The sequence below is a fragment of the Sediminibacterium sp. genome (genome assembly GCF_019264485.1).
Classification (GTDB): domain Bacteria; phylum Bacteroidota; class Bacteroidia; order Chitinophagales; family Chitinophagaceae; genus Sediminibacterium.
The window spans coordinates 1-57,671 of sequence record NZ_JAHVAA010000005.1 but is presented as its reverse complement, the minus strand read 5'-3'; the positions used below and the strand labels follow the sequence as shown (position 1 = coordinate 57,671).

The window sequence follows — 57,671 nt, the reverse complement described above, 5'->3', positions numbered from 1 at the left end:
ACAATGTACCCGATGTATCGGGTATTCACAAGATTTGTATGGCCGATGAGAAAAGTGCGCAACTGGCCGCCGAACTTATTCTACAGCACCCTTATCAATCCATACTCGCCATTTTTGGTAACCCGCAATTATCCATCACCAAAAAAAGAGAAGCTGCTTTGCAACAGGCATTTCAATCACACCCAAACATACAGTTGCTGATTGAACATGCCCATAATTCGGATGAAGCCAGGACCATTTCTAATAGTATGCTGAACAAACACCTGCCCGATATTATTTTCTGTATGAGTGATGAAGTATTGATTGGTGTATTAAAAACCATCCAGGAAAAAGGATTGCGTTATCCAGACAATATTGCCTTGCTCACCATCAGCAATGGCACCATTCCAAAACTGTTTCACCCCCAGATTACTTATATAGAAACCAGCGGTGAAAAAATGGGACATCTGGCTTTCTCCCATATGCTCGATTGCATCAACGGAAACGCTGATCCCAAAGAATTACTGGTTGATGCGTTGTTGGTGCAAGGAGGATCCTTGTAGTATTAGTCTATAGCTAATGGTCCATAGTCAATAGTCAATAGTCCATGGTAAGCAATCTATTTCCTACCATGGACTATTGACTATGGACTATTGACTATCAACCATTCACTAATACTTAAACACTTTCCCTCCCACCATCACTTCCTGTTTTACCTCATCGAATGTTGCTTTCATGCCGGTGCGCGATGCAGCGGTGGTCATGATATTGGCAATGGAATGATAGTATCCTGCTTCTACAGGTGCGTTGGGTTGCATCCTGCTTCTTACACATTCCATCCAGTTACGCATATGTGCAGAAGTAAGTACATCACCTCCTGTATTGGCTGATGCTACTACTTTCGGGGCATTGTCTGTAAGATTCAACTCAGGTAATAAATTCGGCTGCATCTGCATGGCATCTGCATGATTTTTTCTCAGACCTCCTTTAGGTGAAATTTTATTGGTATTGAGGTTCATTTCCCCGCCATTGGAATAATAGATCTCTGTAGGGTTCTCATCACCATTGTGCATGCGTGATGTAAATATTACCTGGAAACCATCTTTCTCATTTGATCCGTAATCGAATACGGCAGTAGTGGTATCCCAGTTTCTTCTGCCGTCGTTCCACATATATATACCACCATTGGCCACTACAGACCTCGGATGTTTTAAACCGGTGAACCAGTGTACGGTATCAATCTGGTGCGACATCCACTGGCCAGGCATTCCGGATGAGTAGGGCCAGAACAAACGATATTCGAGGTATTTACGCGGATCCCATGCTTCAAAAGGACGATTCATCAAAAAACGTTTCCAGTCTGTATCCGATTCTTTTAACTGTGCTACCAGACCCGGTCTGCGCCAACGGCCCGGCTGGTTTACGTTCCAACTCAATTCTACCATGGTTATTTTCCCAAACTTTCCTGCCTTAATAAATTCATCAGCAGCCTTATAGTTCACTCCACTTCTTCGCTGCGAACCTATCTGCACAATTTTACCGGAGGCTTTTACCGCTTTCATCGCTGCCTTATTATCTTCCATCGTTTCTGCAAAAGGTTTCTCAACGTATGCATCACAACCGGCCTGTACTGCTTCAATAGCATGTAATGCATGTTGAAAATCGGCTGTGCTGATGATGACAGCATCTACTGATTTTGATGCATAGAGTTCTTCATTATTTCTATAGGCCATGATATCATGACCCATTTTCTCTTTGATAAAGGCCTGCCCTTCCTCTCTTCTTATTTTCCACAAATCGGATACAGCTACGATATCAAAATTCAGTTCCTTATAATGATGCTGAAAACAGGGAAGCAATGAAAACTTAAACCGTTCCGAATAACCTGCTACACCTACACGTACACGGTCATTGGCTCCTATAATTCGTGCATAACTGGCAGCACTCATACCCATCGATGCTGCATATACAGCTGCTGATGCTTTCAGTGATTGCTGGATAAATTTTCTTCTGTTGGTTGACATATTTGTTTGTTTAGTCCGAAAGTCAGATGACCGAAAGTCCGGAGCCATCATTGCTTTCTTTGTTAGATATATAAAATATGAGCGAGTTATTTTAGTTCTTGTATTTTAAGACTTCTAAACCACACTTCATTTCCGTGATCCTGTAGCAATAACCTGCCCGTTGGCGACATTCCGAAATTGGGCCACTGTGCATATTTACTTTTAGCCACCAGCGCATAATAGTATTGTGCACCACGCTGGTATTCGAGCATTTTCCAGCCATTGAGGTAATGTGTTACATGACCATTTGGCTGAACGATGACCATACCCCTATTCCACTCTCCTATTTTTCTTCTTGCCCTTGGCTCCCGAACAGAAGGAATTAAATCGTATAAAGATGCCAGTGTTCTGTTATTGATAGAACCCATTTTTGCATCCGGATGTTTTTCGTCATCCAACACCTGGTATTCTAACCCGATAGCGGAACCCATATTTTTTTCACTTTCTGTCACAAAATATTTTACTCCACTATTAGCACCTTCTGTCATTTTAAATTCGAACTGAAACACAAAAGCGCCATATTCTTTTTCTGTTACAATATCACCTCCATTTACCGATTCACCACCGGCAGCGGGTAATACACGTAATATTCCTTCTTTTACTTCCCAGCCTTTTTCAGGAAATATTTTTTTGTGCGCTCCACGCCAGCCTTTTGTGCTTACTCCGTCGAATAACAACTGCACACCATTTTGTTTTTCCTGTTCCGATACATTATTCGGAATAAAGTTGGCTACAAATACCTTGTCTGTTGCAGCGCCTTGCAGGTTACTGGTTTTAATACGAATATTACGCCACCTGATCTGCTTACCTGCTTCTTCCTGTTTACCGATGGAATGTACCTGCAATGCAATAAAACCTTCTGCAGTGAGATCATCAACCACATTGGCGGTTGGTATTCCATTCACAAAAGTTCTTAATGTGTTTCCAATACATTCAATGCGGCATTTATTCCACTCTCCGGCTTTGTATGCAGTTTTTGCTGAGGGATTATAATCCAGGGTATAGAGCCAGTCTCTGCGCGCTTCGTCATAAATACCACCCGTCCATGCGCGCGGCGATGGATCTATTTCAAACTGGTAACCATGCACACGTCCATTCTGGTATTCGGCTTTACTTTCGCTCCGGAACTGTATGCCTGAATTCATGGCAGCATCGAGTTTGAATTCAAGTTCGAGGATAAAATCTTTGTATTTTTTTTCTGTAGCTAAAAAAGAATTGGGTTCACCAAAAACGGTTGTACCTACGATCTCTCCGTTTGATACGGTATATTTTGCTTTTCCATTCAACTGCTTCCATCCATCGAGGTTTCGGCCATTGAATAAACTGGTCCAGCGGCTTGTTTCATTTTGGGAAAACCCCTGGGTATAACAAATCAATAAAAACAGCCAGCCTATTTTTCTCATCATATTTATTTTGGATGAAAAAGGTACAAAATATTTCTATTGACAGGCAGTTATTATGACTTCATCATTTTTATGGATGTTGCAAAAATGGTACTTAACCCTTCATCGGCCCTTCCGGCTACTTCAATGATCTCAGAAATATTTACGGGTAAAAGGTTATCAGGGTCACATTCATCGGTTATTACACTCACTGCTGCGCAGCGTAATCCAATATGATTGGCAACAATTACTTCCGGTACTGTACTCATACCCACCATATCGGCACCCGATGCCCGCAGGTACCTGTATTCTGCTCTTGTCTCCAGGTTAGGACCCTGCACGGATACATATACTCCATGTAATAATTCTTTTTGCACTGTATGGGCTGCCTTAACCAGTATATGACCCATCTCTTCATCATAGGGTCTGCACATATCTACAAACCGGTTTCCAAATGCCGGATCATTCAGACCCCGAAGTGGATTTTCGGGTAACATATTGATATGATCATCGATTAACACCATATCTCCTTTTTTATAAAAAGCATTCATGCCGCCAGCCGCATTACTTAATAACAGAAATTTTATACCCAGTTCCTTCATTACACGGATGGGGAAGGTAATTTGTTGCATGCTATACCCTTCATAATAATGAAAGCGTCCCTGCATAGCCACCACTTTTACACCATTCACGTCTCCAAACAACAACTGCCCTTTATGAAATTCAACCGTAGCTATGGGAAAATGAGGTATTTCATGGTAGGGTATGCTGCACTCAATGTTCATATGCTGAACAAATGCACCAAGCCCTGTTCCTAATACAACGCCTGTTTCAGGGGCCACAAATCCTTTTGAAAGCAGGAATGAAGCGGTCTCTTTAATCTTTTGCAACATATTGTCCATAATAACAAGTAATTTTTCGTTCTGTAAAATAAAACTATCTGTGTTCTCTGAACGTATTTATCGTATGCAAAAATCATTCCTCTTACTTATTTTTTTCTTTTTGCAGGTTACGGTTAACCAAAAGCTTATTGCCAATACCCCTTCATACAATGAAGAAAACAGCATAACAAAAGCATCTCAACAATTACTCCTTCTTGCAAAAAAGCGTGAACCGGCTGATTCACTGGTGCTTTATTTTCAGAAAATAACGCCTGCCGAATTAGTGGCCGCATTAAATACAGATAGCAGAAAAAAAGCTTTCTGGTTAAATATTTATAATGCTTTCACTCAATTATTTCTTTCTAAAAATCCTGATCAGTATAAAAAAAGAAGTCAGTTTTTTGGCAATAAAAAGATCAATATTGCCGGGCAGTTATTAAGCCTCGATAGAATTGAACATGGGTTACTTCGCAGGTCGAAGACAAAATGGAGCATGGGTTATATAAACAGGCTTTTCCCTTCCACTTTTGAAAAAGAGAACCGTGTAGACACTGTAGATTACCGGATACATTTTGCATTGAACTGCGGTGCCAGGAGTTGCCCTCCGATAGCTTTTTACAAAGCCGATCAACTCGACAAACAATTGGACCTGGCTACCAAAATTTATTTAAAAAGCGAATCAACCTATGATGCTGAGCGTAACCATATTGCATTACCGGCCATTATGGGCTGGTTCAGGGGCGATTTTGGCGGTAAAAGAAAAATGAAAGAACTATTAAAGAAAACGGGTGTTATCCCAACGGATACAAATCCATCTGTTTCATTTAAAAAATATGACTGGAATCTTTATTTAGACAATTATAAAACCGACTAAGATGGCTAATCATTATTACAATGCAGAAGACCTTGGTAAATTCTCCGCCGTGGGAGAATACCAAAAAGATATGGCTGATAAATTTTTTGCCTGGTATGGTGAGGTATTTAAAGACAGTGCATTGAGTGCACGTGAAAAATCATTGATTGCATTGGCAGTGGCACATGCTGTACAATGTCCGTACTGTATAGATGCCTACAGCAGCGATGCATATGAAAAAGGATGGAGTGAAACACAGATGATGGAAGCTGTTCATGTTGCCTCAGCCATTAAAGGTGGTGCGGCGCTGGTACATGGTGTTCAGATGATGAATAAGGTGAAAGCTATTTCCATGTAACCCCATACAATCTTATCGCTACAAAGGAATCAAATGAAATCACTAAAAGCATTACAACATGCACTGGCCGATGCTGGTCATCAGTTAGACGTATTGGAGCATGATAAAAAATTGCCTCTTTTTACAGACAGGATGCAGCAGGCTGGTCTCTTTCCATTATTACCCGTGCAACCTGAAATATTTCAGGTAAACGTTGGTAAAATGTGTAACCAGGTTTGCAAACACTGTCATGTTGATGCCGGTCCTGACAGAAAAGAAATCATGACCAGGGAAACCATGCTGCTTTGCCTGGAAGTATTGGAAAAAAATACTTCTTTCACAACAGTTGACCTCACTGGTGGTGCACCGGAAATGAACCCAGATTTCAGGTGGTTTGTTACAGCCATCAAAAAACTGAACAGGCATATTATTGTGCGTTGCAATCTCACCATCATTCTCGCCAATAAAAAATACCACGACCTCCCTCAGTTTTTTAAAGACCATGAAATAGAAGTAGTTTCATCACTTCCTTTTTATACACAGGACCGAACAGACAGGCAAAGAGGGAACGGGGTGTTTGAAGATTCCATTAAAGCATTACAAATGCTCAATACTGTAGGGTATGGTACAGCCAATAGCGGTTTATTACTCAACCTCGTGTATAACCCTGCCGGCGCTTTTCTGCCTCCAGCTCAGGCTGCACTTGAAAAAGAATATAAAGAAGCATTGTTACAGCAGTATAATATTCAGTTTAACAACCTGTATGTTATTACCAATATGCCTATCAGCCGCTACCTGGATTATTTACTGGTAAGTGGCAATTATGAATCGTATATGGATAAACTGGTTCAGGCATTTAACCCTGCCGCTGCTGCAAATGTTATGTGCAGGAATACTATTTCGGTGGGTTGGGACGGGTACTTGTATGACTGCGATTTTAATCAGATGCTTGATTTAAAAGTGGCTTGTAAAGAGTCGGATCATTTATCTGTGTATTCGGCTGACCTTATCAATAAACGCAGTATTATTTTAAACCAACATTGTTATGGCTGTACTGCGGGTTCGGGATCGAGCTGTGGCGGCTCTGTTACTTAATGATCTATTTTGGAAAAAGCGCTTATCATATTTGCCAGAAACCCTGTTTTAGGGAAAGTAAAAACCCGTTTGGCATCCACCATTGGTAATGAAAGGGCATTGCATATTTATGAATCACTGCTCCTGCATACCGCTGATATTACCAGACAAGTTGATTGTGATCGGTATGTATTTTATGCAGATGGTGTTTCAGAAAATGATATATGGGATGTTTCCTCATTTTCAAAACTGAACCAGAAAGGTGATGACCTGGGTACCAGAATGAAAAATGCTTTTGATTATCTTTTTAAACAGGGCTATAAAAAGGTTATAATTATAGGATCCGATTGTTTTGAATTGAATGCGTCAATAATAGAAGAAGCATTTGATTCATTGAACAGGCGTGAAGCAGTGATTGGTCCTTCAGCGGATGGTGGATACTATTTACTCGGAATGAAAAAAAATTACCCCTTTTTGTTTATCAATAAATCCTGGAGTACGGATATGGTTTATGAAAACACGGTAAATGATTTTTTACAGCATCAGGTTTCATATACTGCACTTCCCGTATTACATGATATTGATACCGAAGAAGACTGGAACCAATACAAAATCAAAAAACAATTAAACGATTGAATATGTCTAATTACCTCGAAACAACTTATGATGTATACAAAGAGGCCGCTGAGAATCCGCAGAAAGGGTTGTGCTGTACCACAACGCCTGTATGGTTATTACCAGGTTTATCCATACCACAAAAGATGTTAGAGATGAATTATGGATGTGGTAGTACAGTGAATGCAAGAGATATGGTTAATAGCCCTACCGTTTTATATGTAGGTATTGGTGGGGGGATGGAACTGCTGCAGTTTTCTTATTTCAGCAGAAGAAATAAAGCTATTATAGGTGTAGATATTGTTGATGAAATGATCAAAGTCTGCCAGGAAAATATGATTGAAGCTGAAGCACAAAATTCCTGGTTCAGCAGTGAGTTTGTAGACATCAGGAAAGGGAGTGCATTGAGTTTGCCCATCGATGATAACAGTGTTGATGTGGCTGCTCAGAATTGTTTATTCAACATTTTTGAAGAAGCAGAACTTAAACAGGCGCTAAAAGAAATGTACCGCGTACTTAAACCCAGGGGCAGACTGGTATTAAGCGATCCTACCTGCGAACAGGCGATGCCGGAAAGTTTAAAACAGGATGCCAGACTAAGGGCATTATGTTTGAGTGGGGCCTTACCACTTCAGGATTATATTAATATGATTACCGATATTGGTTTTGGCACTGTTGAAATACGCGCAAAAAGACCTTACCGCATTCTTGATCCGGAAAACTATGATACTGATTCACTTATTTATATTGAGAGCGTTGAAGTATGTGCCATTAAAGACCCTATGCCGGATGACGGACCCTGTGTTTTCACCGGTAAAACAGCCATCTATTATGGTAAGGAAGAATATTTTGATGATGAAAAAGGACATGTCCTTCTACCCAATCAACCACTTGCTGTTTGCGATAAAACGGCGGGTGCATTGAGCAGGCTGAACAGAAAAGATATCTTTATCTCAGGTTCTACTTTCTTTTATGATGGAGGTGGTTGCTGCTGAGAATACCGCAGCAGTTTTAACTCATTTAACTTTATTCAAACCCAGCATGGCAACCATCCAGTTGGGTAATGGTTTATTCGATTTCCTGTTGGTGAGATTGATATACCAGCCTATTTTTTTCAGTACAGGCACCCGGTGTGTTTGAACCAGTTCTATTAATGTACCATCGGGATCTTCTACATAACAAAATCGACCGGATGTATCCTGCATGGCAAAAGATGCTGCGCTGTCTACGGTAAACAGGTAACCATCCTGCTGCATTGATTGCTTTAGTGCATCCATATCCATTACATCAAAACAAAGGTGTATAAAACCGCAATCTCCCCAATAGCGGTTTTTAAATAAATGATCGTAATCTGCACTCACAGCCTGCACCAGTTCAATATCTATGCCGCCGAGTAAGCGACTGAAAGCACCTGATGCCGACATTTTTTTCCTGAGTAAAACTTTGCGTAGCCCGCCTGAAAAAATTTCCCCTTCATTTGTTTCTGTAATATCATATATCAGCTCAGCATTTCCTAAAATTTTCTGATAAAAGGGAATTGCTTTCTCCATATCTCTTATACCAATAACAGCTCCTGTTACCCCACCCATACAGAAATGATCTCTTTTAAACCACTCATGTGCTTCCACTACCTGAAACCTGTTAGCATATGTATCAGTTACCTGAAACAAGGATTCACCCCTGGGATTTAGTGCTATCGCTGATAATTTCAGGTCAGGGTATTTTGATAAATGTTTATGTGCTGCATGAATATTGTATGCCTTAATTTTTACCGCATTAATACCGGGTGCCCCCATAATAAAATCCTGCTCAGCAGCCAATGGTGTTCTGTTGGTAAACTGCCATATTTCAAAACCGCCACCCCCGTTCATGTTCATGGTAAGTATGGCTCTTCGCTGGTATACCTGTTGACCTGTATACTGTGTCATAAGGTTTGCTGATGCTTTATCGTCAAAAACAAGCGTACTCATACCAAAGAGGTCTTTGTACAAATATTTTGCCTCCGTAGCATTTGCTACACCTATTCCAACCTGCTGTATGCCTGTTATATATTCAGCCATGCCCATTTTTATGGAATATACGAAGCGTGTGTTTAAAAAGTTGAATTGCTATCTGTATTGCAGCAGGGTTTTATACCGGATGGCCATTTCTTCCTGGGTAGCTCCTTGTTTATACATGCGGATAATGATATAATTGGCTGTTTGTACCCTTAACCAGCTATTGGTTTCATATTTTCTGGCCGATACCAGTGCAGACTTGTTAAAGATTTTATACTTGGCTTTTGCTTCTTTGGCACGTACTACAATATCGTAATCTTCCATAATACGCATATCCTTGTTAAATCCACTGATCTGATTAAACAATTCTTTTCTCATAAACAATGTCTGATCACCGCCATAACAAATGAAAAGATCGAACTTGGTGAACCATGCATTCAGTAATAATATTTTTTTACTGGAATTGAATTTTGTGCGGTATCGACCGAATGAATACCCAGTTTCAACTGCTTCGCTAATATCTTTTGCATAAGACGACGGGGGATATGTGTCTGCGTGTACAAAATACAACAGCTCACCAGTAGCAATACCAGCGCCAAAATTCATTTGCGCTGATCTTCCTTTCGCAGGAGATTGTGCAATTTTGGCTCCGGCTTCCAGGGCCAGGGTTACGGTTTCATCAGTACTTCCTCCATCGCTCACAATAATCTCTTTAACCAAACCATTGCTATGTTCCTTCAAAAAAACAATCAACGATCCAATTACTGCAGCTTCATTTAAGGTTGGTATAATAATACTGATAGTAGTCACTGCAATCTGATAAAATTAAACTATAGTTTGTATATTTTCAATCGTACGCCCTTACTGCTCATGAAGTTACGCATTTGCAGTGCATAAAAATCTCTGGCTCAAAATATAGCTGGATCAACACGGATGGAGAGACTCCATCAGGCATTATTGCTACACGATTAAATAAACAGACTTTACAGGATATAAGCACTACCTTACAAAGGTTTTGTCTGCCTATATACTCAATATCCAATCTCAAGAATGAAACTCTATATAAAGTATATGGTTAGCCTTCGTTGCAAAATGATGGTAAAAGAAGAACTCAGAAAACTGGGTATACACTATGTTGTGCTCGACCTGGGTATGGTAGAATTATTGGTAGACATTACAGATGAACAGCGGGCGGAGTTTAAAATCAATCTCCTAAAATCCGGGCTTGAACTTTTAGAAGACCACAGGAGTATTCTGATTGAAAGAATTAAAAATGTCATCACAGAAATGGTTCATTATTCCGATGAACTTCCTGATACCAATTACTCTGATTATATCAGTGAGAAAATAGGACAAGACTACACTTACCTGTCTAATATCTTTTCGGAAGTAAAAGGAATCACCATTCAGCAGTTCATCATATTGCATAAAATTGAACGTGTTAAAGAGCTGCTTCTATATGACGAACTGAATCTTACAGAAATTTCCTACAAATTACATTATAGCAGTGTAGCACACCTCTCGAACCAGTTTAAAAAAATTACTGGTCTTTCCCCTTCGTTCTATAAAAAACTAAAACAAAAAAGAAGTCAGCATCTGGAAAATCTGTAAAACCTGTAATTCTTCAATTGTTTTGTGTAATACTGCCTATTGTTATAAAGAGCACCTTTATACTTTACTATTACTCATTCAATTAATCTAAAGAAAATGCCCAGGATAACTGATCCGCTCGAACTAGAGAAATCGAAATCTCACATTATTGTACAAATCATTGAATATATACCCAATGCAATACTGAGCAAGACGATCATCAAAAAAATAACTGGCAATATCACTATTTCTTCTTTTGATGCCGGAGAAGAATTGTCTGAAAAAACAACACCCTTCGATACCTATGTGCAAATTATTGATGGCAATGCCAGATTAAGTATAAACAACAGCAAATATCACTTGAAATTAGGTGATGGTATCATTATCCCGGCTCATGCTAAACATAATTTCACAGCTGAGGAACAATTCAAAATGTTAAGCACAATTATTAAAAGCGGTTACGAGGAATAGATCTAAAGCAGTTATATCTGCAACAATCACTTAGGTATATGTAACACAGATGAGAAGTAAAGTCTTCACCTTTACAATGCATTAAACGAAACAACATGACAACAGAAAATGTTACACCCGCAGTAGTTCCATTTAAAGTGAAAGGCGACTGGTCAATTCAGATAGAAAAATTGAAAGTTAAGTTTCCAAGTCTTACCAATGATGACCTGAAATTTGCAACAGGAAAAGAAGCAGAATTGCTGGAAAAAGTTGGTAAGCGATTGAATAAAAGCCTGGAAGAAACTACTGCAATTCTTGAAAAAGAAATGCATTGATACTACTCTGTACATAAACCATTATACACGTTTCTCTTATACAGTGGGTTTTTGGTAAGCACAGACATTAAAACGTCTGTGCTTTTTACTTTACTCTTACACATAAAAAAACAACATGAGCAATCTTCTATACATTATCGCAATTATTTTACTGATTATATGGGCTACAGGGTACTTTGCCTATAATGCAGGGCAGGTCATTCACATTTTATTATTTATAGCTGTAGTGGCTATTCTTCTCCGGTTTATTAAAGGCGGCAAGATTTTTTGATTCAATGTGCCTCTCACCTTGGAATGATACAAGTATTATCCTTCCATATGTAATATATTTTCCAGCATATCAACAGACCTTTGGACCTGAGAATTGATGGCTTTTAAACAGTAGCATAATTTATTCTATACCTCATCGCCTGAAAAAATCTCAACTTATTATGAAAACAAAACACCTGATTATTACCTGCTTGTTTAGCCTGATATTTTTTGTAACAAACAGTTCAGCACAATCCTACAAAACCGGGCTGGGTTTAAGGTTTGGCGGACTTACAAGTGGTATTACCCTTAAACATTTTACCAACAGCACTACTGCACTTGAAGGAATATTGAGTGTTGGCCGGAAAAACTTTCTGATTACCGGTTTATATGAAAAACATGCCGCTGCAGATAAAAACAGTTCATTAAAATTTGTATACGGTTTTGGCGCACACGTTGGCTTCTTCCAGGATGGTGGAAGTTATTATTATAATAATGGAAGAACCTATACTTCTTCAACCGTTTTAGGTATTGATGGTATACTTGGACTTGATTACAAATTCAACAAAGCACCCATTAACATCAGTATGGATTTAAAACCGTTTATTGATTTCTTTGGGGAGAACTACGTCTATATGGATGGCGGTGTCAGCTTGCGATACACGTTCTAATATCTGTGTAGGCGGATTGATTGATATTTTGTTTCCCAAATTGCCCACCTGTTATGCAGGTGGGTTTTTATTTTACAGTAAATCAGTGATTAACCCTCTATCAATATGTGATTCATACAATTTTAAGTTAAAAGAGTGTAATGCTAAGCGATTCAATAAGGTTCATCTTTACACAACTGATACTACCTACAAAAAGATGGTCATCAATTTACTGTTATGAAAAAAATAATACTTCAAAGCTTTTTCCTTTTTGCTTCTATGTTTCTTGTTACTTCAGGAATCTGTGCACAAGACACTACAAACCGTATTAGTACAGTTGTAGCTCCACCTTTGTTCTCTGGTAACAAAGGATTCAATACATGGTCATTTGGTTTACATGCAGGCGCCCTCGTTCCTACTTCTGCATTTGGCGGTCGCAATGATTTTTCAAAGTGGAAACCTTCATTGGGATATGGTGGATATATTAAAGCACAGGTTTCACATGTTTTCGGTATTCAGGCCGATTTCCTGAGAGGAACCCTCAAAGCCAATAACGACAGACTATGGGCAGGCGCACCACCTGTTAGCCCCTATAAATCGTTTGAAACAGATGTGCATTGGGCTACTAGTTTAAGCCTGGTTGCTACACTGGGTAATATTAACTGGTCTCAATTACATACGTCTATTCAGCCCTATCTTTCATTGGGTGGAGGTGCCATTAATTTTAATCCAAGTTTAGTAAACACTGCCGGAACAACTATAAATTTCAAACCATCAGGTAGCATAACCAGGTTTTATGTACCGATAGGGCTTGGCTTTAAAGCAAATCTTTCCCGCTCTGTAAACCTGGATATTGGTTATACGATCGGCCTGGTTGACGGTGACGATTTGGATGGTTATTATAAAGAGCCCTATATCAGCGACAGGTTTTCATATGGCCATATTGGTCTCGAATTTGCGTTGGGTAAATCTAATAAAGCACAATTGGCCCGTCACAATCCTCCTGCACAACTTGCCGGCAATATGAAATCTGCTGATGATGCTATGATAGCTTCTCTTGCAGCCAGTGAAGCCAGGTATAATAGCAGACTTGCTGCTTTAAATGGATTACAGGATGAATTGAACAGAATGAAAACAGATACCGACGGTGATGGTGTGAGTGATTATTTTGATAAATGTCCGGGTACTCCACGCAATGTAAAAGTGGATGGTGCAGGTTGTGCACTTCCTGAAGTATCGGTTAAAAGAGATACTGTTTACAAAGTTGAAACAAATACTACTTATGTAATCACAGCGGAAGACAGACAAGTGGTAACTGATGCCATTCGCAATCTGGAGTTTGATTTTGGAAAATCAACCATCAGGGCACGCTCTTTACCTTACCTGAATAAAGTAGCTGAATTACTGACCAAAAAAGGAATCAGCCTCAAATTGGCAGGGCATACAGATAATGTAGGTTCAGACGCTGCTAACATGACACTTTCAAGAAACAGGGCTCAGGCAGTAAAACAATACCTCGTATCGCAGGGAGCTAACAGCTCAAAAATAGAAGCAATGGGTTATGGCGAATCGCAACCCGCTTCCAGTAATAAAACTGCAGATGGTCGTCAGAAGAACAGACGTGTTGAGTTCACCATCTATTAATCTATACTAATTCTTTACCAAAAAGGCCGGATCAAAAAATGATCCGGCCTTTTTATTAGTATCCCTGCCCAAGGTTATTTCAAAAAAAGAACAGCACCAGGAATGGTGCCGTTCTCTTCAGGATATCTTTCACTGCTGAACAGTTAAGATAGCTGATGCACATGAGAATTGTTATAGGGGGTATTATTATTGTTTTGCTTTTCTGATAACCAGATCGCCACTCCAGCTCTTCATCATCAGCTCGGCCCCTCCGCCATTAATTTTACCGAGTACCCATGAGTCTTTACTGATTTTGTAAACACCTCCGCTATTGGTTTTAGTGGGTGCTGCTGCACTTTTCTCAACAGCTACTTCAAAGTCGCTGAATATTTCTCCCTGGTCTGTTTTCATTTTCAGGTTGGCTTTTGTTGAAGCAGGCAGTGTAATATTCACATCACCATTAAAACTTGAGAAAGCCATGGGCTTGCCATCTGTTACACTTGTAAACGAAACACTGATATCTCCATTAATAGTAGTTGCTATTGCCGATCCTGCGATACCAGAGAGATTAACATCCCCATTCGTATTGTTAACCTCCAACTCACCTCTCACATTACTAACTACAATATCGCCATCGTTTACTGTTTTCAAAACCAATGTTCCATTTTGGGGCACTTTTATTTCAATATCCATCTTCCTGAAAAAACTACCACTTCCTACTACTACTTCGTTGTTTTTTTCTGTCGCTTTTAACTCAAATCCTGAACCACCGCTGATTCTTTTCAGTCCATCTTTTGTTTTTTCTTTTCCTTTATTGTTTTTATCATCCTCTACTTCTACTGCCACTACAATATTATCTGCAGCATGGCCCGTTACTTTAATCGACCCTGTCAGCAGGTCTACTTTCAGTTTATAGGGTTTCCCGGGGCTGCTTAATGCAACGGTAATTTGTTCTTTGTCTGTCGACTGCGCCATCATGCCGGTAGTCATGAATAAAAGCGCCAACACTGCTACATACTTGATCTGTTTCATATACTGATTTTATGATTTTTTGATATAAACGTTTCCGTTCAGGGTTTCGAAATGAAATTGTTTCCCGCCGCTGCCAATCTTTACGCCTGCATTTTTTATAATTTTATACACTGTTCCATTCTCTTTAGCTTCGGCATTCTTTACAACGGTATTACTAATGGGCTCAGCATTATCAAAATCGGTGTAATAACTGCCATTCATACTTTTGAAATACAATTCGGCATCGAGATTGGTTTTATAATATACCGTGATATCGCCATTAATGGTATGATAGGTTGAAGCCGCAGGTGGATTCACCGCATAACGCACGTTGAGTTTGCCATTTATAGTAGTTGCTTTGGTAATACCTTTTGCATTGTCAATATCAACCGACCCATTTACATTGCTTACAAAGAGATTACCAAATACATTGGCAACATTAATATTGCCATCATTGACCGTTGATACCCTTAAACGCATGGCATTGGGCACTTTTACTATCATGTCGAGATAGTATTTATAGCGGATATTTCTACGATCCTCATTTCTGTTCCAGTTTTGTTTTGGTCTTGAATCGTAGGGTGCAGATATGTAAACAAGAATACTGTCTCCCATCTGCTCCATTTGAAATTTAAATTCTTCTTTGCCGATTTCCAATTGTTCGGCTGATTTGGCTGTTACTTTTTTATCGATTTCAAGTACTACCTTATCGCCATCATATCCTTCTACTTTAATGGATCCATAAATGTTGTATACAGCAAGCACGGCTTCTGTACTCTTTGCATTTACGGTAAACTGTTTGGATACATGTTCCTTGAATTCCTGTGCAGGCAGGTCAGTGCAGGCACATAGTGATAGCGTTCCCGCCAAGAGCAGGTTGCAGATTTGTTTCATGTTACTGGGGGTTTTATGAAATGAATTAACTCAGTTGATGTATGGTTTCTTTGATCTTTGTTTTTATGGCTTCATTGGTTTCCGGTTTCTTCAGCAATTGCTGAAAAGAACGTACCGATTTTTTCTCCTGCATTTTAAGCATCAGGTCGGCCAGTACCGATTGTATCAATGGTGAATCCTGGTGTGCTATAGATTGAACCAGTCCTTCCCTTACTTTTGGATCAACAGTCATTTTCGATAAGGTTTCGAGTGCTGTAAGACGAACGTTTACATTTTCATCATTATTCAATGTAGTGAGCAAAGCATCTTTTACACGGGCATCAACCGTATCTATCTCCTCCACATAACTCACAGCTCTTAGCCTTTCTGAAGCCGATGGATGTTCCAGTAAACTCAGCGCCAGCATTTCACGCATTTCTTTTACCTGCGATGACAACTGTTGTACTTCAGAAGCACCGTTATCTTTTGTTTTGAAAAAAACGGTAGTCACCAATACACCTGCAACCAACATGGCCAGACCATATCCAAATTTGGGAGTTGTAATACTTGTAATAAAGGCATTGAGCCGATCTCTCCACACCGACCATCCATTGGTATGCGATAATTGTTGCTGTTTATAGTTTTCCAGCTCGGTCATGAAACGTTGTTTCATACCGGCAGGTGCTTCCGGCTCGGGCAGGGCTGCGGTAATACTGCAGAAAGCCATGATCTCATTCAGTTCTGCTTTACAGGTATCACAGGAGGTAACATGCAGGTTTACTGCTGTTTTTTCTGCTTCACTGAGTTCATTCAGTGCCAGTGACCATAATTGCTCTTTGTCGAATACACAGTTCATGATAAAATGGTTTTATGGCTGAGTTCCAGGTAATTTTCTCTTAGTTGCTTTATGGCACGGTGTATCCGTACTTTAATGGCTCCTTCAGAAAGGTTAAGTAACAGGGCTATCTCCTGGTATTTCATTTCTTTATACCGCGATAGGATGATGAGTTCCCTGTCTGTTTCATTGAGTTGCTCCAATGCCCGTTTCAATAATTTTTCTTCTTCCCTTCTGTTTATTTTATCATCGGCGGTTGTACTGTCTTGCAACTGCTCTTCTGCCTGTTCGGTATCTACAAAAGCCGATGATCTTTTATTTTTCCTGTAATGATCTTTCAATGCGTTCCTGGCGATACTGTACATCCAGGTTTCAAACTTATGCGAACCTGTAAAGGTTGCCCGGGAGCGAATCATATTCATGAACACCGTCTGAACCAGGTCGTCGCTCTCCTCTTTTAAACCCGTATTGTACAGGAAAAAGCCATACAGGGAACGATGGTGCCTGTCGAAAAGTAGTCCCATCTGATCCAGGTTGCCTTCTTTTACCCTGAACATGAGTTGATTATCAATGGATTCGCTGGCCAATCTCGGGTTAGTTTTACATGGTTTGAGATATAAACTGAGAGAGAAGAGGAAAGTTACAGGATGATCAGGAATTTTTTTACTGATCGGCTGATAAAAGATTGAAAGCAGATTGTTATCAGGTAAGCACATACTGTTGTACAAAAGATAAACGCTGTAAAAAATCATTATTCAGATGAATCCTTAGAACAGATTTTCATCACTAAACATCAAACTATCAGCATAAATGTGTGTTCTTTTAAGGTTAGACATTACACTTCTTAATACGTCACTCAAAAAAAATATTGAAAATAAAATTGAAAAAATTTTTTTTATTAGAAAAAGAATACACCTTTGCACTCGAAATAATAAAACAATGCTCCGCAAAAAATTACATATCGAATCAACTCAAAATTTTGATGCCAGTGGGTATCATGTGTTTTGCGGGGTCTTATAATTTGATTATAACAACTAATTATACCGAAGCCCCGCTGATTGCGGGGTTTTTTATTGACCGATCATGAAAACATGTAAACACATATTCGCATTTGATACCATCAATCGCATGATGGTTACGGGGATTACTATGCCTGTACAAGATCAACTGCAAAAACAAAACCGACCGTGGTGTTGTGAACTGCTTAGCTGAATTAATTTCAGCAAGGAGGTATGACCCGGTCTGGTAACAGGCCGGGTTTTTTATTGTATAACAAAAGGATTCAACAAATCGAATTCTTCTAAAACGAACTGTATGGGAACACTCATAATACTAACGCTGGGGATGTACCTGCTGGGTTGGCTGCTCAGTAAGTTACCATGGCTGTATCGCAGGCTGATCAGGCAGATCAACAAACAGGGTAATAAACAGACACAATTGTTCGACAGCTATTTCGTTGAACCAAAAGCACTTTATCTGAAAGAGTTTAATAAGGTTCCCGCAATAGCTTTTATTGGCAATATAAATGCCGAAGCAGTATTAACTATGATCAATGAAAAGCAGTTTGGTGAACCGATAGCTACCTACCAGCGAAATTATTATAACTGGCAGGCAGAAAGAATTGAATTCACCAAAACACTGGTGGTGCTCGAAAAGCGGATGATGATTATGCTGGGTGAAGATTGTGCTGAAATACTGTTTTGCAATACCGATTATGATAAAGCCAATAACATGATCCTTGCCTTCAGTAAACACAAAGCTTTACAGAAAGAAGCAGATTTTGAAATCAATATCATTACACAATCTACTTATGGACTGGATTTGAAATCACTGGCTATTAAACCCACTGAATTGGACATCGATCTGTATTATAACGACGACTTCAAAGAAGTAGATGCGGTGATCAAAGACCGGTTGGGTAAAGAAAATGAAAAAGGTATCGTGTTATTACACGGTCTGCCGGGTACAGGTAAAACAACTTATCTGCGACACCTGATCGGAGGACTGAAGAAAAAAGTACTCTTTGTATCGCCTGGTGTTGCCGGTAATTTAATGAACCCGGAATTCATGGACCTCTTACTCGATAACCCGAATGCTGTTTTGATTATAGAAGATGCTGAAAACATTATCATGGACAGAAGGCACAGCAGCCAGAGTAGTGTAAGCAACCTACTCAATATCAGTGATGGTTTGCTCAGCGACTGTTTGAATGTACAGATTATCTGTACGTTTAACAGTTCAGCAAATATGATTGATAGTGCTTTAATGAGAAAGGGAAGGCTGATTGCGATTTATGAATTCAACAAGCTAACTGTGAAAAAAGCGCAGGCGCTTAGTCAGAAATTAGGTCAGGACACACTGGTGGTTAAACCTATGACACTGGCCGAAATCATGAATCCTGATGATAACTTCCACCAGCCTGTTCAACAAACAGTAATTGGATTCAGAAGGGCACCAATAATGGAACATGAACAAAAATATACAGCAGTTGATGTTGTATAACAACCTGTAAGCTGCATGTTTTTATGATAGTAACAAGTATGCAGCTTACTTTAACAATTAAACAATGAAAAAAGTAAAAATAACAGCAAAAGAATTAAGGGCCATCGGGTTCCCGGAGAGTCCGGTAATTCCTGTGGCCATGTCGGTAGTAGATAAGTTTTATAAGTTCAGCAAAAAAGAGGATGTGATTGAGCTATTAAAAAATGTATTGGCTCAACCTGCCGACTATAAAAATGATCCCATGCTTGAGAGTATTGCATTAAAACTGCTTCCGAAAGAAGCAGCCCATGCAACCGGCATAGCACTAAGAGAATCGGGTGTACCAGTAAGCATTTTTGGACCTGACTATATTGAAGCGGGTGCGTTACACCAGATTCATATGGCAGCCAAACTACCCATATCCGTTAAAGCGGCACTGATGCCCGATGCACACCATGGCTACGGCTTACCTATTGGTGGTGTACTGGCAACCAAAAACGCGGTAATACCTTATGGTGTAGGTGTTGATATTGGTTGCAGGATGTGCTTATCAGTTTTCGACATGGACCCCGACCTGCTGAAAAGCAGAACATCTTTTTTTTCAAGGGAAATTCATGAAGCTACTTTATTTGGCAGTGGTGCACAGTTTAAAACAGCCGAAGAGCATGAAATAATGGACAGGGATGAATTCCATTCCACCCCATTGCTTAGATCATTGCATGGTAAAGCATGGAAACAGTTGGGCTCATCTGGCAGTGGTAACCACTTTGTAGAATTTGGTGTGGTTGAAATTTCGGAGAAAGATGAAGTACTGGGTATTGAACCCGGAAAATATATCGGTCTCTTATCGCACTCTGGTTCAAGAGGATTAGGTGCCAATATTGCCAACCACTATACCAAACTGGCCATTGAAAAAAGGAAACTGCCAAACGATGCAAAGAACCTGGCATGGCTCGATTTAAATGAAGCTGAAGGGCAAGAATACTGGCTGGCCATGAACCTTGCAGGTGATTATGCAAGTGCCTGCCACCACATCATTCACAGGAAAATTGCCAGACAACTAGGCAGAACACCTATAAAGATGGTAGAGAACCACCACAATTTTGCCTGGAAAGAAATGCTGGATGGTGAAGAAGTAATTGTTCACAGAAAAGGTGCAACCCCGGCCGGTAAAAATGTACTGGGTATTATTCCGGGTAGTATGTCGGCCAATGGTTTCATTGTAAAAGGCAGAGGTACGGCTGATGCTATTCATTCTGCGGCGCATGGGGCCGGCAGAAAATTGAGCAGATCAGCAGCTATCAGTTCTATTACACACAAAGCCATGAGGGATGCACTCGACAAAGCAGGTGTAACTTTATTAGGCGGTGGACTCGATGAAGCGCCGTTTGCTTATAAAGATATTCATGCGGTAATGGCTGAGCAGACAGAACTGGTGGATGTTGTAGGCAGCTTTGCACCAAAAATTGTAAAAATGTGTGGCGATGGTCCGAAGCAGTTGAGAAAAAGAAATGCTTCAGATGGCGAATAACAAAGAGCGGTACATGATGTACCGCTCTTTTTATAAACTGATATTACTTCTTCACCGGTATTTTAATAAACCCATCATTGTGCCATTTAATCTTCAGTGGTTCTTTTGCATCATGAATGGTTTCGTTGTTTACATCCTTACCCGTTCCGTAATTAATTTGTTCCGACTGGCTTTTGTTTACATTCACTATTAATACCAGCCTGCTGCCCTTTGCTATTTTTCTACTGGTAAAATAACTGTTAGTGAATGGCAGCGTGTTTTTTTTACCCGGGGTCAACAATTGTCGTTTAGTATTGTCTGTTGCATAACTGGCCCTGCCCATAAAATAACTGAGGTAGAAATAGCGACCGTCGGGTAATTGTTCAAACAGCACGGCGCTGTAATCCATATCGCGTTTGTTGATGGTAACTTTCATGTTGCCGGTAAAAGAGCCGGTAAACTCTGTTGCTGTTTCAAAGGGTTTGCTTTTATACATTACACCACCGCCGCTAAAGAGGCTATCCCAGATAATGCGGAACTCGTAGAAATAACTGTTCATAGAACTACGATCGGCAAAATCAAGTTCCATATTGGCATAACCGGGTTGCGTTGGTTTTTTGAGGTTGAGCAAACCTTCCTTTTTATTGTCGAGGTAAAAGGTAAGTGTATCGTTGCTCACCTGCTTCAGCGAAGCAGCATGTTTCCATTCGTTGGAAGCCATGGGCTGGTAATTGATTTTGTCTTTTAAAAAAGCGGGTTTGGGTTTTCCCTTCAGTATATAATCGAACCATTCGTAAATAATTTGGTGGATGGAAATATTGGCCACTGCATCAATGGTATAACCATGGTAAACAGTATCTGGAAAACCCTGTGACCCGAAATGACCATAAGGACCAATGATTACATAATGTTCTGCACCCGGCTTGTATTTGTTGTGTTCGCGTGTATAATACAAAGCACCCACCTGTCCGCCATCGTAATAACCGGTAGTGGTTAGTACGGGTATATCAATATTGGCAAATTCATTTTTATACGGAATCATTTGTTGCCAGTATGCATCATAGGTAGGATGTTGTAACCAGGTTTGAAATATTTTATTGCGTGGTCTGCCCTCCACCAAACTATCCATGGCGCTATAAGCCAGCCCTTGCTGAAACCATTTATATTCCAGCTCTTTCCATTTGGGGCTGTTATAATCTTCGGTGTCGAGAAAGCGGTTGTTTGATACGTAGTAGGTCCAGGAGAAAGGAAAACTCATGATAACATTATTCATCATCGGCACATCTAAACCCGGTGCAACGGTGGCTGAGGGCACAATGGTTTTTAGTGCGGGGTGCATACGTTTGGTGGCGGCCCATTGGGTAAAGCCGTTATAACTACCTCCATACATACCTATTTTTCCATTGCACCAGTTTTGTTTGCTGATCCAGTCTATTACTTCATACACATCTTTTGCATCGTGTTCGTATGGCATAATATCGCCGGTGCCATAACGCTTGCCTCGCGAATAAGCCATAACACCTACATACCCTTTCTCTGCCGCTTCAATGGCTTTTTTAATATCGGTATGGCGGGCGTAAATGGTGAACTGGAGAATAACGGGTAGTGGTTGTTGCTGCTCCTTTTTAAGCACCACCAATGCAGAAATAACTACACCATCTTTTCCAGGAATTAAAACACTGTCGTACACACGGTAGTACGCTCCTTTAATTAATGTATCTCTTCCTGTTGTGTTGCTGGCTTTTACACAAAGCGATGCCCCGAGACAGCAGGCTGCCACCATGATTAGTTTGATCATATCGTTGTTGATTTTTTTTAGTGAAGCTGTATGCTACAGGCTTCCATATTTGTTTTTTAAACGTGCCGACTGCCTGTTCGATACGGTAAGCGTTTTACCGGTTTTCAGCTTAACGGATAATTGTCCGTTGGGCAATGCCTGCATTTGACTGATGAATGTGGTGTTGATGATTTCCTGTCTGCTCACCCGGAAGAAAACAGTTGCGTCTAATATTTGCTCTAATTGGTTGAGAGATTTTTTGATCAATACTTTTTGCTGGTTGAAATAGATTTTTGCATAATTACCCGCCGATTCAATCAGCGATATCTCATCCGTTTTTATCATGTAATAACGGTCGCCCTCTTTCACAAAAAGATGCTGCATCCCTACCCTTGTACCTTGTTCCCTTGTACCTTGCTCCCTTGTATCTTGCCCCCCTTGTTCCCTTGCACCTTGCTCCCCTGTACCTTGTCCCCTTATATCTTGTTCCCTTGTATCTTGCTCCCTTGTACCTTGCCCCCTTGCAACTTGCTCCTTTACTCTATTCACTGCCATCGCAAACCGCTCATCGCGTATGGGCTTTACGAGGTAATCGAGTGCATTTATTTCAAAGGCTTTTACGGCATAGGCATCGAAAGCGGTGGTGAAAATAACGGCAGGTACCCATTCCAGCGATTCGAGTAATTCAAAACCTGTTCTGCCGGGCATTTGAATGTCTAATAGAAGCAGGTCGGGTTTTAGTTCGGTAATTAATGCTGCTGCTTCATCGGCATCGGCTGCTTCGCCCACCAGTTCGAATGCGGAATGATTTTGCAGGTGTCTTTTCAGCTCTTCCCTTGCGAGTCGCTCATCGTCTATCACCAACACTTTTATGCTGTTCATGATAAGGGAATTTTAAGTGTGGCCAATACGGTATCTGCTGTATGTTGTGTTAAGCGGAATGAGGCATTGCCTTCGTATTGCAGTTGCAGCCGCTCCTGCAGGTTTTTTATACCCAGACCATTGGTGGCAGCCTCTTGCAGCCTGCCGGGGTTTTGCACTTCTACCCGCATGTTGTTGCCTTCCTGTTCTACACTGATGCTGAGCACGGCGCTTTCTTTGCTGTTGGCTATACCATGTTTAATGGCATTCTCTACCATTACCTGTATACTGAATGGCAGCAGTGGTTGCGGCAACAAAGCTGGGGCTACTGTAATGCTGGTTTGTAGTCTTTTTTCTAAGCGTATCTGCTCCAGTTCGAGGTAATCTTTTACCATTTCCATTTCTTCCTGTAAGGATATATAGCCGGCTTCTTTCCGGTATAAGGATTTGCGTAGCAGGTCTGACAAGAGATCGATGGCCCTCCTGGTGGCCTGCGGATTTTCGGGTACCAGTGCTTTGATGCTGTTGAGTGCATTAAAAAAGAAATGCGGATTCAGTTGTGCCGTGAGGTTATTAAATGCGGCGTCTTTGGCCATCATTGCCAATCGGCTGCTTTCTTTTACCGCATTGATTTCACGCATGGCAAAATGATATCCATAATAGGCCAGCAGCCAGATGCTCATGATGCGCATTCCTGTTGCCATTATCACCAGCCATTGCGCCGCTAACTGTTCGGTAAACCGCATGGAAAAACCCGGCTCAAACCAGTAACGCAGCAGGTAGTTTTTAGATACCGTGAGTAACATAAATGCGGCACCCAGCATTACCACCACCGGCAGCAGCCGCCATACTAATTGCCTGATGGCCAGTTTATGCCAGCCCAGTTGAATAGAACAATTTCTATACAAGTGCGATAAGCCGATATAGATGGAGAGATCGGCCAGAAAATGCAGGATGGCCAGCGACCAGCTAAAACCCGTTCCGAGAAAACCCAGCAGCCCCCAATACAATGCCGCTGCCGACCAGCCCATTAACTGGCATTTCCAGTACAGCGATATTTGTGGGATTAGCTTCATGCTTTTGTTTGGCAAACAAATTAAACTATTACCAACTTAGGAAATATTTGTACAGGAGCGTAAGGGTTTGGGGGATGGGGGGATTTCTATTGCTTTATTTTATTAACTCTTCGAAGCAGGAATGTACTGCCAACAATAAGTTTAGGTACAGACTACCCACTGAGTGAGTATAGGCAGAGATACGAGCATCATAAGAGAACCATAAGGAAACCATAAGAGAATGATAGCGAAACTATAGTGAAGTGATAGTGAAAGGATAGTGTTTTGTTATGAAAATCCTTTACAGGCGAGGGTATTGTATTGGTAATGTTTAACCCAGATCGATGCAACTTGTGAAAGGTTTCGGAACTTTCCAAAAGTTAATCATATAATTATATATATAGGCTTACATTGTTAGCTTACTGATGTCAATTTTGAAGTGGTCTTTTAGCAGTTTGGGCAAAGAGCAACACTCAATGTCAATCTCTTTACAATTTTCAGGAATTTTTTTGAAAATTTTATTGTCGTTAGCTGTTTTGGTTTCTTCGGTTACAACAATTGGACTGTTAGCTTTTATTGATAAAGAGTATAAAAGCAAATTTGCGTCAGGAGTAGTTAAGTATCTAGTCTTTTCTTGTTCAAATTCAACTTCAGTAATCCCCTTTAAACGAACAATATCTTTGTTACAAAAATGGTTTTCTAATAAATTAAAAAACTTTTTACTTGGAATTAAGCTACTTGTATTGATATGTTTTTTCTTATCATTAATGAATTCTAGTTCTTTTAGAATAACACCTTGTGAAATATACCTTGATTCATCAAAGACTTTATCTAAAATAATTATTTCACCATTTTCAAACTTTGTTTGAAATAGTCCCTTAAATGTTCCGCTTTTGTCAAAAGGCAAGTAATATCTTACGAATGCCAATAATGACGATGTGTCTATAATTGCATTCATGTAAGATATTTTCCTACTTTTTCGGGTTTAACATTTAGCTTTCGACAAAAGTCGGCTTCATTAATAAGGTTGTTATATAATGCACTTTGAAGTGTCTTTAAATACAATGGTGAAATAATAGGCTTTGGGGCAGATGCCTGAGGGGTTCTGCCCTCATCGATTGCTTTCTGTCTTTCTCGTTCAAGCCTTTCTTTTTCTCGTTCTTCCCAATCTTTTATACTTACAAGTATTTCGTCTGTAACTTGTTTATAGTTAAACGGAGAAATTTTATTACTTAGCAATAGTCGAGTGTACAGTGAAATTGTACTTAGATGGGTATGTTTTGAAACTTCATTAATTGTTTCATGATGATAATCGTTACCGCTATTAGCAGCGTCTAACTTTTCAATCACCTTAGAATATTGCCCAGCTAAAAAAAAGTAAGCGAAGTCGTTGCACCATCTTTCAATTTTATTGAGCTTATTGTACTCAACGTTAATTTCACTAACATTATCATCAATTTCCTCTTCGTTCAGTAGGTAGTGTCCTAGTTCATGAGCAAGGGTGAATATTTCTCTGGAGAAAGATTTTTGATTCCTTTTCAAAACAATAACGTTAGGAGTTAGATAAAATCCGTTAATGTTGGCTTTCTCTTTCTTATTGTGCGTTTCAACAAACTCGAAAACAAGAATATTATTATCGGCAAATTTTGAAATGAAATTTTTTAAAAACTCCTTCTTGTCAATATTAAATTCAGCGTAAAGTGTCTTCCGTATTTCAGATGCAACAACTTCTGGATTGTCGGTTATTTTAAATACAGGAATATTTCTTTTTATTTTAAAATCTGATAGCTTTGCTAAAGTAGAGAAGGCAATTTTTTCCTCCTCAAATTTTGTTACAATTTGTTTAGCACCAAGATTAAGTTTAGCATTAAAATTGTCCTTCCTAAAAAAAATACTCTCTTCTTTTGATTGTGTTGGTTCTTTTGGGTCAATATAAAAAGACAAGCCCTTATGGAAGACCGAATCAATTTTTTTTAGAATACTGAGTTTTATTTCTTTATTAAAAACATCGGCTTCTTTTAAAGGATTTTTCCTTTTAACGTTGAGTCGTTTCAACAACTCACCCCTTGTCACTCCATAAAGTGTCAAAAGATGATTTAATCTGTTGATATTCAGCACTACTATACTCAAGTCAATGAAGATAAGATTGCGAAGATAACTAAACTAATAATTTTTAAAGCATGTCTGTTCCACCTGCCGATTGTTATTCCATCCGCCAGCCTTGCGGCAAATCTTTTGTTGGCTGAAGCTACATTACTTAGTAGTTAACACTGAATTTAAACTTTTTTCTAGTTCGTCAATTGACGACCATTCAGTACAATTTTCTGGCAGTGATTTGTCATGATTCGTTAATGCTTGTAGTAATTTTTCAATTATTTCAAACTTCTTTGTGTCTGTAGAGATTGTTGTTAAAGCACTATATGGCTTTTCAGTGGATATCGCCTCCCCAAAATATGCCTCTTCAAAATTTGGTAATGAAGCAATTAAACGTGATTTAGTCCCTACAGGTTTTGAGTTTATTGCTGCTAGAATATTTGGGTTATTGCCCCATGCTGGATTCCCATCACCATTTTTATTTTTTGGTCTGTCGCTGTCGTGTAAAACTGAATAACTAGAGCCAAAATGATTAAGGATTTTAATTAATGAAACAATTGTAGCCTTACCTCTCGCTCTTATAATGTGAATATCCTTGTATAGAGTTGGCTTGCTCTCAATGATATAATTAAATGCAGTATATTCTGTATCGCCCTCCACGACAATTACCTTTCCGCCAAAGAAGAATTCGGCAACATAAGGGTCGCAAAGGTTTAGGAGCTTCAGATTTTTTTTATCGTCTTCACCCAATTGTGCTCTATCAGGGCGAAACACTGTTGTTCCTTCAATGATGCCAGCGTTATTTCTTTCTACTTTAACGATAGTTGTGTTGTCTCTTGAAAAGTCAATAAAAATTGGGGAATGAGTTGTAACCATGACTTGCCAATTTCCAGTTTTTGGTAATTCGTATAAAACATGACATGCATCTCGAATTGCCGTTGGGTGCAAGCAAATTTCTGGCTCATCTATCAAAAGCAAATGAGACTTGGGTTGAGAAACTTCGGCAAGTTCTTTTTCTTTCGCTTTAGTAGCTTTGGGCTTATTTTCAGAGATATATTTTAAAGCTGCCCACAAAAGTGTCCTTCTTGCTCCACTACCTTGCTTTTCAATTGGACTCAAATGATCGTCAGTACCCATCAATAACTGTGAATCGCTTTTAAAAAATATAGCAGTGGGGTCGATTGCTGAATCCGTTTTTACATCAAAGTCGACTTTATGTTTTGGAAATATTTTTTCAATTAGTGATGTTAACTCACTATTTACAGTATCAATTTGTGCTTTTGTTTCTGTTAAAATCCATTTTTGTATTTCGTGAATTTTAGCTAAGACTTTTGTGAATTCATTTTCTTCACCTTCTTTTGGTTTAAGGGAGTTTACCTTTTCAGTTAAAAAAGCTTTGAGCAATTTAGTAATGTTATCCGCTTGGACTTTAGGGTCGGAAAAGGCGTAAACTGGATGAGGTTCGGGGCGTCTTGCATTTGCAATTCCTCCAGGTCCAAAAGGGTAGCTATCTTTATCCCAATCTCCGATGCTTACATTCCAGCCTACTTTTTTTGATTTTCTTTCTATATCCCATGTCCACCTTTCTCGAACTAAAAATTCATTAGGGTTATCTGTAGGTTGAAGCCATTTTTCACTTACCCCTGAACTTGTGACAATTAAATGCAATTCTATTTCGGGTAAATTATCCTCGTCTATTTCGTGATTAGGATAATCTTCAATTTCGAGTTCTATTCCTTTTGAATTGTCTGACATTATAATTTCATAGGCTTTCAGAATTGAGCTTTTCCCAACATTATTTGCGCCGACTAAAACAACAATTTCATTTAAGTCAATCGTAACAGGTGTTGATCCTATACATCGGAAATTTTTAATTATCAATTTGGATAATTTGGAAGTCTGCACTTCAACTTCTGTCGTTGAACTGTCAGTTTGCTTTGTTTTTTTGGCCATGTTTTATGGGCTTTAAAGTACTAGGGTGCTACAGAGTGCTTTCAGCCAACTATCAAATTGGCGAAACAATCCATAAATAACCTTCGCCAAGCAACCAAAAAAATGGTGCATCAGAGAAAGTATTTATTGGATTTCTTGAAACAACAGTTTATGCAAAACTGTCAATGGGGGAATAGTAAGATAAAAAGAAAAATTGAAATATGCAAATTTATGCTAAGGTATGAGGGTGTTGCAAAATGGTTGACACTCAAGATTCAAACTCTTCCAGAAAATCTTCAGGTGTTTATTAAAGGTTGTAACTTCTTCATCCTTTTATACCGGAGATGTTTGATTAAGCCTTGTTGTATTCAAATATTTTCTGAAGTACAGATACCCTGCAATTGTAATTAGCTCATTCAAAATAAACAGGTTTGCAATACCAATTACGGTTCCATTCATTACCTGTTTTTCCACCAACAAATATTCCAGCAACATAAAAACGGGGCCCCATAAAAGGTAGGGAAAGAGCACCAGATAAAACAAGAACCACCATAACCTGTTCTTATTCTCTATGGCTTTATACGCTTTAATAAGTGGTGGCACACAGCAAATCCACACTGTTATAATTACTATCCAATATACCAGTTCCGTTTTTCCGAATAATTTTGATGAGGCATAATATTCATCATTCATTTTAAAAAAGCACATCACCATTCGCTGCAATGGCATTTGAGCAAAAATGAGGGCAAATGCAAATTGTTGTTTATAAGGAGATGCTTCTTTTCTGTTCAACATATATGCGCCTACCCACATCATGGCAAATGAAAAAACCGGACCAGCATAAGTAGCCATATAAGAAACAGCGTTTGCTTCGCAGGCAGTTTGAAAATAATTAAAGGTTTTATAGCCCCATTCGCCACATAAAATGTATCCGGAAAAATGATGTATCAATTCATGTAAGGAGGAATAAAGCATTATCATACAATAAAAAGCCAGACAATACTTCCAGGTAATTTTTATATTGACCATCTTATGAATAAGTTATGAATTGAACTACTACATTCGTTAAGGGCATAACAGCTCAAGGCTTTAGCGCTATCGGTTATGCTTAAAACAATTACAGATTAGGTTTTTTACGGCAATCTTGTTTAAAAAAGTAATCAGGTACTTACAACTGTGTACAAACAGCCGTTTGCGTGGAAATTACCATTTCCATTATTTAACCTTTAGCTGATAAGAGAGGAAGTTGTTGGCTATTTCCCGATACAAAACTTACTAAATATAAAATCCAACTGATCCTCATTGGTTATTTCACCGGTAATGAGTCCGAGGTAGTGTAAGCACTGGCGTATGTCGAGGGCCAGCAGGTCGCCGGGTACCTGGTCGTTCATGCCATTGCGTACATCGGTTAATGATTGGGAGAGTTTTAATAAGGCATCGTAATGGCGGGCATTGGTTACAATGGTGGCTTCGGTATTTACATCGCCACTGATGGCTTTTTGCGTGAGGGCCTGTTTGAGAAGGTCTATTCCGGTATGTGTTTTGGCAGAGATGTAGATGGTCCATGGTCCATGGTCCATGGTCTGAAGAGTGCCGAGGTTGGCGGTGTCGGTTTTATTGGCCACCAGCAGGCATTGTATGTTTTTCGCCTTGAGTGTTTCTTCAAATGCTTTCAACTCTTCTGCAGTCGTTTCATTTACATCGAAGAGATACAATACAATATCAGAAGCATTCATTTTCTCTAAGCTCTTCTCCACGCCTATCTGTTCAATAATATCAGCTGTATGTTCTCGAATACCTGCCGTATCAACCAGTCTGAACAGAATTCCATTAATATTGATTACTTCTTCAATCGTATCGCGTGTAGTACCGGCAATATCACTTACAATGGCGCGGTTTTCATTCAGCAGCGCATTGAGTAAAGTAGATTTTCCTGCATTGGGTTTTCCAATAATAGCTACCTGTACACCATTGCGAATAACATTACCCAATGAAAATGATCTGATGAGTTGATGTATTGATCCATCCAGTTCATCAATCAGTTGTTTCAATGCAGTACGATCGGCAAACTCCACATCTTCCTGCGAAAAATCGAGTTCCAGTTCTATCATCGCCGAAAAACGAATGAGTTGTTCCCGCAATTGTTTGAGATCGGATGAGAAGCCTCCACGCATATTGTGTAAGGCGGTTTTTCTACTGGCTTCTGTATTACTGGCTATTAAATCGGCTACTGATTCTGCCTGTGCCAGATCGAGTTTACCATTTAAAAATGCACGCTGCGTAAACTCTCCTGGTTTGGCCAGCCTGGCTCCCAGTTTTGTAATGGCATTGATTACCTGTTCCTGAATAAATGGAGAACCATGACAACTTATTTCTATTACATCTTCTCCAGTATAAGAACGCGGACCTTTAAACAATGACAGCACCACTTCATCCAATACCTGCTCTCCTTCTTTTAAAAAACCCACCTGTATTGTATGCGATGGTTGTACATTCAAATCTTTGGATGGAAATAACTGATTGAGAATAGTAAAAGTTTCTTTTCCACTCACCCTTATCACACCAATGGCCCCAATACCCTGTGGTGTAGCCAATGCAACAATGGTATCATCCCAGCCTGATAGGTGAATGGACATTTTGGAGGTTCCTTTTTTGCGAAGATACGGTAATCGTGAAAGGTGAGACGTGAGACGTGAAAGGTGAAAAAAAGGGGAGGGTGATCGGTTCTCTGTGCAACTCTGTGCCTCACTCTGTGTACACTGTGGTTAACCACGGAGTTACACAGAGTCAGGCACAGCGTTTCACGGAGTGTTTCTTATAATGTCTCACGTTAGGGTTGCTGCTCCGATACCTTGAATGTAATCATCTGTTTATGTCTGTATACCACTGCTCTTCCGTTCTGGTTGGCGGGTATCCATTTAGGGCCTTTTCTGATGACCCTTACCGCTTCATCTTTGGTACCATAACCTGGATCATTTTCTGCTTTTACATCGCTTACTTTTCCTTCTGTATCTACAACAAATGAAACTGTTACCGTATATACACCAACCGGTGCTCCGTTATCGGTGGGTAAATCACTGTTTAAATTCCGTTCCAGAAAACGCTGCCATTCTTTTATGCCTCCCGGAAATTCGGCCGCAATCTGAACGGTTTTGAATTCAGCATCAAGTTCATCGTCTTTCGATTTTATGCCTTTCGTAAGGCCGGTGCTTACTTCAACCGGGGGCGCTACAATTCCCTCGTCTGCCGTTCCTTCAATTTTTTCCAAACCAATCTTTACGTCGTTATACGCTTCTACCTCCTGCATTATATCTTCTTCTTTCACCTGGTCGTCTTCTACAATTTTTGGCGGTGTTAATACTTCTGTAGCTGTTTGTGGTTCTTCAATTTTAGGTTCGGGTGGTTTTACTTCTTCTACCGGTGGTTCATCTACTTTACTCAGTTCAATTTCAGGACCTGTATAAACCAGTTTTTTTGTTTCATCTTTTGCGTTGGCGAGAATAGAACCTACTGTAAATAATAAGCATAAGATGAACATGGCAGACAGTGCATACTTCATGCGTTTGTTATACATCACACGTAATTCATAAGCACCATAGTCTTTGTTGCGATGTGCAAATAATATCTCGAGGATATCATTTCGCTGGCTGAATTTCTTTTCCATAGCGTTGTGTTTTTAATGAGACGCCTGGGGGAGGAAATTCCATAAGAGAGAGTGAGTAGTGAGTAGTCAGTAGTGAGTGAGTTTTTTTCTACTCACTGACTACTCACTACTCACTACTCACTAAAAAAAAGCCATCACGCTTAACACGTGATGGCTTTTTTAAAATTTATCAGATAAAGAGATTACTCTTCCGATACCATGAATGTGATACTTTGTTTGTGACGATAGATTACCTGACGTCCGTTCTGAACGGCTGGCTTCCAGTTGGGTCCGCGTTTAATTACACGTACCGCTTCGTCTTTGGTACCATAACCGGGGTCGTTCTCAGCTTTTACTTCACTGATACCACCGTTTTTATCAACGATGAATGATACGATCACCGTGTATTTACCGGGAGGTGCACCATTTTCAACGGGCAGGTCCCTGTTCAGGTTACGTTCGAGGTATTTGGTCCAGGCAGGCAAACCACCGGGGAATTCCGCCGGGATCTGTACCACAGTAAATACTTTATCATAATCTTCTTCCTGTTTGGGGGCTTCTACCACACCGGTACCTTTTACTTCCACGGGTGGAGCAACGATACCTTCATCTTTAATACCTTCCTGGTTGATGGTACCGATCTTGGTATCTTCCAGTTTTTCCACTTCCTTGATTTCCTCTTCGGGTTTCACTTCTTCATCCTTCACAATTTTGGGAGGGGTGAATTTGGTGATCTCCACTTTAGGAGGCTCCTGTTTGGGTGGTGGTGGCGGAGGTGGTGGTTCAGGCTTCTTCTCATCCTGGTTCACTTTTTCAAGCTCCATATCCTGTACGAGGATCTGGGTCTTTTCTTTGTCGGATGAGTTGGCAATCAATGAACCTCCCAGGAAAAGCAGGCACACTACCACAGTTCCTATGATAGCGTAAGTAATACGCTTATTATAGGTTCTGCGGAGTTGGTACGCACCGTACTCTTTGTTTCTACCCTCAAAAACGATATCGAGGATATCCGCGGTTAAAATTTTATTTACGTCCATTGTTAGGTCTTTAAAATGTATGATTCATGTTGTGGTATTTTCCATACCAAAAAACCAATTAATTAGAAGCTGAAGCGCCGCCGCCGGCATCAGACAACTTTACCAATTGTTCTTCGACAGGGGAAATATCCACCAGCGCATAGCGCTTTAACACATTGATGGTCATTTCATCCAGAATATCCACCACATTTTTATAAGTGCTTTCAGATGAAGGCTTCAATACCACAACCAGGTCTTTTTCGTTGGTACGTGCTTTTTTCTCGAGCAGTACAGTACGAATTTCCTTGAAAGTGGATGATTTGAAGTTAGAACCATCCGGTGCCAGTTGACCTTCGTAGTAGAAGACATTATTGTCTTTTCCTAACAGAAGGGTAATAACACCTGATTCTTTTGCCTTATTCTGATCCTCCGGATTTTCGGCATCTTTTGGTAAAAAGAGCTTCATAGCCGTAGGTTGACTCATCGTTGTGGTGAAGATAAAGAATGTGATGAGCAGGAAGCCCAGGTCAACCATGGGCGTCAGATCAACACGGGTAGAGAGTTTCTTCCCTTTCTTGACCCCGGGGCCCTTTTTGTGGCCCCCGCTACTCGAGGTATCCATTTCTGCCATAACGGTAGAATTTAGTTTTCGTGAGTAATTTGTTTACTTACTACTGGTTCAACAGTATTTATTCGTCTCTTTTCTCTCCCGACATGGTTTTTTTCCAAAGTTCGGTGCCTGTTGGAACACTTTCAGGATTGGTGATCATCTGGAATTTCAGCTGATCTGTTTTCTTGAAAGCATCGATCACAGCTTTAAAAGCCGGATACTTGGCCGCATTATCGCCTTTTACCAGCAGGTTCATTTTATCGCCCAGGTAGGCATCTGTAATAGCCCTCATCCAGGTAACCATCTGGTTATCGGTTGAGTCCAGTACAGGAATACCGGGTAATTTTTCGCCCTTACGCTGTTCTTCAGGTAATGCCAGAAAAGAGGCCATCTGTCCGAAGGGTGCGCCATAAAAACCTGCTTTTTTGAATGCAGCAACATCCATATTCAGGTTCAATTGCGAGTTCAGCGCATTACACACCGCTTCTTTCTTTTGTTCTTCATCCATCGTAATAAATACCTTGCCATCCTTGTCGATCGTAATCATTACAATGTCTTTATCGGGGGCCACTTTTGCTGCCACTGAATTAGGAGTGGTTACAGCAATGGCTTCAGCCGGTTTAAACTTTGTAGTCAAGATAAAGAACGACAACAGGAGAAAGGCCACATCGCACATGGCTGTCATGTCGATATTGGTACTTTTACGAGGTAATTTGGCTCTTCCCATTGTTATTTATTTATAGCATTCACTAATTAAGATTCAAAACTTTTCATTTTCCATATAAATAATCAACGATTATTTATAGTTGGCAGCAAAGCTTTGAGTTAAAGTGAATCCAGACTCGTCGATACCATAAGTGATACCATCGATACGAGTGGTAAACATATTATACATAATGATCGCAATCGCAGAGGTACCGATACCCAGTGCAGTATTGTACAGGGCCTCAGAGATACCTTGAGACAGTTCACGTGCAGCTTCTCCACCACCTTCATCACCTAGTTTAGAGAATGAACGGATCATACCCAATACGGTACCGAACAGACCCAACAGGGTTGCTACAGAAGCGATGGTTGAAAGGAACACAAGGTTCTTTTCCAGCATTGGTAATTCCAGTGCAGTAGCTTCTTCAATTTCTTTCTGAATATTCAATACTTTCTGCTCGGTAGCGAGTTCAGTATTGCTGATCATTTCTTTATACTTACGCAGACCTGCTTTCATAACATTACCTACAGATCCTTTTTGCTTATCGCACTCAGCCAAAGCTTTATCAACTTCTTTGTTAGCCAGGTGGAACTGTACTTTACGGATAAACTCAGCAATATTACCGGCACCAGTTGCCTTAGAGATAGTGAGCATTCTTTCGATACTGAAAGTAACTGCAATCAGGAATGAACCAATCAGGATCGGTACTACGATACCACCTTCATACATTTTTGTGAAAGTACCTTTTGGACCCTGGTGTGCAGGCCAGAACCAATGACTTGGATCAGGATCTGGATTGGTAAAATTACCAGCACTTCCTAACACTATGCGCCAGATAAAATAACCACCCAGAATACATAAAATGGGGGCAAGTGTTGCAACTAAATTACTGTCCTTTTTAGGTTGAACAGACGTGGAGCTTTTTGGAGCTGTTGCAGTTGGTTTTGTCTCAGCCATGATTCGATTGATTTTTGTTTTTTAAAATAACAGTTGAGTTAAAAAATTATCCTCGCAATGCTAATGAAAAATGTAATTCACAGGTCAAACATTGTTTCAAAAGTCCGAAAGGGGTTACAAAATAGGTATTTTCCTGAAAGCGGCAAATTTGATTCGGCAAAAAGCCGCAAAGCTGTACACTTTCAAGGGTGGGCAAGATAAGGGGTTTCTTAAAAACCTGAATTACCTTTTCACCGACCCAAATTAAAGATTTTACCTTTCATCCAACACTATCGGAAAAAAAATTGTTGATTAATTTACGATGCTATCTTTAACGATTATTCAAAACCATTTAACTGAAACAATGAGAAATTATTTTATCGCAGCAGCAATGCTGGTTTCTACTGTGTCGGTTGCCCAAACCAGAGACACCACCCGCCCGGCTGGTACGCCTCAGATCGGCAATCTTCCCGGAGGGTTTACCGGCGGTGCTCCACGTCAGGGCCCGAGGGCTTACAAAGACGTTATTACAGGCAGAGCAGTATCACAGAAAGGTATGATTACGGTTCATAAAGTAGATGATAAATACTACTTTGAAGTACCCAATACCATCTTAGGCCGTGAAATTCTTGCAGTTACACGTTACATTAAAGTACCTGCCATTTCTGGTGCCGGTCGTGGTGCCTATGGTGGTGAAGTGGCCAACCAGCAAACCCTGGCTTTTGAAAAAGGCCCTAACAGCAATATCTTTCTGCGTACCATTACACTGATCAACGCAGCAGATCCTAAAGATGATATCTATAAAGCTGTTACCAATTCTAACCTGAATGCCATTGCCGCCTCTTTCCCCATCGCGGCATTTGGTAAAGACAGTGCCTCTGTGGTACTGGATGTTACCGATTATTTTAAAGGCGATAACCAGGTGGTTAGTATCAATGCCAATATCAAACGTTCTTTTGGTCTTGGTCCGATTGCCGGCGACAGGTCTTATATCCAGAAAATCAGTACTTACCCCATTAATACCGAAATCAGAACGGTTAAAACCTTTAGTGCAGGTGGCGGCGGAGCCGTGATCAGCCTTGGTGGCGGCGGTGGTAGCAATATCCCGGCAGCAAGTGCCTCAGGTGCCGTTACCATTGAACTGAATACTTCCATGTTATTACTGCCTGAAAAACCAATGACACCAAGAATTGCAGATAAGCGTGTTGGTTTCTTCACAGATGATTATGTACTCTTCGGCGATGATCAGCAGAAAGTAGAAAACAAGGAATTTGCTGTTCGTTGGAGACTGGAACCCAAAGACGAAGATGCCGACAAATGGAAAAGAGGTGAACTGGTTGAACCCAAGAAACCCATTATCTATTATATAGACCCCGCTACTCCCAAGCAGTGGAGAAAACACCTGATCCTCGGTATTAATGACTGGCAGAAAGCTTTTGAAAAAGCCGGTTTTAAAAATGCCATCATCGGTAAAGAGTGGCCAGAGAACGACACTACCATGAGTCTGGAAGATGCGCGCTATTCTGTAGTTCGCTATTTCGCTTCTCCAACAGAAAATGCATACGGACCTAATGTGCACGATCCAAGAAGTGGTGAGATCCTTGAAAGCCATATTGGCTGGTACCATAATGTAATGAAACTGGTACACGACTGGTATATGATTCAAACCGCTGCTACAGACCCCCGTGCCCGTAGTATGAAATTTGATGATGATTTGATGGGTGACCTGATTCGCTTTGTGTCATCACATGAAGTAGGACATACACTCGGTCTGCGCCACAACATGGGGAGCAGCAGCAAGACACCGGTTGATAAATTACGTGATAAAGCATGGGTTGAAGCCAATGGACATACTGCTTCTATCATGGACTATGCCCGTTTTAACTATGTGGCTCAGCCTGAAGACAATATTTCTAAAGCAGGTTTATATCCACGTATTGGCGACTATGATGCATGGGCCATGCGTTGGGGTTATGGCTATATTCCAGGTGCTACTGAGGAAGAGGTAAAAAAGAACAGTAACAAACTGGTTACTGAAACACTGAAAGCCAATCCACGCACATGGTTTGGCACTTATGAGTCTGGCAATCAGGCCGACCCAAGAAGCCAGAGCGAAGACCTGAGTGATAATGCAGTTAAGGCAAGTGATTATGGTGTAAAAAACTTACAGCGTATCCTGACTAACCTGAATGAGTGGACCAAAGAAGAAGGCGATCAGAATGAAAATATTGCTACCATGTATGGTCAGCTTTTAGGACAGTTCCGTCGTTATGTTGGTCATGTTACCCGTAACATTGGTGGTGTATATGAAACTTTTAAAGTAGCTGAGCAGGATGAGCCTGTTTATGAGCCTACTCCAAAAGCCATGCAGCGCGATGCATTGGGTTACCTGAACCGTCAGGTATTCCAGACGCCAACCTGGTTGATTGATAAAAAAATCTGGAACAAGATTAATGCACCGGGTACTGCTGATCCTTTAGCAGCAACACAGGAAGGTACATTGGCTGGTTTGCTGACACTCGACAGACTGAATCGTATGCAGTATAGTGCAGAACGTTTTGGTGCTGATAAAGCTTACAGTGCGCTGGAAATGATGGGCGATCTGCAGAATGAATTATTCAGTGAGTTGAAATCAAATAAAGCTATCGACAACTATCGCAGAATGTTGCAGAAGAGCTATGTAGAGAAACTGAATAATTTACTCAATCCTCCTAATATTACCGTAACAGGAATTATTATTGGTGGTGGCGGATTCAACAATCCTTATGCTTCAGGCGCAAACAGTCGCAGTGATGTTTACAGCATTGCACGTGCCCAACTTACACAGTTGCGTGCACAGGTAAATGCAGCAGCAGCTACCAATGCCGACAGAATGAGCAAGATCCATTTACAGGACCTCGCTGAGAAAATAAAGAGAGCATTAGATCCTAAATAAAAGCAGGATTTATCTCTATTAAAAGGCGCAGTAACTATTTACTGCGCCTTTTTTAATTTGGAAATTTGTGAATTTGGAGATTTGGAAATGAGTACAAATTTGAGTGGCTGGTTAAAAAATTAAACAACTGCGTTGTTTAATCCCCCCATTTCCAAATTTCCAAATTGCCTCATTTTCTCCACAGGAGTTCCTTGAACAAATTATCTTATATTGTGTAAAACCATTCGTATGCTTGAACCATGGCGCACCGGAAAAGTCATCAGGATTGAAGACGCTACCGATTCTACACGTCGTTTCTGGATCGAGATCCCGGAATTGGCTTCCTTTGATTTCAAACCCGGACAGTTTGTAACACTGGATCTCCCGATTCATGAAAAAAAGAACAAACGCTGGCGCAGCTATTCCATTGCCTCGGCACCGGATGGAACCAATATTATTGAACTCGTCATCGTATTACTCGAAGATGGCGCAGGCACTAATTATTTATTTAAAGAAATACAGGTAGGCAGTGAATTAACACTTCGTGGTCCACAGGGTGTATTTACCTTACCTGAGATGATTGAGAAAGATCTTTTTCTGATATGTACCGGAACAGGTATTGCACCTTTCCGTTCCATGGCACATCATATTCACCGGCACAAACTTCCACACCAGGAAATACATATTATTTTCGGCTGCCGCAAACATGGCGATTGCCTGTATGGTCCTGAATTAAAACAGTTGGAAAAAGATGAACCGGGTTTTTACTACCATCCTGTTTTCTCCCGTGAAGAATTGGTTCCTGATGGCGCCTATACCGGATATGTTCACGGTGTGTACGAAGAATTACTCCGCATCAATAAAAAACCCGCCCATTTTTATCTCTGTGGCTGGAAAAATATGATCGATGAAGCGAAGCAACGGATTATTGCTATGGGGTATGAGAAGAAAGATATTCATCTGGAACTGTATGGGTGAGGAAACAGAGGAATAAGAAATAAGGAATAAGAAAGTCAATAGAGAAATAAGGAATCAGGAAGGGAGGGGTTTTCGGGTATTGTTCTTTTTGGCGGTATCAATGCTTTTAAGGAAGATAAATACGAGTTCTGTACATTCTTGTCTTATTGTTGACAGGTTAATTGGAATTTCCCAGTTCAATTTTTCTATAATAGCCAGGCAATTTCTTGTTTCGCGCAATTCTTTGAGTGCGACTTTCATTTTATGAATAAAATCGGTTCTGGATTCTGCGGATTGGGCCTCGCCATAATGCAAAGCCGGTGCTGACCCACTTCTGGTCAATTGCCCTCCCAAATGATTTCCTGCAAATGTCCTCGGAAGTTTCTCTGCCGTCTGAATACAGCAAACTGCAAATTGAATCAACCTGTCTTCAAGATCAAATTTGTATCTGGTTTCCATACAACAGCTTTATCACACAAATTTCATCTATATACTTAAAAAAAAGTAGCGTATTTATACTGTGTATAAATACGCTACTCATATTACTTTCTTATTCCTTATTTCCTATTTCTTATTCCTCTGTTTACAACGCCTCTGTGACAATTCTCCTGACCTCTTTCATCGCAACTCTTTCCTGCATCATGCTATCTCTATGCCTGATGGTTACCGTGCCGTCTTCTTTGGTTTGATGATCGATGGTTACGCAGAATGGGGTGCCGATGGCATCCTGGCGGCGATAACGTTTTCCGATGGCATCTTTTTCTTCATAGAAACATTTGAAATGCGGTTTGCATTCTTCCAGTAACTCTTTTGCAATTTCTGGCAAACCATCTTTTTTCATCAGCGGAAGAATGGCCAGTTTGTTGGGTGCAATTTTTGCCGGAATACGCATCACTACCCGGCTATCTGTTGAACCATCTTCTTTGGTAAGGGTTTCTTCGTCATACGCATGACTCATCACCAACAGGAACATACGATCCAGACCGATGGATGTTTCTACTACATAGGGAATATAGTTGCCATAAGGTTTCCCTGTTGAAGGATCAACATCAGCATCAAAATACTGCTGTTTTTTCTTGCTGTATTCCTGGTGGCTCTTCAGGTCGAAATCGGTTCTGCTGTGAATACCTTCTACTTCTTTGAAACCAAACGGAAACTCATATTCAATATCCAACGCTGCATCGGCATAATGCGCCAGTTTTACGTGATCGTGGTAACGGTATTTTTCTGCCGGAATGCCAAGGCTCTTGTGCCAATTCAGTCTTTCCTGTTTCCAGTAATTATACCATTCCATCTGTGTGCCGGGGCGAACAAAAAACTGCATTTCCATCTGTTCAAATTCACGCATGCGGAAGATAAACTGGCGTGCCACAATTTCATTACGGAATGCTTTACCTGTTTGTGCAATACCAAAAGGTATTTTCATTCTCGCCGTCTTCTGCACATTCAGGAAATTCACAAAAATACCCTGTGCCGTTTCGGGACGCAGGTAAATAGTATCGGCATCTTCGGCCACCGAACCCAGTTGGGTTGAGAACATGAGGTTGAACTGGCGTATATCGGTCCAGTTGGCTGTACCACTTACACTACAAACAATTTTCTGGTCGGTCATCAACTGTTTTAGTCCCGCAAAATCTTCTGCTGCCAATAATTGATCCATTTGCGCAATCAATGCATCGGCTTCTGATTCCGCACCTTTTTCTCGTAATTGATCCGCTTTGGCCTCAATCAAATGATCAACCCTGTATCTTTTCTTACTGTCTTTATTATCGATCATCGGGTCACTGAAATTGTCTACGTGACCGCTGGCTTTCCATGTGGTGGGGTGCATAAAGATGGCCGCATCGATACCAACAATATTGTCGTGCATCTGCGTCATGCTTTTCCACCAGTAATCACGGATATTTTTCTTCAGTTCGCTACCATACGGACCATAGTCATATACCGCACTTAACCCGTCATAAATTTCACTACTCTGAAATACAAATCCATACTCTTTGGCATGTGATATAATGGCCTGGAAACGATTGTCTTGTTGTATGCTCATAACGGGGCAAAAGTAAGAGAATAAGCTACAAGCTGCAAGCGACAAGCAACAAGTAGTGTAAAAAAGATAATATGAATAAGAAAGTGGGGGCAAGTTACAAGCGACAGGTTACAAGTATTCTAACCCAAACCTTGTGGCTTGCAGCTTGTGGCATGTAGCTTCCCTCCTGGCCTTTCCTCATTTTTTTTAGCCCGGCTCACTGAAAACCTATAGTTTTAATGCGCTCAAAAAAAATACAACATGCTCAGAAAAACATGCTTCAGGCTGCTTTGTTTATTGATGCCGGCCTTTGCTTTGGCCCAGCAAACCACAGAGTACCCTAACGATTACCTTAGCCCCGAGTTTCATGCCGGTCGCCGTGCCGCTTTCAGGGAAATGATGCCCAATAACTCCGTAGGCGTATTTTTTGCCTCCCAGGTAAGGGTAAGAAACAATGATGTAGACTACCAATATGCACAAAGTAAAAATTTCTACTATTTCACTGGACTGGAAGAGCCCAATTCTCTTTTACTCCTCTTCAAACAACCAGTAACCATTCTGGGTGCTACAGGAACCGAGTTCATTTTTGTGCAAAACCGCAATCCACAACAGGAAATGTGGACAGGTAAAATTCTGGGTGTAGAAGGTGTAAAGAATAAATACAAAATTCAAAACGTATTCACCAACGATAAATTCACGGCCAGTACTTTCGACTTTAATACAGTTGATTCTATCCTGAGTTTATACAAAGGGGAAGGTATTCTCTCGAAATACAGTACCGGCGACCAATTATCGCGGATGGCTGGTATTATAGATAATGTCATCAATTCCGGGAAAAAACTTGCTGATCCTCGTTATTCTACCAACAGGATTATGTCTGCTTTAAGAGGTATTAAACAACCAGAAGAAATCAGGTTGCTGGAAAAAGCTACACTCATGAGCTGCGAAGGTCATAATGATGTAATGCGTGCAATTAAACCCGGCATGACAGAATACCAGGCCCAGGCCATCATGGAATATAATTTCAAGAAAAATGGTTCTGAATATCCCGGCTATCCCAGCATTAACGGATCTTCAGAAAATGCATGCGTTCTTCATTATGTTACCAATCTTCGTTTAATGAAAGATGGAGATCTGCTACTGAGTGATTGTGCAGCAGAATACCATGGCTATACGGCTGATGTTACCAGAACCATTCCGGTAAATGGCAAATTTACTCCCGAGCAAAAAATCATTTATGAGCTGGTTCTCGAAGCACAGGATTCTGGTTTTGCAGCCTGTAAACCCGGCAATGCATTTGGCGCTGTTGATGCGGCCGCACGTCGTGTCATCAATCGCGGACTCATTAAACTGGGTATTGCAGCCAATGAACAGGAAGCACGTCAATATTTCCCACACGGTACATCTCACCATCTCGGATTGGATGTACACGATATGGGACCACGTACTTTACAGGAAGGAGTTTTCTTAACAGTAGAACCCGGCATTTATATTCCACCGGGAAGTAAGTGCGACAAAAAATGGTGGAGCATCGGTGTTCGTATTGAAGACGATATCCTGATTACCAAAGACGGTCACCGTAACCTCTCTGCCTCTTCTCCCCGTTCTGTAGCGGAAATTGAGAAAATGGCGAAGCAGAAAAGCATTTTTGGAAAATAACCAACAGAGAAATGTCGAATATCCAACGTCGAAGTAAAATCGCACTTCAACATTGGATATTCGACATTTCTCTGTTCTTCTGTTACTTCAGCTTCTCATTATTCTTATGCCGCTCTGCGTCGCGGATATTTTTTTTGTTGAAATTTTTCTCCAGCGCTTCCGTCAGGTTTACACCGGTTTGGTTGGCCAAACAGATGAGCACCCATAGTACATCGGCCATTTCATCGCTGATTTCTTTTCCTTTATCTGATTCTTTAAACGACTGTTCTCCATATTGCCGCACCATCAGCCGGCTCAGCTCTCCTACTTCTTCCATCAATATGCCAAGATTGGTTAACTCGTTAAAATAACGAACACCTGTTGTGTTGATCCATTGATCTACCTGTTGTTGCGCCTCTTGTATTGTCATGGTATTATTGTTTTGTATTGATGGTCAATTCGCCATGTATGGTTTTTATTTTCATGACCGTTGCAATAGATAAAGCTCTTTGTTTAGCCAGCTCTGCTTTATCACCTGAAAATAATTCATCGATTGTTGACTGGAATAGGTTTACCCATCTTTCAAAATGCTGATCGGTAAAAGCAGACTTGGCGTGCAGCTGCTGATGAACTGCAATAGCATTCGATTTATACCTGGCAACACCAAATAATACCGTTTCCCAGAAATCAATAATTACCGGCAGGTGTTGTTCAAGATCCATTTGAATCACTTCAGTAAAATAGTGACCAATGATTTCATCTGGAATGGCTTTTGCGTAAAATACACGCATCAATTTTTCAATATCTTCTCTGTTTTCAATATCCATCACTCTTTGTTTTTCGAATCCATGACAATGGTTACAGGACCGTCGTTCAGCAGACTCACTTTCATATCGGCGCCAAAAATACCTGTCTGAACAGGTTTACCCAGATCAAGCGATAACTGAGCTATCATGGATTCATAAACCGGTATGGCAATTTCGGGTTTCGATGCTTTTATATACGATGGCCGGTTTCCTTTTTTTGTACTTGCATGCAGGGTAAACTGGCTTACAAGTAAAATTCCGCCTTCGGTATCTTTTACAGAGAGATTCATTACACCGTCGGCATCATCAAAAATTCGGATATTCACAATTTTATTACTCAGCCATTCAATGTCTTCTTTTGTGTCTGCATCTTCAATACCCATCAGTACCAGTAACCCCTTCCCAATGCTGCCCGTAATATTTCCATCTACCCTTACTGACGCTTCGCTCACTCTTTGTATCACAATTCTCATAATTGATTCCGCTTTTTGTACGAACTTTATTTTGAAATGAAGATAGATATTAGAACTGAGATATTGTTTCAGACTGCACGCAGCGGTGGCAAAGGTGGCCAGAATGTAAACAAGGTGGAAACCATGGTGGAAGGCCGTTGGAAAGTGGCCGATTCTGTATTTTTTTCTGCTGAACAAAAGGCCCTGATTATAGAAAGGCTCAGTAATCGTATTACCGACGATGGTTATTTGCTGGTGAAATCGCAGTCTGAAAGATCGCAACTGGGTAATAAGGATGAAGTGATCCGCAAAATAACACAGCTGATAACGACTTCCCTGATTAAACGGAAAATACGAAAGCCCACCAAACCCACCAAAGCAGCGAAAGAGAAAAGACTGGAGTCAAAGAAACAACATACAAGGAACAAGGAACTAAGAAAAAGAATCAACAAGAACGATTATCTCTGATTTGTGAAAAGAACTGCAATACTCATATTCCTATTTATCTGTCAGTCTCTGATGGTGTCTGCACAAAAAAAACAGACACTTACCATACGTTTCAACAATCGCTTTGGCAATGAACAATTGCTTCCTGAACAAACCTATTCACTAAATAATACCGATACACTAGTTGTTAATCGTTTCAAATATTATATCTCAAATATTCAGCTTACGAATACTGAGGGTAAAACCATTATTCCCGAAAACCAATATTTTCTTGTTGATATTGCAGATGAAAAAAGTTTATCGATTCAACTGAATATACCAGAAGGAAAATATACAGGCATCCGTTTTTTATTAGGGGTTGACAGTATCCGTAATGTTTCGGGCGTACAAACTGAGGCGCTCGATCCATTACATGGCATGTTCTGGACCTGGAACAGTGGCTATATAATGGCCAAATTAGAAGGCACAGCCAGCAGTTCCATGATTGCAGGTAAACAGTTTACTTATCATATTGGCGGTTTTCGAAAGCATCATAATACCACCAGACTCATTCAACTTCAGTCACCAGCATTTACAGATTCAATCACCATCATTGCCGACGCAGCAAAATGGTTCAATGGCATCAATATTTCCAAAGAACCTGTTTGCCACAGTCCGGGTACCCTCGCTGTTCGTTTTGCAGACAATTACAGTAAAATGTTTTCCATCGCAGTAAAAGAATGAGATACCAGAAAACGATAATCGCGCTTTTGTTATTGAGTATCCTGTGTACCGGCTGGATGTATATGGGAAATTATTTCGCGCCTACACCTGTTCGCTTCCTCGTACCAAAGGGCTGGCCACAGCCCGTATATAATTTTAAAGAGAATCCTCTCACAAAAGAAGGAATTGAATTGGGCAGACAGTTATTTTATGATACACGTTTAAGTAAAGATGGTACTATTTCATGTGGCACCTGTCACCAGCAGTTTGGGGCTTTCAATACCTATGACCATCCGCTGAGTCATGGTTTTAACAACTCACTCACTACACGTAATGCTCCGGGTTTATTTAACCTGGCCTGGCAAAAAGAATTTATGTGGGATGGTGGCATCAATCACCTCGATCTTCAGCCACTCGCCCCCATTACTGCAGAAAATGAAATGGCCGAAAGTCTGGTTACTGTGATCAAAAAACTACAGGCAGAAAAAGAATACCGGAAATTATTCAAAGCGGCGTTTGGTGATGAAACGATCAATACACAACGTTTAACCAGGGCTATCAGCCAGTTTCTGCTCACTTTTATCAGCAGTAACAGTAAATACGATCGTGTTAAAATGGGGCTGGATAGTTTTATCCTTCCCGAGAAACTGGGTTATGAAATTTTCCAAAAAAAATGTGTGAGTTGTCATACAGAGCCCTTTTTTACCGACTACAGTTATAGAAATATTGGCATGCCTGTTGATCCGTTTTTAAAAGACCTGGGGCGGATGAAAATCACCAGTGAAAGCAATGATTCTTTAAAATTCCGTGTACCGAGTCTGAGAAATGTAATGCGTACTTTTCCTTATGGCCATGACGGTCGTTTCTTTTCCGTACTCAGTGTAATGGAGCATTACAGGAAAAACATGGTGATCAGTGCCACTACCGACAGTTTATTAAGAAACAGGCTTCCATTATCTAATTTCGAGATTGGGCAGCTTACGGCATTTCTGTACACACTTACCGACAGTAGTTTTCTCCAGAATCCACATCTTGCCGCTCCCGGCAAAGGCATCAGCACTACTGCGCCTGCAGATATTCATAATAAATAATGAATGTTCCGGTCTATTCTTGAATTTAAAGCGAAGAAATGCGATGTTTGTGAGATGAGTCCGAAAGACCGGAAGACAGGAAGTCTGCAAGCAATTCACTATTGGTTATTTCCTGTCTTTCGGACTTTCGGTCTCCAGACTTTCGGACTAAAAACACTTCATTGAGCAGTATCAAAAAATTAGCAGGACAAACATTATGGTATGGGGTACCCACCATTGCCGTTCGTTTTTTGGGCTATGCTTTAAATATTCTTTTGTTCTGGTGGTATGAACCAAGCAGTACAGCAAGCATCACCCAGATATATGCAGCGATTCCTTTTTTAAATATCTTATTTACTTACGGTTTAGAAACCAGTTATTTCAGGTTTATACAGGATCATGATAAAACAAAAGTGTTCAATACTTTTTTGTCTTCCATTATCGTAACTACGGTTGTTTTAACGGGTCTTTTATTATGGCAGGCACCAGCAGTGGCTGGTATGATTGATTTTGCCGAACATCCTGAATATATCCGTTGGATGGCATGGATTCTTTTTTTTGATACCCTTTCTGTAATTCCTTTTGCTAAACTAAGACAGGAAGGACGACCACGTATGTATGCTTTTATCAAAGTATTCAGTATTGTGGTAAATGTTTTACTGGTATTATTCTTTATTGGTCTATGCCCCAAATTATACCGGGAAAACCCTGAAAGCATATGGTTATCGGTATACGATCCATCCGTCGGTATTGGTTATTATATTATTGCCAATGTAATTACCGCCGTACTTACGCTGCTATTACTTACTAAAGAATTATGGGGGTTCCGGTTTTCTTTCGATTTTAATCTTTGGAAAGCTGTAATGAAATATTCTTACCCATTAATTATTGTTGGATTGGGAGGCATGATCAATGAAATGCTTAGCAGGTTAGTGTACACAAGGGTATTGGATCTGCCGCGCGATGAAGAATTACGTCAACTGGGTATTTTTGGCGCCAACTATAAAGTGGCTGTATTGATCACCATTTTTATTCAGGTATTCAAAATGGGGGCAGAGCCATTTTTCTTTAACCAGTCTAAAGAAGAAAATGCACCACGCACTTACGCCAGGGTAATGAAATTCTTTGTGATTGCCTGTGCATTCATGTGGCTGGCCATTGTTGTTAACCTTCCCCTGATCAAATACCTTGCCTATCGCACCAATGCTGGAGCGTATGGAGAAGGTCTTTCCATTGTTCCTATACTCGCCATGGGCAGTGTGTTTCTGGGTATTTATTATAACCTGAGTGTCTGGTATAAGCTTACCAACAAAACACTTACAGGTGCATGGATTACAATAGCCGGTGCCGGTATTACCATTCTGCTCAACATCTGGTGGATACCACTATTTGGTTATAATGGCAGTGCCTGGGCCACTTTTGTCTGTTATGCTTTTATGATGGTTATGAGTTATAAACTCGGACAAAAGCACTACCCTATTCCCTATGCTACAAAAAAACTGATTGCCTATCTTGTTATTGTTATACTGCTGTTTTTAATACACCAATTGTTTGTGTATTTTCTTCCGCAATTCTGGCTTGGCATAGCTTTTGGCTTCTTACTGCTGGGTGTTTTCGGCTGGTTTATTTTACTGGTAGAAAGAAAAGAATTTAAAAAGATGCCGGTAATTGGCAAATACATCAAATAAATATTATGGTATCAGCCAAAAAATTCGGAGAGATCGCTTTGTCAATGACGGATACAGATGTAATCCCTCATTTTGATAAACAGGCTTTCAGGAAAAACAAAAAGATATTTGCTTCCGTTCACCCAGAAACATTACTGGCAATGGTTAAACTAACCCCGGAACAACAATCGGTTTACCTGCAATCACCCGGCAATATATGCTATGCGGCATCGGGTGCCTGGGGCAGAAGTGGGTGTACCCTTTTTAACCTGGAGAATGTTCATATACCCCTTACAAGAGAATTAATAAAACTGGCCTGGGGCAATATTAGCAGCAGTGAAAAAAGTTAATTGTTCTTCGTTAAACTTTATCAATTGTTTACCGCAGGGAACATGAGTACGCGGTAGTATTATTTAAGTTCTTTTATAAAAACCCTGAACCGTTTATACAGTTCTCCACCGAGCTTCTCACATTCTGCACGCATGGTACGATTGGTTTCAAGAATGAGATGACTATCCATATGTGTCATTCTTTTTGCTGAAGCTGTTTTGATCAATGCCATAGCCATAAACACATCTAACCCTTTACCACGATAGCCTTCTTTAACGGCACCCAGTAAAAGATTGAGTTGTTTGCTCTTTCGCATAGCTGAAAGAATATACAGCAGTCCGAAAGGAAATAATTTTCCCTTTGCTTTTTGTAAACCTTTGCTCATATCGGGCATAGCCACTACAAATGACAATAATGTTCCTTTATCATCCACTATTGCTTTTACAAAAGAAGGATTGAGTATAGGCAGGTATTGTTTCACCATTTTATCTATTTCACTATCCGACATCGGAACAAAACCAAAGAGCGATCTGTATGTTTCATTAATGAGCTGAAACACGGGTAGTACATAAGGTTTCAGTTCTTTTCTGCTCCTGAACTCCAGCAGATGCACCTGCGTGTTTTGTGCAACCCTTGTCAATACACGTTCATACAATGCAGGTAGTTGATCGGGTATGGGTATGCGATACGATACACAATCGAGATACTTACTATAACCCAATGATTCTAATAGCAAGGGCATATAAGCCGGATGCGCTGGTGTAGCAATAACCGGCAAGTGCTCCAGTCCATCTATCTGAAAACCCTGTGGATCTTTATCAGAAAAACCAAATGGACCTATCAGTTGATGCATTTCATTTTCACTTGCCCATTCTTCTACTGTTTGCAGGAGTAATGATGCTACCTGCAAATCATTGATGCAATCCATCTGGAAAAATCTGGCTGTTTTTTCCTCGTGCAGGCGGTTGTATTCCTGGTGAATAATACCCATGATGCGCCCTACAGGTTCATCATTTTTATAAGCGATCCATCTCTCAACGATGGCGTAGGCTAAGGCAGGATTTTTTTGGGAGTCATGAAACTGGTATTCGTCTGCATACAGTGGTGGTACCCAGCGGGGATCATCTTTATAGAGTTTTGAGGGCAGCTTTATAAAGTTACCCAGCTCATTGCTGTTCTTTATTTTCTGAATACGTAAACCCTGATGAAGCATTGCCAAACTTAAGTTTTTTATCTTTGTGCTATGGCAGAAGACTTAAGTATCATTAAAGGCGATAAAGAGGCGCAATATGTGTCGCTTATCCCTCAAATAAAAGCATTACTGGAAGGCGAAACAGACCTGGTAGCCAATCTCGCCAATATTGCCGCTGCATTAAAAGAACAGTTCGGTTGGTTTTGGGTTGGTTTTTATTGGGTGAAAAATGATGAGCTGGTACTGGGGCCTTTTCAGGGACCTGTTGCCTGTACACGTATCCGTAAAAGAAGAGGTGTATGTGGCACCAGTTGGGCAGAAGCCAAAACCCTGATTGTTCCCGACGTTGAAAAATTTCCCGGACATATTGCCTGCAGCAGTCTGTCAAAATCTGAAATCGTTGTTCCCATTATCAGAAATGGAGAAGTGCTGGGTGTTTTAGATGTAGATGCCAGCGAACTGGATCAATTTGATGAAGTGGATCAGCGGTATCTGGAGGAGATTGTTAAATTAGTGAGTGGTGAGTGGTGAGTAGTGAGTAGTGAGTAGATATTAAAAACTCACTACTCACTACTCACTTCCTCAACTCACCCCGGCCCTCTCTGCTGCGCAAAGAGGGAGTAGTATTGGGCGCTCCTCTCACGTCTCACCTCTCACGTTTCACGTAATCTGACATTTTTCCCTTATCTTTGCATCATTCATATACTCTCTCTACACGACCGATTTCCTTCCGTGACAAAGTTCATCAGTCTTTTAACAGGTAGCTACAAGCATCCACAGTAGGAAGGTTATATAACAACTGAGCGATTTCAGTTGTGTTGTATTAAAAATTTATTCCATTGACATTTGATTCATTGAATCTGATCGAGCCCATTTTACGTGCGCTCCAGACAGAAGGTTACACTATCCCTACGCCCATCCAGCAACAGTCTATTCCGGTAGTATTAGAAGGAAAAGATTTACTGGGTTGCGCACAAACAGGTACAGGTAAAACAGCCGCTTTTGCCATTCCTGTTTTACAACTATTGGTACAGCAGAAAAATGCAGCACCCGGTATTAAAGCACTTATCCTTACACCTACAAGAGAGCTGGCTATTCAGATCGATGAAAGTTTTGCTGCTTATGGTCGTTATACACAACTCAGACATACTGTTATTTTTGGTGGTGTATCTCAGTTACCACAAACACAGGCTTTAAAAAGAGGTGTAGACATATTGATTGCTACACCGGGTCGTTTACTTGACCTGATGCAACAGGGTTTTATCAATTTACATCAGTTACAATTATTTGTATTGGATGAAGCCGATCGTATGCTCGACATGGGTTTTATTCATGACGTTAAAAAAGTAATTGCCAAATTACCGGCGAAAAGACAAACACTTTTCTTTTCAGCTACCATGCCGCCTGAAATTGCAGGACTGGCCAACAGTATTTTAAACCATCCTGTAAAAGTAGAAGTAACACCTGTTTCTTCTACCGTAGAAAAAATTGAACAGTCGGTTTATTTTGTTGAGAAGCAAAACAAACGTTTACTGTTGAATCATTTATTACAGGATGCGACTATTGAAACCGTACTGGTTTTTACGCGTACCAAACATGGTGCCGATAAAGTGGTAAAAGACCTTCATAAAGCAGGTATTGGTGCCGCGGCTATTCATGGCAACAAATCGCAGAATGCACGTCAGCGTGCTTTGACTGATTTTAAAACAGGCAACCTGCGGGTACTGGTTGCAACAGATATTGCAGCAAGAGGTATTGATGTGGAGCAGTTATCGCACGTCATCAATTACGAATTGCCTAATATTCCTGAAACCTATGTTCACCGTATCGGAAGAACGGGCAGAGCAGGTGCATCGGGTATTGCCATTTCGTTTTGTGATGCAGAAGAAAAAGCCTACCTCAAAGACATTCAGAAACTGATTGGCATTTCAATACCACAGGTAATTGACCAGCCTTATGCGATGAACGATATTTCACTGACGAATTTTAAACCGGCTCCCAAACAAAGCCAGGGTAATAACCGCCAGGGTAATAATGGTCAGCGCAGGTCTTTCAGAGGTGGCGACAGCAGAAGGTATGCTGGTAATGGCCAGCAAAGACAAAGAAGAGACTAGGAGAAAGAAATCAAGAATCAGGGATCAAGAGTCAAGATTCAGGGTTCAAGGAACAAGGATATAGGGATAAAAGCTATTTCGCTAATTTAGTAACATGAATCAGCGAAATAGCTTTTTTGCATTTATACTGCTGGTATGCTCCTGCAGTTTTTCTTTTGCACAAAAATCAACAGCCGTTTATTTTCCTCCGGCTGGAAAATGGGAGCAGCGTGTTCCATCCTCCCTTGGTATTAAAGAAAATATATTGAATGATGCCATCTCGCTTGCCAAAGCGGGCGAATCAAAAAATCCGCGCAGTATGGAGCTCAACCATTACCGCACATTTGGTAAAGAACCATTTGGAGAAGGTATTGGTCCATTTGCCGATCGTGGCGAGGCAACAGGTATTATTATCTACAAAGGATATATCGTAGCGCAATGGGGTGAACCCGATCGCTGCGATATGACACATAGTGTTACCAAAAGTTTTTTATCGGCCATTGTAGGTGTTGCTGTTGACAAGGGTTTGATTACAAATGTAACAGACACTGTGGCCGGATATGTTCCACCAATTGAATTATACCAGCCGCAACAACCCGTAAACAGACCTGCTGAAGCAATTGGACAGCCGCAAATGCTTTTCCCTTTCTCTTCACCGCATAACCAAACCATTACCTGGGACGATCTGCTTCGTCAAACCAGCGACTGGGAAGGTACACTCTGGGGTAAACCCGACTGGGCCGACAGACCAGATGCAGATGCTTCTAAATGGATGAACAGAACCCGAAACAAGCCAGGCACTACTTACGAATACAATGATGTTCGGGTGAATGCACTGGCATTGGCCGCAACAGGTGTGTGGCGTAAACCATTACCTCAGGCACTTAAACAATATATCATGGACCCCATCGGCGCCTCGAATACCTGGCGCTGGACGGGTTACCGGAATGCATGGATTGTATTGGACGGACAGCCAGTACAGTCGGTTAGTGGTGGCGGACATTGGGGTGGTGGTATGTTTATTAATGCATATGATATGGCCAGATTTGGATGGCTTACTTTAAACCGTGGTAAATGGAATGGTCAGCAATTGCTGAGCGAAACCTGGATTAAACAGTCATTAACACCTACCGCTCCCAAAACAGATTATGGTTATATGAACTGGTTTTTAAATACGGGTAAAAAGTTTTTACCCAGTGCCCCCGAAACCGCCTTTACACATGTTGGAAACGGTAATAATTTGATTTATGTTGATCCTGAGCATGAACTGGTGGCCGTAATACGCTGGATCGACAGCCGTTCGCAGAATGCTGTAATTGGAAAGATCATTGAAGCATTACCGGTTAAATAAAGGAAATGATTAGCGCGTATTTTTTGCGTAAATCCCCTACTTTTGCCACCCGATCTAAACAAATAAGCGGATGTGGCGAAACTGGCAGACGCACTAGACTTAGGATCTAGCGGGGTGACCCATGTAGGTTCGATTCCTATCATCCGCACACATTAATTCGCAATAAAAGACCCATTAGTTGGGTCTTTTTTGTTGGCTCTATGGTAGCCGAATTATTTAATCCGCTGAAAAACAGCTTCAATAATCTTTTCAAGCACCGGTTTTGCTTGTATCAACTCCTCTAATAATTTCTTTTGATTAAGCGCCCTGTTCAAATTATGATCAGGATATTTTGCACCATAATACCTGTCGTTCTCGAGGTAGTCGGTAGCGAAACGCAGGCACTGCATATAAATCATAAACTCTCCTGCATACACTAAAAGATTTCTTTCTGATGCGGTGAGTATATCTTTCATTTCTGAGAGATAGCCGTTTATAATGGCTTCAAAAAAATCTTCGCGGATGGTAACTTTATTAAAATCTGTTTCTTCTTCATTGGCAGTGCAGGTGAATGTGCGGATCATATCGCCGAGGTCGCTGATAAAATAACCGGGCATCACCGTATCGAGGTCTATCACAGCAAGTCCGCGATCCTGTTGGTCGAATAATACATTGCTTATTTTGGTATCATGGTGCATGGGGCGAAGAAGCATGCTGCCAGATTTCACCATGTTTTGAAATTGAGTAACAATACCTGAATGTTCTTGTAAGAAATTAATCAGCTCCTTTGCAGCCATAAGTCTTGATGGCTGAGCTGTTGTTACTGCTGTTTCAAAATGCTGATACCGCAATGTGAGATTATGAAAGTCTTCTATGGGGTTTCCGAGTTCCTTTGTATCAAGTGCATTCAGTCTTCTGGCAAATCCGGCAAACTGTCTGGCAGCCTCGAAAGCCTGCTTCGAATTATTCACCACCGTGTTACAAACAGAGTCTTCTAAAAAATGAAACATCCTGAAATAGCCGTTTCCCGCTACATACAGAAGTTCTTTGCCCTCTCTGTTTTTCAAAGGCAATGGCAGTGCATATGCAGGATAATGCAGGCGAATATGTTCAGCAATTTTTTTGAGGTTATGTTCAATGATAAACGGGTCTCTGAATACCTGGTCGTTCACTTTTTGAAGAATATAGGAACCATCTGCACCTGCAATCTTCCAAGTGGAGTTGATCAGTCCATTACCCATCCTTTCAATGTGTACAGCAGTTGTAATCTGTTCAAATGAATCGGCAACAGCAGAGGGTATAGATTGCTGCGTATATATTTCCGGTAGCTTAATACTCATCTGTTAATGCAAATACTGGTTTTCGATACATCCACTGTCCGCCGCTAAAATCGGGGAAAGCTATGGTTGAATTGCCGTTGGCAATAGACTGTTCACTTAAAGGTGTAATGGCACTCCATGCAGCCGCATCGTACACATCCATTGCTGTAGCTACATTGCGTTTTACCGATTCAATAAAAGAATGCACCACATAAAAATCCATTCCTCCATGACCCGATCCTTCTGCTTCTTTGCTCCATCTTGCCCATAAGGGATGATCGTATTTATCGAGCCATTCTTTGGCCGTATCCCACTGGTGTGCTTTTGCTGCTTTTTTCTCTATGTAGATACTCTTATTTACATCCATCCATATACCTTCTGTTCCCTGCACCCTGAAGCCTAATGAATAGGGTCTTGGTAAATTGGTATCGTGTTGTAAAAGGATGGTTTCTCCATTGGCACATTGCAGTGTTGTAGTAACTACATCACCCAGTTTAAATTCAATTTTGGCATTGGGATGATCTTTTCCGCAATGATCCTCCACATATTTATGCAGTCCTCTTGCTTTTGAAGCAAATGAATTCAGACTCACAAACCTGTTTCCCCGATTGATATTGATATAGTGTGCTATCGGGCCTATTCCATGTGTGGGATACAGATCACCATTTCTGTAAACACTGTGATGGGTGCGCCACCTGGCTTCTGTCCAGCCCTTATCACCAAATTCACAGCCTTTCCCATAAGCATCAATGCCGTTATTAAATTTCACTTCACGCAAATCGTGCTGGTAGCCGCCCTGTAAATGAACCAGCTCTCCAAACAGTCCCTGCCGCACCATATTCAGCACCGCCATTACATCTCGTCTGTAACATACATTTTCCAGCATCATTACATGCCCCTTGTTTCGTTCAGCAGCACGTACTACTTCCCAATGATCTTCGAGGGTAATACCAATCATTACTTCGGTACCAACATATTTAATACCAGCATCGAGCGAGGTAATGATCATTTCTTTATGCCACTCCCATGGTGTGGCTATCAGGATGGCATCTAATTTCGATTTCTCCAGCATGGTTTTCCATGCATAAGGATTGCCGGTAAATATTTCCGGCATTTTTTTCTGCGATTTTTCAATCATTTTTTTGGCACTTGCCAGCATTCTGTCGTCAATATCACAGATGGCAACCAGTTCCACATCACTCCGGCGTAATAGAAGGTCGAGGTGGTTCTGCCCCCTTAACCCAACGCCAATAACTGCCATTCGAACCTTGTCTTTGTTGGCCGATGCCAGTAAGTTATTTACAGGCGCCATGGCAATAGCCGCTGCGGCCATGCCCGAAGAGGTAATAAATGTCTTTCGATTCATGTGCATGATACTTAATGGTTGATGCTCTTGTTTGAAGTAGCTATATCATCTGCTAGTTACTTCTCAGCCGTGACAAGTTAATACATCATAGCAATAAAAATGAAACCCTGGTTAGCGCAAACAGAAAAATGCAGGATAATTTCATTGTGTAATCAGCGGAGATAACAACGGGTATCATGAGTGTAATGCTGAAAATCGATACCTCATCAATCATATTGGGAATGGCAAAATACCTACGGGGATAATAAACCGATTGACAAATAAAAAGAGACTATCCGAAAGGTTTACGGATAGTCTCTTTTTATTTTAGATTCTATTAGTTGGTATAACCTGGGTTCTGCTGGATAACAGGGTTAGCCTGAATTTCAGCATTTGGAATAGGTAACAGGAAGCGGAAGTTACCTGCAGCTAATGTAGTTGCAGCGTTCACCTGAGGCAAATCAACAGTTAAACGAACAACAGGCAGATTTCTTCTTTTCAGGTCCCAGAAACGGTGACCTTCATAAGCCAGTTCCTTGAAACGCTCATCCATGATGGCAGTGATGGCTGCATCTTTGCTGGCTAATACAACAGGTGTATAACCAGTGATACGGGCAGTTCTCAGTGCATTCAGGTCTGTAGCAGCACCAACGAGGTCGTTGTTTTCTGCACGGGCTTCAGCACGGATCAGGTACATTTCACCAGTACGGAACACTTTGGCATCAGCTACGTTCTCAGTAGCAGTACCATAGGTAGTACCTTCATATTTCTTGATCAGACGAGTGTATTTACGACCTGTACCAACAAGCAATGGCTCGTTTTTAGCATACGCCCCAAAACGAACATCATTTGTCTGATCGTACATATCCCAGAGTTTCTGAGCGATGGTCCAGGTAATAGCACCGATATTGCTTGCACTGGCAGAAGTACCGCGCCATAAGCTACCGATACGACCACCCAGAGAAGCGGTACGGCTTAATTTGAAAGCAGTTTCGTTGCTATTGGCATCAGTCCAGATACCTGGGAAATTAGCACGTGTAGCTAAAGGAACCGCATTGATGTATTCTGTGCTGAATGTAATGGCATCATTCCACTCTTTCTGATACAATGCAACACGGGCCTGTAAAGCAGCAACGGCAGGACGTGTTGCTCTGTACACATTGGTACCTGAAAAATCAGTAGGTAGCAATGGTTTGGCAGCAGCCAGATCAGCTTTTAATTTCTGGAAATAAGGAGCTACCGTAATACGGGCCTGTGGCTGTAATGAAGGTGTTTCCATATAAGCCATAGCCAGATCGGTACCTACAGCACTATTGCTGTAATAACGATACAGTTCAAAATGGCAGAAAGCTCTCAGGAACAAAGCTTCACCTCTTAATCTTGAACGTTTAGTTTCATCAGCAGCATTGGCAGCTGTTGCATTTGGTAATGCCTGTAACACACGGTTTACACGGTCGATGATACGATAGTACAGGTTAAAAGCTGTATAACTATCACGGATAGAGATATCTGTTGAGCTGTACTGCCATTCGTGAACAGTAGCAGCATTGTAAAAATCTGCCGATACTACTTCATCTGCAAATACAGCATTCAGCAAAATGCCCATTTCTACGTTCATCGCAGCATACGCACCAATGATACCTTGTTCATTGTTGGTTACTGTTTTCAGGGCGATATCACCTGCAATCAGGTCAGTCTCTTTAATCTCTACCAGTTTCTGGCAGGAAAAAAGCGTAGACACCAGCATCGCAGTGAGGATCAGTATTTTCGTTTTTTTCATTGTCATTGTTTTAGAAATTCGATAATGAATATTAATGCCTAGTTTATTGAATTAGAAATTAATATCCAGACCAGCTACGAACATTTTAGGGTTAGGATATTCGTTCAAGCTGATATTGTTACCATCTTCAGGATCCAGACCTTTCCATGGGCTCCAGATAGCCAGGTTCTGTGCTTGCACATAGA

General features: G+C 40.7%; 56 protein-coding genes and 1 tRNA gene (1 of these 57 running past the window's edge). 26 read left to right on the top strand and 31 right to left on the bottom strand.

The features are described from left to right. Positions 1-542: the 3' portion of a LacI family DNA-binding transcriptional regulator gene (locus tag KXJ59_RS02910; RefSeq protein WP_295200944.1), read on the top strand. The gene continues 445 nt to the left of window position 1, outside the view; 542 of the gene's 987 nt are visible here — the last part of the coding sequence; its start codon lies off the left edge, out of view; it ends in the stop codon at positions 540-542. A gap of 108 nt (positions 543-650) precedes the next feature. On the opposite strand, the gene KXJ59_RS02905 is transcribed toward KXJ59_RS02910, so the two are convergent. The 3 genes from KXJ59_RS02905 to KXJ59_RS02895 all read right to left on the bottom strand — a co-directional run bounded on the left by KXJ59_RS02905 (position 651) and on the right by KXJ59_RS02895 (position 4,326). Beyond that, a complete protein-coding gene (locus KXJ59_RS02905) occupies positions 651-2,003 on the bottom strand; it encodes a Gfo/Idh/MocA family oxidoreductase (protein WP_295200942.1) in 1,353 nt (450 codons plus the stop codon). A gap of 86 nt (positions 2,004-2,089) precedes the next feature. Next, positions 2,090-3,448 carry a DUF1080 domain-containing protein gene (locus tag KXJ59_RS02900; protein ID WP_295200941.1) on the bottom strand — a complete coding sequence of 453 codons (1,359 nt, stop codon included), beginning with the start codon at positions 3,446-3,448 and terminating at the stop codon, positions 2,090-2,092. A 50-nt stretch (positions 3,449-3,498) separates the two neighbouring features. Further along, positions 3,499-4,326, bottom strand: a complete 828-nt coding sequence (locus KXJ59_RS02895) for a purine-nucleoside phosphorylase (RefSeq protein ID WP_295200939.1) — start codon at positions 4,324-4,326, stop codon at positions 3,499-3,501. Between the two features lie 64 nt (positions 4,327-4,390). On the opposite strand from KXJ59_RS02895, the gene KXJ59_RS02890 reads away from it, so the two are divergent. From KXJ59_RS02890 to arsM, 5 genes are read left to right on the top strand one after another with little or no spacing between them, the layout of a single operon-like run. Next, positions 4,391-5,179, top strand: a complete 789-nt coding sequence (locus KXJ59_RS02890) for a DUF547 domain-containing protein (RefSeq protein WP_295200936.1) — start codon at positions 4,391-4,393, stop codon at positions 5,177-5,179. A 1-nt stretch (position 5,180) separates the two neighbouring features. Beyond that, complete coding sequence (locus KXJ59_RS02885) at positions 5,181-5,516, top strand: arsenosugar biosynthesis-associated peroxidase-like protein (RefSeq protein WP_295200933.1); 336 nt, start codon at positions 5,181-5,183, stop codon at positions 5,514-5,516. Between the two features lie 33 nt (positions 5,517-5,549). Next, positions 5,550-6,590, top strand: coding sequence for an arsenosugar biosynthesis radical SAM (seleno)protein ArsS (arsS, locus tag KXJ59_RS02880; RefSeq protein ID WP_295200931.1), 1,041 nt, complete (start codon positions 5,550-5,552; stop codon positions 6,588-6,590). Between the two features lie 9 nt (positions 6,591-6,599). Then, complete coding sequence (locus KXJ59_RS02875) at positions 6,600-7,205, top strand: TIGR04282 family arsenosugar biosynthesis glycosyltransferase (RefSeq protein ID WP_295200928.1); 606 nt, start codon at positions 6,600-6,602, stop codon at positions 7,203-7,205. Between the two features lie 2 nt (positions 7,206-7,207). Then, positions 7,208-8,179, top strand: coding sequence for an arsenosugar biosynthesis arsenite methyltransferase ArsM (gene arsM, locus KXJ59_RS02870; RefSeq protein WP_295200925.1), 972 nt, complete (start codon positions 7,208-7,210; stop codon positions 8,177-8,179). Between the two features lie 21 nt (positions 8,180-8,200). Here arsM and KXJ59_RS02865 read toward each other — a convergent pair whose 3' ends face one another. Then, positions 8,201-9,244 (bottom strand): VOC family protein, encoded by a 1,044-nt coding sequence (locus tag KXJ59_RS02865; protein WP_295200923.1) that lies wholly within the window; start codon positions 9,242-9,244, stop codon positions 8,201-8,203. A gap of 48 nt (positions 9,245-9,292) precedes the next feature. Next, positions 9,293-9,991: a TIGR04283 family arsenosugar biosynthesis glycosyltransferase gene (locus tag KXJ59_RS02860; protein WP_295200922.1), complete on the bottom strand. Its 699-nt coding sequence runs from the start codon at positions 9,989-9,991 to the stop codon at positions 9,293-9,295. Between the two features lie 240 nt (positions 9,992-10,231). On the opposite strand from KXJ59_RS02860, the gene KXJ59_RS02855 reads away from it, so the two are divergent. The 6 genes from KXJ59_RS02855 to KXJ59_RS02830 all read left to right on the top strand — a co-directional run bounded on the left by KXJ59_RS02855 (position 10,232) and on the right by KXJ59_RS02830 (position 14,099). Continuing rightward, positions 10,232-10,792, top strand: a complete 561-nt coding sequence (locus KXJ59_RS02855) for an AraC family transcriptional regulator (RefSeq protein ID WP_295200920.1) — start codon at positions 10,232-10,234, stop codon at positions 10,790-10,792. 96 nt (positions 10,793-10,888) lie between these two features. Continuing rightward, positions 10,889-11,242, top strand: coding sequence for a cupin domain-containing protein (locus tag KXJ59_RS02850; protein ID WP_295200917.1), 354 nt, complete (start codon positions 10,889-10,891; stop codon positions 11,240-11,242). A gap of 95 nt (positions 11,243-11,337) precedes the next feature. Next, a complete protein-coding gene (locus KXJ59_RS02845) occupies positions 11,338-11,556 on the top strand; it encodes a hypothetical protein (RefSeq protein ID WP_295200916.1) in 219 nt (72 codons plus the stop codon). Between the two features lie 115 nt (positions 11,557-11,671). Then, the gene (locus tag KXJ59_RS02840; protein ID WP_295200914.1) at positions 11,672-11,827 is read left to right on the top strand and encodes a lmo0937 family membrane protein; all 156 of its coding nucleotides are present in this window, start codon (positions 11,672-11,674) and stop codon (positions 11,825-11,827) included. Between the two features lie 160 nt (positions 11,828-11,987). Continuing rightward, entirely contained in the window at positions 11,988-12,476 is a 489-nt protein-coding gene (locus KXJ59_RS02835; protein ID WP_295200913.1) for a hypothetical protein, read from the top strand. A gap of 216 nt (positions 12,477-12,692) precedes the next feature. Next, positions 12,693-14,099, top strand: a complete 1,407-nt coding sequence (locus tag KXJ59_RS02830) for an OmpA family protein (protein ID WP_295200911.1) — start codon at positions 12,693-12,695, stop codon at positions 14,097-14,099. Between the two features lie 186 nt (positions 14,100-14,285). On the opposite strand, the gene KXJ59_RS02825 is transcribed toward KXJ59_RS02830, so the two are convergent. From KXJ59_RS02825 to KXJ59_RS02810, 4 genes are read right to left on the bottom strand one after another with little or no spacing between them, the layout of a single operon-like run. Beyond that, on the bottom strand, positions 14,286-15,110 hold the full coding sequence (locus tag KXJ59_RS02825; protein WP_295200908.1) for a DUF4097 family beta strand repeat-containing protein: 825 nt from the start codon (positions 15,108-15,110) through the stop codon (positions 14,286-14,288). 9 nt (positions 15,111-15,119) lie between these two features. Next, on the bottom strand, positions 15,120-15,983 hold the full coding sequence (locus KXJ59_RS02820; RefSeq protein ID WP_295200907.1) for a hypothetical protein: 864 nt from the start codon (positions 15,981-15,983) through the stop codon (positions 15,120-15,122). A 25-nt stretch (positions 15,984-16,008) separates the two neighbouring features. After that, on the bottom strand, positions 16,009-16,818 hold the full coding sequence (locus KXJ59_RS02815) for a HEAT repeat domain-containing protein (RefSeq protein WP_295200904.1): 810 nt from the start codon (positions 16,816-16,818) through the stop codon (positions 16,009-16,011). Beyond that, the gene (locus KXJ59_RS02810) at positions 16,815-17,384 is read right to left on the bottom strand and encodes an RNA polymerase sigma factor (RefSeq protein ID WP_295200901.1); all 570 of its coding nucleotides are present in this window, start codon (positions 17,382-17,384) and stop codon (positions 16,815-16,817) included. The genes KXJ59_RS02815 and KXJ59_RS02810 overlap by 4 nt, the downstream gene beginning before the upstream one ends. 727 nt (positions 17,385-18,111) lie before the next feature. Here KXJ59_RS02810 and KXJ59_RS02805 point away from each other — a divergent pair. Together KXJ59_RS02805 and KXJ59_RS02800 are read left to right on the top strand one after the other, a co-directional pair. Then, a complete protein-coding gene (locus KXJ59_RS02805; protein WP_295200900.1) occupies positions 18,112-19,299 on the top strand; it encodes an AAA family ATPase in 1,188 nt (395 codons plus the stop codon). Between the two features lie 64 nt (positions 19,300-19,363). Continuing rightward, positions 19,364-20,809 carry an RtcB family protein gene (locus KXJ59_RS02800; RefSeq protein ID WP_295200898.1) on the top strand — a complete coding sequence of 482 codons (1,446 nt, stop codon included), beginning with the start codon at positions 19,364-19,366 and terminating at the stop codon, positions 20,807-20,809. Between the two features lie 43 nt (positions 20,810-20,852). Here KXJ59_RS02800 and KXJ59_RS02795 read toward each other — a convergent pair whose 3' ends face one another. The 13 genes from KXJ59_RS02795 to KXJ59_RS02735 form a co-directional block, all read right to left on the bottom strand. Continuing rightward, positions 20,853-22,586 (bottom strand): CocE/NonD family hydrolase, encoded by a 1,734-nt coding sequence (locus tag KXJ59_RS02795; protein WP_295200896.1) that lies wholly within the window; start codon positions 22,584-22,586, stop codon positions 20,853-20,855. Positions 22,587-22,619: 33 nt separating this feature from the next. Beyond that, positions 22,620-23,447 (bottom strand): response regulator, encoded by an 828-nt coding sequence (locus KXJ59_RS02790; protein ID WP_295200894.1) that lies wholly within the window; start codon positions 23,445-23,447, stop codon positions 22,620-22,622. Further along, positions 23,444-24,502: a histidine kinase gene (locus KXJ59_RS02785; RefSeq protein WP_295200893.1), complete on the bottom strand. Its 1,059-nt coding sequence runs from the start codon at positions 24,500-24,502 to the stop codon at positions 23,444-23,446. Before KXJ59_RS02785 ends, KXJ59_RS02790 begins: the two co-directional genes overlap by 4 nt. A gap of 385 nt (positions 24,503-24,887) precedes the next feature. Continuing rightward, complete coding sequence (locus KXJ59_RS02780) at positions 24,888-25,439, bottom strand: DUF4411 family protein (RefSeq protein WP_295200891.1); 552 nt, start codon at positions 25,437-25,439, stop codon at positions 24,888-24,890. Beyond that, positions 25,436-26,611 carry an ImmA/IrrE family metallo-endopeptidase gene (locus KXJ59_RS02775; RefSeq protein ID WP_295200889.1) on the bottom strand — a complete coding sequence of 392 codons (1,176 nt, stop codon included), beginning with the start codon at positions 26,609-26,611 and terminating at the stop codon, positions 25,436-25,438. Before KXJ59_RS02775 ends, KXJ59_RS02780 begins: the two co-directional genes overlap by 4 nt. 123 nt (positions 26,612-26,734) lie before the next feature. Then, positions 26,735-28,528, bottom strand: coding sequence for an AAA family ATPase (locus KXJ59_RS02770; RefSeq protein WP_295200887.1), 1,794 nt, complete (start codon positions 28,526-28,528; stop codon positions 26,735-26,737). 312 nt (positions 28,529-28,840) lie between these two features. After that, the gene (locus tag KXJ59_RS02765; protein WP_295200884.1) at positions 28,841-29,536 is read right to left on the bottom strand and encodes a hypothetical protein; all 696 of its coding nucleotides are present in this window, start codon (positions 29,534-29,536) and stop codon (positions 28,841-28,843) included. Between the two features lie 224 nt (positions 29,537-29,760). Further along, complete coding sequence (gene mnmE / locus KXJ59_RS02760; protein WP_295200880.1) at positions 29,761-31,143, bottom strand: tRNA uridine-5-carboxymethylaminomethyl(34) synthesis GTPase MnmE; 1,383 nt, start codon at positions 31,141-31,143, stop codon at positions 29,761-29,763. A 194-nt stretch (positions 31,144-31,337) separates the two neighbouring features. Beyond that, the gene (locus KXJ59_RS02755) at positions 31,338-32,171 is read right to left on the bottom strand and encodes an energy transducer TonB (protein ID WP_295200878.1); all 834 of its coding nucleotides are present in this window, start codon (positions 32,169-32,171) and stop codon (positions 31,338-31,340) included. A 182-nt stretch (positions 32,172-32,353) separates the two neighbouring features. After that, positions 32,354-33,187, bottom strand: coding sequence for an energy transducer TonB (locus tag KXJ59_RS02750; RefSeq protein WP_295200877.1), 834 nt, complete (start codon positions 33,185-33,187; stop codon positions 32,354-32,356). Between the two features lie 58 nt (positions 33,188-33,245). After that, the gene (locus KXJ59_RS02745) at positions 33,246-33,797 is read right to left on the bottom strand and encodes a biopolymer transporter ExbD (RefSeq protein ID WP_295200875.1); all 552 of its coding nucleotides are present in this window, start codon (positions 33,795-33,797) and stop codon (positions 33,246-33,248) included. 58 nt (positions 33,798-33,855) lie between these two features. Then, on the bottom strand, positions 33,856-34,503 hold the full coding sequence (locus tag KXJ59_RS02740) for a biopolymer transporter ExbD (protein ID WP_295200873.1): 648 nt from the start codon (positions 34,501-34,503) through the stop codon (positions 33,856-33,858). A 69-nt stretch (positions 34,504-34,572) separates the two neighbouring features. Continuing rightward, the gene (locus KXJ59_RS02735; protein ID WP_295200872.1) at positions 34,573-35,439 is read right to left on the bottom strand and encodes a MotA/TolQ/ExbB proton channel family protein; all 867 of its coding nucleotides are present in this window, start codon (positions 35,437-35,439) and stop codon (positions 34,573-34,575) included. Between the two features lie 343 nt (positions 35,440-35,782). On the opposite strand from KXJ59_RS02735, the gene KXJ59_RS02730 reads away from it, so the two are divergent. Beyond that, positions 35,783-38,353, top strand: a complete 2,571-nt coding sequence (locus KXJ59_RS02730; RefSeq protein WP_295200871.1) for a zinc-dependent metalloprotease — start codon at positions 35,783-35,785, stop codon at positions 38,351-38,353. A gap of 228 nt (positions 38,354-38,581) precedes the next feature. Then, on the top strand, positions 38,582-39,310 hold the full coding sequence (locus tag KXJ59_RS02725; RefSeq protein WP_295200868.1) for an FAD-dependent oxidoreductase: 729 nt from the start codon (positions 38,582-38,584) through the stop codon (positions 39,308-39,310). 54 nt (positions 39,311-39,364) lie between these two features. On the opposite strand, the gene KXJ59_RS02720 is transcribed toward KXJ59_RS02725, so the two are convergent. Continuing rightward, positions 39,365-39,748: a four helix bundle protein gene (locus KXJ59_RS02720; RefSeq protein WP_295200865.1), complete on the bottom strand. Its 384-nt coding sequence runs from the start codon at positions 39,746-39,748 to the stop codon at positions 39,365-39,367. A gap of 124 nt (positions 39,749-39,872) precedes the next feature. After that, the gene (locus tag KXJ59_RS02715) at positions 39,873-41,336 is read right to left on the bottom strand and encodes a glycine--tRNA ligase (RefSeq protein ID WP_295200863.1); all 1,464 of its coding nucleotides are present in this window, start codon (positions 41,334-41,336) and stop codon (positions 39,873-39,875) included. Between the two features lie 240 nt (positions 41,337-41,576). Between KXJ59_RS02715 and KXJ59_RS02710 the strand changes: the two genes are divergently transcribed. Continuing rightward, positions 41,577-42,974, top strand: coding sequence for an aminopeptidase P family protein (locus KXJ59_RS02710; RefSeq protein ID WP_295200861.1), 1,398 nt, complete (start codon positions 41,577-41,579; stop codon positions 42,972-42,974). Positions 42,975-43,056: 82 nt separating this feature from the next. Here KXJ59_RS02710 and KXJ59_RS02705 read toward each other — a convergent pair whose 3' ends face one another. Genes KXJ59_RS02705 through dtd form a run of 3 tightly spaced genes read right to left on the bottom strand, consistent with a single transcriptional unit; the run spans position 43,057 to position 44,232 of the window. Further along, complete coding sequence (locus KXJ59_RS02705; protein WP_295200859.1) at positions 43,057-43,383, bottom strand: nucleotide pyrophosphohydrolase; 327 nt, start codon at positions 43,381-43,383, stop codon at positions 43,057-43,059. Positions 43,384-43,387: 4 nt separating this feature from the next. Then, complete coding sequence (locus KXJ59_RS02700; RefSeq protein ID WP_295200857.1) at positions 43,388-43,780, bottom strand: group III truncated hemoglobin; 393 nt, start codon at positions 43,778-43,780, stop codon at positions 43,388-43,390. Further along, on the bottom strand, positions 43,780-44,232 hold the full coding sequence (gene dtd, locus KXJ59_RS02695) for a D-aminoacyl-tRNA deacylase (RefSeq protein WP_295200856.1): 453 nt from the start codon (positions 44,230-44,232) through the stop codon (positions 43,780-43,782). The genes KXJ59_RS02700 and dtd overlap by 1 nt, the downstream gene beginning before the upstream one ends. Before the next feature lie 36 nt (positions 44,233-44,268). Here dtd and arfB point away from each other — a divergent pair, with 36 nt between their 5' ends. From arfB to KXJ59_RS02670, 5 genes are all read left to right on the top strand, one after another. Beyond that, the gene (gene arfB / locus KXJ59_RS02690; protein ID WP_295200855.1) at positions 44,269-44,679 is read left to right on the top strand and encodes an alternative ribosome rescue aminoacyl-tRNA hydrolase ArfB; all 411 of its coding nucleotides are present in this window, start codon (positions 44,269-44,271) and stop codon (positions 44,677-44,679) included. Between the two features lie 3 nt (positions 44,680-44,682). Continuing rightward, complete coding sequence (locus KXJ59_RS02685; RefSeq protein WP_295200853.1) at positions 44,683-45,381, top strand: MbnP family protein; 699 nt, start codon at positions 44,683-44,685, stop codon at positions 45,379-45,381. 26 nt (positions 45,382-45,407) lie between these two features. Continuing rightward, the gene (locus tag KXJ59_RS02680) at positions 45,408-46,451 is read left to right on the top strand and encodes a cytochrome-c peroxidase (protein ID WP_295200852.1); all 1,044 of its coding nucleotides are present in this window, start codon (positions 45,408-45,410) and stop codon (positions 46,449-46,451) included. Between the two features lie 161 nt (positions 46,452-46,612). Beyond that, positions 46,613-48,118 carry a polysaccharide biosynthesis C-terminal domain-containing protein gene (locus KXJ59_RS02675; protein WP_295200850.1) on the top strand — a complete coding sequence of 502 codons (1,506 nt, stop codon included), beginning with the start codon at positions 46,613-46,615 and terminating at the stop codon, positions 48,116-48,118. Between the two features lie 5 nt (positions 48,119-48,123). Beyond that, positions 48,124-48,447, top strand: a complete 324-nt coding sequence (locus KXJ59_RS02670; protein ID WP_295200849.1) for a hypothetical protein — start codon at positions 48,124-48,126, stop codon at positions 48,445-48,447. A 59-nt stretch (positions 48,448-48,506) separates the two neighbouring features. Here KXJ59_RS02670 and KXJ59_RS02665 read toward each other — a convergent pair whose 3' ends face one another. After that, positions 48,507-49,646 carry a hypothetical protein gene (locus tag KXJ59_RS02665; RefSeq protein WP_295200847.1) on the bottom strand — a complete coding sequence of 380 codons (1,140 nt, stop codon included), beginning with the start codon at positions 49,644-49,646 and terminating at the stop codon, positions 48,507-48,509. Between the two features lie 24 nt (positions 49,647-49,670). Here KXJ59_RS02665 and KXJ59_RS02660 point away from each other — a divergent pair, with 24 nt between their 5' ends. The 4 genes from KXJ59_RS02660 to KXJ59_RS02645 all read left to right on the top strand — a co-directional run bounded on the left by KXJ59_RS02660 (position 49,671) and on the right by KXJ59_RS02645 (position 53,211). Next, positions 49,671-50,150: a GAF domain-containing protein gene (locus tag KXJ59_RS02660; protein WP_295200845.1), complete on the top strand. Its 480-nt coding sequence runs from the start codon at positions 49,671-49,673 to the stop codon at positions 50,148-50,150. 308 nt (positions 50,151-50,458) lie between these two features. Further along, positions 50,459-51,733, top strand: coding sequence for a DEAD/DEAH box helicase (locus KXJ59_RS02655; protein WP_295200843.1), 1,275 nt, complete (start codon positions 50,459-50,461; stop codon positions 51,731-51,733). A 94-nt stretch (positions 51,734-51,827) separates the two neighbouring features. Further along, positions 51,828-53,063, top strand: coding sequence for a serine hydrolase (locus KXJ59_RS02650; RefSeq protein ID WP_295200841.1), 1,236 nt, complete (start codon positions 51,828-51,830; stop codon positions 53,061-53,063). A 66-nt stretch (positions 53,064-53,129) separates the two neighbouring features. Beyond that, positions 53,130-53,211 (top strand) — tRNA-Leu (locus KXJ59_RS02645). A gap of 64 nt (positions 53,212-53,275) precedes the next feature. Here KXJ59_RS02645 and KXJ59_RS02640 read toward each other — a convergent pair. The 3 genes from KXJ59_RS02640 to KXJ59_RS02630 form a co-directional block, all read right to left on the bottom strand. Next, positions 53,276-54,382 (bottom strand): aminoglycoside phosphotransferase family protein, encoded by a 1,107-nt coding sequence (locus KXJ59_RS02640; protein ID WP_295200840.1) that lies wholly within the window; start codon positions 54,380-54,382, stop codon positions 53,276-53,278. Continuing rightward, positions 54,372-55,727 carry a Gfo/Idh/MocA family oxidoreductase gene (locus tag KXJ59_RS02635; protein ID WP_295200839.1) on the bottom strand — a complete coding sequence of 452 codons (1,356 nt, stop codon included), beginning with the start codon at positions 55,725-55,727 and terminating at the stop codon, positions 54,372-54,374. The genes KXJ59_RS02640 and KXJ59_RS02635 overlap by 11 nt, the downstream gene beginning before the upstream one ends. Positions 55,728-56,043: 316 nt before the next feature. Next, entirely contained in the window at positions 56,044-57,486 is a 1,443-nt protein-coding gene (locus KXJ59_RS02630; RefSeq protein ID WP_295200837.1) for a RagB/SusD family nutrient uptake outer membrane protein, read from the bottom strand. Positions 57,487-57,671: the final 185 nt, after the last annotated feature.

Coding starts and splice junctions, on each gene's coding strand:
- KXJ59_RS02905 (WP_295200942.1), bottom strand. CDS start 2,003: ATGTCAACCAACAGAAGAAAATTTATCCAGCAATCACTGAAAGCATCA.
- KXJ59_RS02900 (WP_295200941.1), bottom strand. CDS start 3,448: ATGATGAGAAAAATAGGCTGGCTGTTTTTATTGATTTGTTATACCCAG.
- KXJ59_RS02895 (WP_295200939.1), bottom strand. CDS start 4,326: ATGGACAATATGTTGCAAAAGATTAAAGAGACCGCTTCATTCCTGCTT.
- KXJ59_RS02890 (WP_295200936.1), top strand. CDS start 4,391: ATGCAAAAATCATTCCTCTTACTTATTTTTTTCTTTTTGCAGGTTACG.
- KXJ59_RS02885 (WP_295200933.1), top strand. CDS start 5,181: ATGGCTAATCATTATTACAATGCAGAAGACCTTGGTAAATTCTCCGCC.
- arsS (WP_295200931.1), top strand. CDS start 5,550: ATGAAATCACTAAAAGCATTACAACATGCACTGGCCGATGCTGGTCAT.
- arsM (WP_295200925.1), top strand. CDS start 7,208: ATGTCTAATTACCTCGAAACAACTTATGATGTATACAAAGAGGCCGCT.
- KXJ59_RS02865 (WP_295200923.1), bottom strand. CDS start 9,244: ATGGCTGAATATATAACAGGCATACAGCAGGTTGGAATAGGTGTAGCA.
- KXJ59_RS02855 (WP_295200920.1), top strand. CDS start 10,232: ATGAAACTCTATATAAAGTATATGGTTAGCCTTCGTTGCAAAATGATG.
- KXJ59_RS02850 (WP_295200917.1), top strand. CDS start 10,889: ATGCCCAGGATAACTGATCCGCTCGAACTAGAGAAATCGAAATCTCAC.
- KXJ59_RS02845 (WP_295200916.1), top strand. CDS start 11,338: ATGACAACAGAAAATGTTACACCCGCAGTAGTTCCATTTAAAGTGAAA.
- KXJ59_RS02840 (WP_295200914.1), top strand. CDS start 11,672: ATGAGCAATCTTCTATACATTATCGCAATTATTTTACTGATTATATGG.
- KXJ59_RS02835 (WP_295200913.1), top strand. CDS start 11,988: ATGAAAACAAAACACCTGATTATTACCTGCTTGTTTAGCCTGATATTT.
- KXJ59_RS02830 (WP_295200911.1), top strand. CDS start 12,693: ATGAAAAAAATAATACTTCAAAGCTTTTTCCTTTTTGCTTCTATGTTT.
- KXJ59_RS02825 (WP_295200908.1), bottom strand. CDS start 15,110: ATGAAACAGATCAAGTATGTAGCAGTGTTGGCGCTTTTATTCATGACT.
- KXJ59_RS02820 (WP_295200907.1), bottom strand. CDS start 15,983: ATGAAACAAATCTGCAACCTGCTCTTGGCGGGAACGCTATCACTATGT.
- KXJ59_RS02815 (WP_295200904.1), bottom strand. CDS start 16,818: ATGAACTGTGTATTCGACAAAGAGCAATTATGGTCACTGGCACTGAAT.
- KXJ59_RS02805 (WP_295200900.1), top strand. CDS start 18,112: ATGGGAACACTCATAATACTAACGCTGGGGATGTACCTGCTGGGTTGG.
- KXJ59_RS02800 (WP_295200898.1), top strand. CDS start 19,364: ATGAAAAAAGTAAAAATAACAGCAAAAGAATTAAGGGCCATCGGGTTC.
- KXJ59_RS02795 (WP_295200896.1), bottom strand. CDS start 22,586: ATGATCAAACTAATCATGGTGGCAGCCTGCTGTCTCGGGGCATCGCTT.
- KXJ59_RS02790 (WP_295200894.1), bottom strand. CDS start 23,447: ATGAACAGCATAAAAGTGTTGGTGATAGACGATGAGCGACTCGCAAGG.
- KXJ59_RS02785 (WP_295200893.1), bottom strand. CDS start 24,502: ATGAAGCTAATCCCACAAATATCGCTGTACTGGAAATGCCAGTTAATG.
- KXJ59_RS02780 (WP_295200891.1), bottom strand. CDS start 25,439: ATGAATGCAATTATAGACACATCGTCATTATTGGCATTCGTAAGATAT.
- KXJ59_RS02770 (WP_295200887.1), bottom strand. CDS start 28,528: ATGGCCAAAAAAACAAAGCAAACTGACAGTTCAACGACAGAAGTTGAA.
- KXJ59_RS02765 (WP_295200884.1), bottom strand. CDS start 29,536: ATGGTCAATATAAAAATTACCTGGAAGTATTGTCTGGCTTTTTATTGT.
- mnmE (WP_295200880.1), bottom strand. CDS start 31,143: ATGTCCATTCACCTATCAGGCTGGGATGATACCATTGTTGCATTGGCT.
- KXJ59_RS02755 (WP_295200878.1), bottom strand. CDS start 32,171: ATGGAAAAGAAATTCAGCCAGCGAAATGATATCCTCGAGATATTATTT.
- KXJ59_RS02750 (WP_295200877.1), bottom strand. CDS start 33,187: ATGGACGTAAATAAAATTTTAACCGCGGATATCCTCGATATCGTTTTT.
- KXJ59_RS02745 (WP_295200875.1), bottom strand. CDS start 33,797: ATGGCAGAAATGGATACCTCGAGTAGCGGGGGCCACAAAAAGGGCCCC.
- KXJ59_RS02740 (WP_295200873.1), bottom strand. CDS start 34,503: ATGGGAAGAGCCAAATTACCTCGTAAAAGTACCAATATCGACATGACA.
- KXJ59_RS02735 (WP_295200872.1), bottom strand. CDS start 35,439: ATGGCTGAGACAAAACCAACTGCAACAGCTCCAAAAAGCTCCACGTCT.
- KXJ59_RS02730 (WP_295200871.1), top strand. CDS start 35,783: ATGAGAAATTATTTTATCGCAGCAGCAATGCTGGTTTCTACTGTGTCG.
- KXJ59_RS02725 (WP_295200868.1), top strand. CDS start 38,582: ATGCTTGAACCATGGCGCACCGGAAAAGTCATCAGGATTGAAGACGCT.
- KXJ59_RS02720 (WP_295200865.1), bottom strand. CDS start 39,748: ATGGAAACCAGATACAAATTTGATCTTGAAGACAGGTTGATTCAATTT.
- KXJ59_RS02715 (WP_295200863.1), bottom strand. CDS start 41,336: ATGAGCATACAACAAGACAATCGTTTCCAGGCCATTATATCACATGCC.
- KXJ59_RS02710 (WP_295200861.1), top strand. CDS start 41,577: ATGCTCAGAAAAACATGCTTCAGGCTGCTTTGTTTATTGATGCCGGCC.
- KXJ59_RS02705 (WP_295200859.1), bottom strand. CDS start 43,383: ATGACAATACAAGAGGCGCAACAACAGGTAGATCAATGGATCAACACA.
- KXJ59_RS02700 (WP_295200857.1), bottom strand. CDS start 43,780: ATGGATATTGAAAACAGAGAAGATATTGAAAAATTGATGCGTGTATTT.
- dtd (WP_295200856.1), bottom strand. CDS start 44,232: ATGAGAATTGTGATACAAAGAGTGAGCGAAGCGTCAGTAAGGGTAGAT.
- arfB (WP_295200855.1), top strand. CDS start 44,269: ATGAAGATAGATATTAGAACTGAGATATTGTTTCAGACTGCACGCAGC.
- KXJ59_RS02670 (WP_295200849.1), top strand. CDS start 48,124: ATGGTATCAGCCAAAAAATTCGGAGAGATCGCTTTGTCAATGACGGAT.
- KXJ59_RS02660 (WP_295200845.1), top strand. CDS start 49,671: ATGGCAGAAGACTTAAGTATCATTAAAGGCGATAAAGAGGCGCAATAT.
- KXJ59_RS02650 (WP_295200841.1), top strand. CDS start 51,828: ATGAATCAGCGAAATAGCTTTTTTGCATTTATACTGCTGGTATGCTCC.
- KXJ59_RS02640 (WP_295200840.1), bottom strand. CDS start 54,382: ATGAGTATTAAGCTACCGGAAATATATACGCAGCAATCTATACCCTCT.
- KXJ59_RS02635 (WP_295200839.1), bottom strand. CDS start 55,727: ATGAATCGAAAGACATTTATTACCTCTTCGGGCATGGCCGCAGCGGCT.
- KXJ59_RS02630 (WP_295200837.1), bottom strand. CDS start 57,486: ATGAAAAAAACGAAAATACTGATCCTCACTGCGATGCTGGTGTCTACG.